Source organism: Bacillus cereus group sp. Bc010 (assembly GCF_027716745.1).
GTDB lineage: Bacteria > Bacillota > Bacilli > Bacillales > Bacillaceae_G > Bacillus_A > Bacillus_A pacificus.
Map to the genome: position 1 here is coordinate 1 of NZ_JAQFUY010000030.1, position 52674 is coordinate 52674.

Sequence of the window (52674 nt, forward strand, 5' to 3'; positions counted from 1 at the left end):
AGCGTACCTAAATCAAGGATTTGAATTCCAAAAAATGTCTTAACGTGGGTTTTATGTCATTTGGTTGGCGGGACCCCTCATAAAGCTTATTTTTAGTTTCATCCATTACGTCAAAAATAGTTAACTGTTCCATAATTAACAGCTCCTCATTGCGTAAATTTACTAAACTAACTTTAAGAACAAGGTTGTTTCATTATGTTTATTGGTATGCACATTAAACTGTTTTCCCGTAGCTTCTAATGCACTAAAAAGCATTCTTTTATATACTTGATCCATAAAATCTACACTGATTTGACCATGATTCATAATAAATTGAAGATCAGCCATCATCTTTTTAACTTTCCGTTCCATATAATAACCTCCTTAATGAAGTTATATAACTTATATAACTATTCTATTACTCATTTTCCTAGTTGTCAATATAAGTTATATAACTTATAATTATTTTTATAGAGGAGGTTGTAATATGGCTGTTAACAAAGACAAGTACACTCAAATTTTAGTTACTTTTACAAAAGAACAAGTAGAACAAATAGAAAATTATTGGCATGAAAATAAGCTTAAGAACCGAAACGAAGCAATTCGTGAGATCGTAGACAAAGGGTTAAGTCGTAAATAATGGCTTCCCTTTTTATTTTTCCTAAAAAACCTAAAAACGCATTTAAATTCCCTCTCTCCCTTTACATGCGCTTTTATAACGAATACGACTTATTATATTAACAACTCCTTCAAAGACCCATACAAGTAAATCTGAAGGTTCATTTTTTAGTTGAACTGATTTTTTTCATGCATTCTTTAAACAAATGAAAAAAGAGCCGGATTTTCATCACAGCTCATGTATTAATTGGTTCTGTATGTGTACATGTCGGATATTGTGAACAGCCAAAAAACTTATTTCCTGTTTTATTTGAATTACGAACGACTAAATCATGTTTACATGTTGGACATTTCCGTGCTGCAGGTGTTACCCCTTGATATACATCTTCAGCCGAATATTCGGGATTGATTTTATTAATCAATTTCTGAAGTTCTACACGATCTATTAGTTTTACATGACAAGCTTCCGCTAATTCTTTCGCTTGTCTTGTATATACACTGTTTGTTACAACCCAGCCCTCGTGTGCTTTGTAATAGGCTTGTGCTGCATATATCTCTTGTACGGCACTAATGCCGACTCTATTTTTCATCCCGTAGCGTTTTGCCTGGATTACAATACGATTTTTCCCCTTCAATACCAGATCCGCTCCGAAATCATTTGACTGCTTTGTGACTGTTGGAGAATAACCCAACTCTCGAAAGAGAGCTTTTAGGTATACTTCGAATTGATGTCCGTCCATTTTGTCTATATAACGAATACCAGACTTAGCCATTCGTTTTAATATTCTTCGCTCCTGGATCTTCCGGTACATGAATTTACAAATTCGAAAAAGAACATAAAGGATAAAACCATACATCAAAATTTGTAATATGTTTGGCATTTCTGGTAGATTAGACACTTCGCTCCACCTCTTTAATTGGTTTTATTTTCTTTGGTTGGGCTGTTTCTTTTGCCTGTTGCTCATTCACTTGTTTTTTCCGGACATCGTTCCAATCTTTTTCATTCGTTGGAATATCCTCTTTAAGATCGACAAAGCATTTCATTGTCTGAATGAAGTCTTTCCCAGCCTTATCATTATCAACTGCCATGATGACCTCTTTAATATCGTGCCCTTCTTTTTTCGCATCCATTAAAGATTGAATCACTGTTTTTGACTTCAATCCATGCATAGAAACCAGACGAGCGTTTTGGATATCATTTTGTTTAATGCTCCAATGAGATAACATGTCGATAGGATCTTCATAAAAATAAATCTTATCTGGTTTACCTACATCAACCGTAAAACCGGCATTGATTTTTTCATAATTCGGGACAATTTGCTTAAAGCTTCCTCTTTTATTCTCCATTTTGACCGTACCTTGACGGTTCATTCCAATGACTTGCCCTTTGCCTCCTTCTTCTCTCCATTTGAACACCACGTTATTTTTCTTATCCTGGGCGATGAGATCCTTTTTAATCAGCCAATTCACCAAGCGAGGATCTATTTTCCGTTCATGAATTAGATATTCTTTTATCTCTGTTTGCTTATTTACTTCCAAGTGTTTGGGATAACTAAATGGCTGCTGCTCTTTTTTACGTTCTTCTTCAGCTTTTGAACGATCAAACTCTTTGTAGTCCCCCTTCTGAATGTCCATCACAGCTTGTGGAAATGTCATGTCATAGTACATCATGGCAAAGCTAATCGCTCCATACCCTTTTTCTCCTCGACTATTCCAGGCGTATTGATTCCCTTTAATGATGAGACTATCATGTTCCGTATGACGATAATAATTTCCTTCTTTCTTAAACGTTTCTCCTTTTGCTTCCAGATATGAAATCAAGTCCACATTTCTTGCTTTCATCGCATCCTCCGCACTGACGTATGCCATTACGGAATCCCCCCTTTACTCTATAAAATGAAATAAAAAAGAGGACTATTCCGTTTCTTAGTCCTCTTTTGGTTTCTAATATAAAATTTAATAATCCTATTTTTTTTCGTTTAAATACTTTAAGTGGTCTATTTTATTAAATATTGTCCATGCATCATCACAATATTTTTTACCTGTATTATATGCCTCATCAACATTTGTAAAAACAGTTGCTTCCTCAATATTCCGAGTGAAATAAGGAATTCCTTCTGTATTTTCTTTAGCATCTTTATTAAAATAACCACAAAAATACATTCCAATTATGCATTGTTCTTTTACATTCTGTGCCATTGATACTACCTCCTAATTTATATTTTATTTACCGAATAAGAATTTAAGACGTTTTTCTTGTACACTGTATGATAAACGAGCATCAAATTTTTTCCCGTTTTTGTTCGAGATAAACCCTTTGATCTGATCCGTTACATTCTTTTCTAATAACTTTTTCACATGGTTACTACTTAAATTTTTACCAGAGAATGTACCAAAAATAATGAAGTCACAGCCTTTTTTGTATTTCTCACATAAGTAGTTACTTTTCCCTACAAGGACTCTACTCTTACACAGTGGACATTTACCAATGGTACGATCTTCAGTCGTTGGAAAACGGAATTTCAAACTTCCGTCCGCTTCCATATAGATAGCTGCTGTAAATTCTCCCTTTTCTCCTTGAAAGCCGTTGATAAAATCAGTTGTTTTATACTGAAGTAGCTTCTTCATTTGATTACCAGGGATTGCTTTCCCTTTCATTTTGGCTGGTAACATAAAATCACATCCGTTTTTATGCTCCGTGCATCCATAAAACGTTTTACGATGAAGCATATCCCCTTTTTTACATTTTGGACATTTACCAAATGACAGCTCCTCTTGTGTTGGGAACTGAAATTTAACTTTCCCTTCATGTAACACGAGATAAGCGGAAAACTCCTTCTCATTGGACTTAAATCCTTTTAAAAGATCTGTTTTCTTATCTTCAAACAGCTTTTTCGCTTGCGCTTCCGGAATCGCTTTTTCTTTAATTTTTTTCGGTAAGGAGATTTCACATTCCGGATAATTACTGCAACCATAGAAATTACCTTTATGAAGGATTTTTCCTTTTCTACAAGGGCATTTACACACCTCTATCTGCTGATTCCAGGTATTAATAATGCTATCCGACACCTTATCATCCATTGCGCCTAATTGTTCCACCGTATCTTTTACAAACGTATTTGTTTTTTTCACAAATTCTTCATAATTCATTTCGTTCTTTTCGATCATGTAAATCATCCCTTCCATTTCAGCCGTATAAGCTGGATTTTTAATTGTATCTACCGGAAAAGCATCTATAAACGCACGACCAATAGGTGTAGTTCGAATTTGATTATTGGTGACATCAATATAGCTACGATCTAACAGTTTCGGAATAAATGTTTCTTCCGTTGCGACTGTCCCAATCCGTTTTCCTTTCATGAGTTCCTTCAAATATTCATCATCTAATTTACGTCCTGCCGTTTCCATAAAGGTTAAAATGGAACTTTCCGTATGAAAGGCTGGTTTCTTTGTTCGAGACTCAATCAAGTCATACAGAACGATTCTGAAAGAATCTCCTTCTCGTAAAATAGGTATCTGAAATGCTTCAACTGATCCCTCTTCTATATCCTCTTGAAAAACACTTAGAAATCCTTTCTCTTGTAGGATCTTTTCTTTTGTACTGTATGTGTTGCCCTCTTGATCTATAAAATGTACTTCTCTTACCAGGTAGATTGCTGGTTTCATAAAATTCCCGATAAATCGTTTTACAATTAAGTCATATAACTGTTTTTCTAATGAATCTCGGTTGGTCCCGACATATAATTTTGTTGTTGGGATGATGGCAAAGTGACTACTGACTAATTCATCATTAAAAGTAGAATGTTTTTTCGTAATAGAAGATGGAGTTACTTGTTGTACAAGATTTGCATAGGTGCTTTTTTCTAATGCTGCCATTACTTCTTTCACTCGTTCCACTTGTTCTGTAGGTAAGTGCCTGGATGAAGAACGAGGATATGTGATAAAGCCTTCTTCATACAAACTCTGAATATGTTCTTTTGCTGTTTCCGCATTTATTTTCAATTTGGCGTGAGCATCTTTGTAGATGTCCGTTAAGTTATATAATAATTTTGGTTTCTTTTTTCTCGTACTTTCTTTAAATTCCGTTACGATTACATTCGTTTCTTTCAAGCTATCTCCAAGCTTTTGTAGTGGCGATGGATCTATCAGTTGATCTTCTGTTTTCATTACTGGTGATAAACCATTTTCGGTTAGTAGCTTCAAATTGTAATAGGTTTGTTCTTTATAATTTTGAATAGCGATTTCCCTCTGACGGATTTCATTCAAGATACACATTTGAACACGACCAGAAGCCAATAAGAATTGGTTTCTTGCTAGTTTGGATGTACAGCCCCTTGTAACATTAATTCCTAGAATGTAATCCAGGTATTGTCTTGCTTTAGCCGATTGTGCAAGTCCATCATAATCTGCTCTTGGTTCTAATCGGTTCAAGGCTCCCTCTAGTTCTGCGGATTCATAAGAAGAGATAAACAGACGTGATTCTCGCTTGTTCACACCTGCATATTCAACTATTTCACGATAGATAAGCTCACCTTCCTTATCCGCATCACAGGCGTTTGCCACATGATCTACATCGGGACGATTTAACAACTTAACCAATATTTCAATTTGTTCAAGACTATCCGATTTTTCTTTATATTCCGGCTCTAAAATAATTGGCAAGTGCTCAAATTTAAACTCTTTGTATCTCTCATCCATTTCCTCTGGATATTTTAGTTCTAATAAATGCCCTCGGCACCAACTAATAATGTAATTTTCATTTTCATAGTAGCCATAATATGGCTTACTCCCTGAATACCTTTGGGAGTTTCTAAATCTAGGTGATTTTAATAATTCAACAGCTACCTTCGACTTTTCAGCAATAAACAATGTTTTCCCCATACTTAATACCTCCTATTAATCTGCAATTTCAGTTTCACGCTTCCATTTCTTATTTCTCCGCTTTTTCATCATTCTGTGACCAAATAATAACAATGTGTTCAAAAAGACAGCTACAAGGAACATACAGCCCTCAAACAGCCATACATGCATGACATTCACTCCTTTCGTTCTAAAAACAAGAAAGAGGGATTTTTTTACCCTCTTTCATTTCTAGATATAAAAAAATCACTTCCTGTTTTCTCAATTGAGTAACAAAAAATGATTTAATCTGGTGTTCCTGTTATAAAATTTTTCATCGTTCCATTTCCATTGTTTCTTTTTTTCTACTCGATTTCTTTGTAGACTTCGACTGCTCTACATTACCAGGATCTATTTCCTTGTCTTTTTCTTTATCACTCGTTTTTTTTCCATTCAATGGCTGAAACTTTTTATCAAAATCCGTTTCTTTTGAAGTTGTAGACTGATTCACCGTTATTCCTTCTTTTCCAAGCTTCTCATCCACCTGATTTTCTAATTTTACTACGTGTTCCTGGCTTACCAGCTCATTATCAATCGAAACATATTTCGTTGTATAATACCGCTCTTCAGCTTTTACACGAGTGACAATACTATCAATATTATCTGGTGTTTCTTCATATTGTGAACGTCTGTATGCTTCAAATTTTCGGCTTAAGTCCTTATCTAATGTAGTTGATTCTTTTTCTTTTGAAGTTTGAATTTGTTGATCTAAAGAGACAATAGGTGCATATCCTTCTTTTTTCATTTCTTTATACAATTCCACTTCTTTTTCATTAAATGAGTAATCTTTTTGTGCTTCCGCTTTATCAACTAAGTGTCCATATCTTTCATCTTTTACGATTTCATCTAGACTCATATTTGCATCCTTTTCATAAAGCACAAATGACAAATTTCCTCTCCCGTCAAAGATAGAACTTTGAACCTTTTCATATAAATCTGGTTTCAAAATATTATCTAAGGGGTAATCTTCCCGTTTCCCATTCTTTCCCATGAGGAAAACAGATAAATCTTCCCGATTTGTTGAATCTTGATTCCATACAGACAAATAATCAATATCTTTTGTAACAGCATCCATCATGTGGATTCTTGCAACTTCTTCTTCATCGTGTATACCGTTTGCTAATACTTCAATTGTAACTAAGTGGTTAGGTGTCTCTTTTGATTTTTCTAATGGATTTTCTTGTACTTTTTCCATCGGTATTTCTTTGTTATTTCTATGATTCACTACCTCATCTCGTAACGCTTGTTTTACTTCATCTGATAAATGCCTTTTCTCGTTTAATACTTGTTCATACGGTGTCTTGTAGTCCCCATCCCCCATATTCATACGATCCATACTCACAAGCTCCATTCTCCCAAAATCCCTATCTACTTCTTTTGGAATGGCAATATGATAACGAGCTTGATCGTAAGGGATAGTTTGACCTCTTTCTTTAGCTTCTTCTCTTGCTTTTTCAATACTTGAAATGACTTCAGCCATTTTTTCATTAGCTTCTCCAAATGGGATTAGTTGATTACTCTTAAAATTTTCGTTGTCGCTCCATTGAACTAACATAGTAGGGCGATTAATTTCATCTTGATTTAGTGCTGCAAACTTTTCTTGATTCGCCTCGTTAAATGCTTCAATAAATTCTTTATCACTCAATTTTTCTGCACCTTCTACAGGCTCAAACGCTCGATTTTTATCTGCTTGTTCTCTTAAATGGTTAACAGAAACGAGTTCTTGTGTCGTGTTACTTAAACTCATGTATTCCACTAGTAAAATGTTTTTTTCACTTTCATTCTGTTCTCTATTTTCATTCTGCTTTTCATTTTCTTTTGTTTTAGCCGCTTCATATTTTTCTGTATGAAATAAAATAGCGTATCGATCATCTTGTTCTAACTCACTTAAAGGAATAAGCATATCTTCTTCACGTACAGTAAATGATTGACTTTCTTTTCCATCAAGAAGAGTATCTCTTACTTTTTCATAAACATCTCCTTTAAAAATATCTTCAATATTAGAGACGTCCCTTTCGCCATTATAAAATTCATCACGGTCTAATACGCCCGGATCATAAATTGCCATATGATATACTTCTTTGGTTTCTGCATCCACCATGTGTAATTTTGCAATCTCACCATCTTTTATATCCTTATCCAATATTTCAACTGTCACTACATGCTCTTTCCCGTTATCAGACACTTGTTTTGACATATTATCTACTCCCTTTTCATTCGTTTTTTCTTTTTCCTTTTCTAACGTATTTTCAATTGTTTCAATAAATTCAATCGAAGTTTCATGTACTTCTTTCAACAACTTGGTTTTATCTTTCATTTCTTTTCCTTGTGTCCAGCTCGCTAAATATCCTAACGAATATTCGCTTGTATCAATTCCAAAATAAGAAGAAACGGCATAAGCTGTCATTTCTGCTTGAAACTCTTTTTCTGGTGCTGTGTAGTTCATATGTGTCTCTGCTGTATGAAGTTTGGCATGCGCCAATTCGTGAAGAAGTGTTTTTACATTTTGTAATTCACTGTTCCGTGGATTCAAAGCAACCTCTTTTGTTAAGGTGTAACTAACCCCCTTTGCGACCCCAAGTTCTTGCTTCGGCTCAATAATTTTCACACCGTTTTTTTCCGCAATGGCTTCCATTCCCTTGTACAAACTTTTGTAATCTGTTACGCTCCCGTCTAGCCAACGATTCGGAAAAATACGAGGAAGATCTTCCGCTTTTGCGTTTGTTTGGGACACATCAAACACATGACCGACAGCAAAATATAAGCGACCAGGTTTCACTTCTACGCTTTTAGATTCAATTTGTTTTTTCTCTTGCTCACTCGCCTTTGTAACGGATTTCCATGTCCCATCTTTGTCTTTAAATTTTGCTACAGTTCGGTTTGGAACTAGAATTTTAATTCCTTTCTCACCCTTCTTAACCGGAAATCCTTTTTCTTTCCAAAAAGAAAAGGAACCAACTGCACTGGCTCCCTGGAATTGACTCTGTATTAATGAAATATTAGATGGTGAATAATGATAAAACTTTGCCATAAACGTTAAGTACTCTTTTAAATCTCCTGGTGTACGGAAATAGCCTTCAATGTTTTTTTCCATTCCTTTTGTTAGTGCTTGAACTTCTTCTTTTTTCTGTTCTACAGATTTTACTGGATATTTTCTTTTAAAAGCCATGATTCAAGAACTCCTTCATTACGTAATTAATGTTTTATTAGTTCATCAAAAGTTACATTCCAATTGTCAGTAAACCCTAAAAATATCTCGTAACCTATAGGTATGCCTTTTTCACTTACTTCTATATAAACTCCATCTTCATATTCGTCTTGAACATTAATTTCTTTTTTCAAAAGATCGATGCCCTTCCACCCATATATTTTTGCGAAAGTTAATGCCAATTGAATTATTTCTATTTCTTGCTCTGCCGGTGCTACCATTTCTAACTGAAAGGAAGAATGTGTCCATTTCTTTTCACCATCTTTATATGGGATTTCTTTGAAATGTGGGTACTTATTTTTGGTAAATAAATTTAGTTCATCATGTTCTTTTCCAGCCTCTGTTGATTCAGTATCCCTTGCGATTAAATATAAATTTTTCAATGCTAATCCCTCCTTTTTTAAATAAAAAAACTAGATAACTTTTTGCCATCTAGTTTCAATACAGTAACTTAATGTTTTACTTTCCTTTAGATGCTTCCAATAATTCTTCCATATCTTCTTCATTCCATCTCTCAGCTGTATCAAAGAAAAGCTCATGAGTTTTTACATTAACCGGAACTAACATATTCTCTTGATTCATAACATGAACTGCAAGTTCTTCCTCTTGTTCTCGTGTAATTTTGATTGTTAGTTCTTCCTCTTTTACAAGTAAAACAAGTTCACCTTCCCCAACCTCTTTAATGACTCCTAATGCAATATCCTCATGAAATAATAACATCCTAATAACCTCCTGTTTTTTGATAAAAAGAAACAATGTAGCTTACGTTACATTGTTCTTTGCTGCTTCATGATCTAAACGTTTTTGTCTTGCATTACTAATCCGTTCCGCAACGACTTCTTTTGCTATCTTCACACTTCCCATCTCTTGTTTATCAGTCGTAATAAGGCTATCTACGCCCTCTAAAAAGAAATAACCATTTAATAACTCAATTAAAATTTGCGTATTTCTATCCGCACTATTTGCGCCAAGACGGATTTTTGTAAGTTCACTTTTCAACACATCGTGTAAGTTTTTGGATACAATTTCAGAAATATAATTCAATGACCATTCTGAACTTTTTGATGCTTGATGCTCCATACAAATTTTCGATATGGCATCACCAGGATGAGTAATATTATTTTCATCCATGTAGTCTTGAATGTATTGATGAATATTTTCATTCAACGATAACTTCATTCGTATTTTTTTATTCTCCATGATCTAACCCCTCTCATTTTCATATGCATTTTCCCTTTGCATACGTTCATAGTACTTTTGGTTCTTCCAACTCTCATATTCACTTTTAAAAGCACCTTCCACTTTTCTCATAGAGTACTGAATAGATACATTCTGTTGAAATTTCCGAAACGTATTTGATTTTTTCATGTGATGGATTCTCTTTTGTTCTTTATCGTATGCCTTCATTTCTTGTAAAAAGGCGTTCCCCATTCTTTTATATAAGTCATTGATTTTATTCGTTTTATAATTTTCATATTGCTTCTTATCATATTTCCCTTCCCCATATGCTTCTTTAAAAACTTGCACTTCTTTATCTAATTTTTTGAGAAATTGTTCGTAATCTTTTTTATGATGATGTTGAATATAACGCCTGCTTAATTCATCAATTTCTGGTTTTAATGGTTGAATTGTATTGAAGCTATATTGCCACTGTCTTTTATCACTTGGTAACTGTTTATAGATTCGTAAAAACAATGGTTTCAAATGTTGATTACGCCAATTAAAAACAGAGTCTTCTTTCTTACTTCCTACCATATTATTTCGAATTAAATCATTAATTTTTTTTTGCTCCTGCTTACGATCTAATAAATTATTCACAACTTTTCCCTTCATCGCATCTAATGTTTTTGGTTTTCTTTTGCCACGTTCTCTCGTTGGAAATGGTTCAACAGTTGCGATATGGATATGAATATTATCCGTATTAAAATGAATAGCTGCTGACCAAATAGAGCTATTTTCCAACCCTTCTCTTTTTTGCATTTCCTTCATCATAAGCCTTGTTACATCCATTAACTTTTTCTCATCCAACGTTTTTGTTTTCTCATCGTAGATGCCTTGTTTCTCTAACCAGGGATTATGAAAAGAAATGACATCTTGCCACATGATACTTCCATTCTCATGAGCGGTTTTGAACATTTCCTTTAAGGACTTTTTTTCACTTTCTGTTAAACGATTTGCGTGTTCCGTAAATAGTGCCGATGTCTTTTCTGAATTCCCCATATAGTCTTGATATGTTTCGAACATTTTCGGATTCAACTTCACTTCACTTTTCGCTTCCTCCCGATCTACATAATCAACATAGTTCTGAAAGGCTTTCGAACTTGGTAAAACAAATTTCGTTTTTAAAACCACACCTGGTGTTACGGAAGACTGAACAGGAACGGAACTACTCATTTTCAACATCCTGCATCATCATTTGAATAAACTCATTCATTTTTTCCATTGCACTATAACAATCACTCATCATATGGATGTTCTTTTCAATGAGATTTTCTAATTCCATTTCCCTTTTATTTTGTTGCTGAAAGAATGCCAACATTTCAATTTGAGCTTTCAAAAACTTTTGCCTGGATAATCCTTTCTTTTTTGCAATTTCATCTATTTTCTTGATGGCAATTGGATCTACATCTCTTATTTTTAGATTCACAATTTCCGCTCCTTTCCGCAATTTTGGGTAGAGATCAAAAAATAGCGAGAAGAGCATAAGGGGTTTCTGCCCCCACCGAAGGTGTGGGGCTAGGCGGAGCCTAGCGAAACGGTGGGGGCAAGAAAAGAAGTTGAATGTCCCCATTACGTCCCTATTCTTATTATTAATGTCTCCACCACGTCCCGTTATTTTTTCTAAATGTCCCTCTCATGTCCCCTCTTTTTACCTCAATGTCTCCCTCGTGTCCCTATATCTTTTTTCACTTTTTATTAATTTCTTGTGCCTTTTGCTCTAATTTTTTGATCTTATCTCGTGCAATTTTTTGTTCTCCTTTAAACAATTCCACGTTCTTTTCTGATGATTTTATTTTAGATTCTAAGGATGCTATTTTTGATTGTGTTTCCGTTTTTTCTGCTTCAGTTTGGTATTTCATTTCATCCTTTAATTCTTTTACTTTTTCATAAACTGTCTTCGCATTTTCTTCTTCCAGTTTGATTGCTTTCCCATAATTTTCGATTTTTGTTTCGATATCTTTTTTGTCTCTTTCTATAAAATCCAACTCATATGTTTTTTTATCTTCAGCTAACAATTCATCATTTGCCTTTGTTTTTCTTTGATCGGTGAAAATCGTCTGAACTAATTTATTCGGACTTTTTGTTGATGCATTTTCTTCTTCATATTCGTTAACATCTTGTGTGAATTTTCGAATATCCATTTGTTCTTTTTCACCGTTTTTATTGTAAATATCGAAAGCTAACGCTCCCCAATTCGGAGATAAATCTTTTACTTCTACTACGTATTTCCCGTTCTCTTCATACAATACTTTGATAGGTAACTGAACACCTGGATTTGCTTTTTGCTGTGCCTTAAATGTATATCCTGTTTCCTCATATCCTTCTAATCGAAAGTGAATTTGTATAAAGTTTTTGTGTGGATTGTATTCCCTTTTTTCTACAATCAATTTCCCCATCCCCGACAACTTAATTACTTTATTTGTTTCTGTATGGAATAGTTTTTCATCGTTTGGCATGTAAATTTTAGATGTCAAGAAAGCGAAAAAACCCAAAAATAAAAAGCTGATAATTGTTAGGTAGATCCACGACTTATTTTTTCTTAGATTGATTCTTTCACTCTTCTTACCAATTGCACCTATCACACTCTCACCCCACCTTTTTCGTTATAAAACTTTCATATTTAACTCTTCCACACTTGTAACTCGCCATGTTTCTTTTTCTTTTTTCATGATGATTCGTAACACATTGTTCACTTTTTCTTCTCGGTTTTGCGTTGAATCTGTCGTGACATTTATAAATTCAGCTAACACATTTACCTCCTCTTTATCGGCTTCGTTTTCTTGTAAATAAAACTTCATTTCTATTGGTTTCGTTTTATACGTATCCCCTAATTCGTATTTATCAGTTGGATAGAATTGTTGTAATAGTTCTTCACTCATAATGGATTTTGCTTTTTCTTTTCGCTCACTATAGCCTTCTTTTTCTCGATGAAATGATAATTGGATAAATGTTTCGGCTGTCGATAAATACTCCCTTCTTTGTTGTTCTTGTGCGGAAGGAAGCACCTTATCCAGTCGTTTTTTTAAGTCTTCATTTTGTTTTGTTAGCAATTCATTTGAAAGTTTTAACTGTTTTTCTTTGCCATCACTCATTGTTTTTTTACTCAAATAGATATTAAAAGCTGTCACACCTACAACTAAAACGACAAACACAATAAACAAAAATTTTCGTTTATCTTTCATTCTTTTAGCCCCCTATTCCTTCGGTTTTTAGAACCTTCTTACATGACCAGAAAAGACCTTTTTCCAATATGGGTTATTTAAATCTTCTATTGAGACACCTTTATTTGTTTGACAACCAATAAAAGTATTTTTATCTATAACTAGACCAACATGTCCGTCACTTTTATAAGTATCAAAAAATATTACATCACCAGCTTTCATATCATTTGGCGATATCTTTTGACCGATTTTATTAAGTGATTCTGTATTAACATCTGTTACAGGCCCTAGATCTCTTCCTACTTGCTTAAATGCCCAATGTACAAAACTTGAGCAATCAAATATATTCCTATCAATCTCACTTTGCTTTCGTCCTCCACCGAAAACATAAGTACTTTTTCCTATCAATGGACGACCAACATCTACAACTTTTACACCGCTACTTCCTCCGCTTCCGGAGTTGCCTCCACCACCAGAAACAACAGAACCCGGCTGATAATATTTCAAAACCGCATCAACGTACAAGATATCCCCATAACACGCTTGAAACGGAACAGCTTCGGGTCTTAGGCAATGATACATTCCTGTGTGAGCTACTTTTTTGTATTGCTCCTGTGAGAATTTTATGGCTAATTCCTTTGTATATTTGCCCCCATTGGAGTTAATAAAATCAAAGAATCCAGTTCCAAAATTGTACGCCTGAAGGGCTGTTTTGATATGATCCATGTCACCAGGACTTGTTACACCAGCTCTTTCTATCGCATGTTTAAACTCCTGTACGCCAGCCCAGATACTGTAATCTGGATCTGTAATACAATTAGGTTTTTTACAATATTTCGTATTAAATGCACCCTCGGAACTCTGCATCGGATCGCTACCACGCCCTCCGCTTTCTTGCATCATTTGAGCAAGCATTAAAGCAACAAACGGTTCCACTCCAAACTCTTTCGCATATTTCCGAATAGTTGGTTCCCATTTCAAAACTTCGGGCGAAACATTCATGACTTGCCCTTCACCTGTATAGGTAATATCACCTGTGTTTGTTCCACTATCACTTCCCATTGCTGCAATAAAAATACTTACAACTCCAAGTAAAAGAAAAGAAAAAAGACCCATCACAATTAACGCTAAAGTGATGAGCCATTTCTTTGGTATGATTTTTAAAACTAGATGCATGGAATTAAGCACCTCCCCCAAATAACATCAATTCTTCGTCCGTTACTTCTACATGAAAATGAATGTTTTTTACAGCCCCAATACTTAAAATGACATCCCCTGTTGGCAAATGTGGAATCTCTGCAATTTCACTTTCACTTAACTGTCCTGCAAATACTTTTCGTAACATATCTAAACTGTTATTATCTTGTTGCATGATAAATTTGTATTGTGTAAGTTCAAATAGCTTTTTAATTTCATCAATCATTTCTTGTGAAGAACCTTCTGGTACAAAATCTCGAATTGTATGACTTGCATATAAAAGACCTGCAAAATATTTTCGATCTTCACGACTAAGTTTTGTTAAAAATTGTAGTGCATGGGCACTTTCTTTTTTCGTGTTAATGATATGGTGCGCCTCGTCAATAATAATGAAATAACGAATTACATCTTCAAAAGCAAGTTGCTTTTTGTTAAATGCTTTTAATTGAGGCGCACCATTTGAAATCATTTCATTCCAAAGGTGATTTAACACATTAAAGATTTGTGCCTGGAATACCTCTGGTTTAAAACTGGATATATTCCGTAAAGAAAAAGATACAACCTGTTCTTTCTTGAAATCTTCAATGGTAGTAATCCCATCAAATAATTCTGCATATGCTTCTACTAAATTTACAAGATTTAATTCAATCAACTCTAAACGATGTTTTCTACTTTCTCCTAAATTCTCATGGTGTTTTCTCTTTTCTACATCCTCATATAATTCATCACGAACAAAAGATAAAAAGTTTGAGAAAATGGGATACTCCTCCGGTGTTCTTGTTGTAATTTCATTTTTCGCTCCTTTTTCATCATTCCATAATCCCATACGAATATATAGTTTACGAAGTAAATTTTCATATTCTTTAATTTCATCATCTTTTGCTTCTGGTGCAATGAATCGATAAATAATTGTTAGTTTAGATAAATGCTGGGTAAAACTAACTTCCTCACTTTCTGCTGTCTTATATACTTGAAGTGGGTTAATCTGACCTTGTGATCCATCTAACGCAATTGTCTTCCCACCTAACTCTTCTACTGTATCTGTAAACTCTTCTACCACATCAAATATCCGAACAAAATGCCCCTTACTTGCATAATCCACACTTTTCTTTTTTAACAATGTTGATTTCCCCGCACCAGACTTTCCAATCATTACACCGTTATAACTCTTTCTTTGATTGTCTTTATGGAAGATATCAAAAATAACATTTCCTTTTGTTTTCGTTGTTCCATAATACGTGCCGTATGGATCGTGCAAATAGGAATAATGAAACGGACACCCACCAGCCAAACTGACTGCCGGAATTTCTTTCCCTTTTCTTCGGTTCACATAATTTTTTTGTGTATCAAAGCTCGTTACGAGTGCATCCCATTCATACTCTTGTTCATTTAAAAAGACAGCTCCTCGAAAGTTATAAGATTCTAATGTTTCCAGGATCTCTTTCACTTGTTTTTCTAGCTCATCTATTGTTCTAGCGGAAACATAAATACGAATATGAATACGTTTCATGACCTCACCCTGTTTCAAATCCGTATAAAGAGCTTCCAGTTCTAAAAATTCATTTTTCGCATCGATCCGATCTATATTATCCTTTGCTGTATCATGCCGAACACTTTGTTCACTCATGGATTTATTAATCGATTCAACAACTTCATTTCGATTATCACTCATGACATCTAATGTTGTGATCACATTTGGCATATTCATAATTTGCTCTAACCAAAAATCATTTACCTCTGTTGGATAATCATAGACATGAATGCAAGTACCTAATCCATCACCTGTTTGAAAATAACTTTCTTTAAAACTAATTCCCCCTTGTGGCTGAACTCTAGCCACTAAATAAGGGTTGTAACCTTTCTTCTTTTTTAGTTCTTCTTGTTTTTCTTTTTTAGATTTTTTACTCTTGAACGCAAACATATTGTTGCCCCCTTACTACCATATATTTTTCGTTCCTAATTTTGCATTTTGATTGAACAATTTAAACATAAGCTCTAACTTTTTCTCTTCATCCACCTCTAACAGCTCGGTAGAGCGCTTGATATATCGCTTTGCTGCATCTACACGTTCTTTTACGATCAATTCCGTTTCTCCGTAAATAAATAAGAAGGCTTCCCGATTTGTCCTGCCCCATTCTAAAAACTGTAATTCTTTTAACTTTTGATTTAAAATTCGTTCATACAAAGGACTGGTACATTCTTTAATTTTCTTCTCAATATATCGTTGTTGCTCGGTTGTTTGACATGGGAAGTTTAAAAAAACGAGTTTAATGGATTGTTTGTAGGCTTGATAAAAATACGCATGTGAGAAGATAACAAATGCTTGTTCATCACTATTCTTAGAGAACATATCATCACCTTCCACTTGAAGAATTTCTAAAAACTCCTCATTTTTCAGTTCAAATATGCCATCCTCCGTCATATCTACAATTTGCATAATTTCCGCAATACTTTTCTTTACCTTTGGTGGCGCTTCTTTCTTTTTTCTAGATAAAAAACCTAACAGTTTTGTATTTTTCTTTTTCGAAAGGTCTTTCTTTGGCTTTTCTTTCTTCTGTTTTTTTACTTTTGTTTCTACCTTTGGTTTTTCTTCTTTCTTTTTGTTGGGTACCACCTTCACAATTTCTTTTGGTTCAGAAAGTGATTCTTTTACATTTTTTTCGTTAAATCGAAATGCATTTTTCTTCGGTCTTTCTAGTTGTTTTGGCTCTTCTTTATCTACATCTTTTTCGCTGAATAACGCCATATGTGATCCCTCCCTTATTGATCGTTATCAATGGCGCAATATGCACCTTTCCTTCTTAGCAATGTAATAATCAATACTTGATACATTCGTTTTTGAGGATTCGTACTTGGTCGCCAAATCATGATAATTGCAATAGCTACCATGAAAAGAATAAATGGTAACTGAAAAGACTCATGTACAAAGTTCCTAAGAATCATCGTTACAACTAATAAACCAATTAATAAAAAGAAATCTATTAAATAAAGCACTTTATTAATCCGTAATTCTGTACTGATTTCCTTCGGAATCCGATAGCTTCTCATCGGGATTCCCTCCTTTTCGACAATAAAAAATAAGCGTACGATTACGCTTATTTTTTATCCGTATTCTTTTTATTTTTATTCACGATATCTCTCCAACTTTTCCCCGTGTTTTGCCCCATCTGATAAAAACGCTTTGTATTCTGTACCGTTTCAGAATTATGAATACGCTCTTGTACTCCTCTTACCTTTTGTTTCACGGATGATGTTGTATTTTTAACTTTATCGGTTGTATATTGTCCTAATGTCCGTGTTTCCCGGCTTCTACTTGCTGCTACTTCTTTATCACTTTCATAAGGAATAATTGGGCTACTATGTGTCACCGTTACGATGTCGGATGGTGCCGGGCTTCCTCCACTTGGCACTGATCTTGGTGTTTCCATTGGTGCCGGGCTACTTCCGCTTGGCACTGATCTTGGCGTTTCCATTGGTGCCGGGCTACTTCCGCTTGGCACTGATCTTGGCGTTTCCATTGGTGCCGGGCTTCCTCCACTTGACACTGATCTTGGCGTTTCTACTGGTGCCGGGCTTCCTCCACTTGACACTGATCTTGGCGTTTCTACTGGTGCCGGGCTTCCTCCACTTGGTAATGTTCCTGGTGTTCGACTTTCTTCACTTGTTCCTTGTCTTACTGTTCCTGGTGTTCGACTTCCTTCACTTGTTCCTTGTCTTACTGTTCCTAGTGTTTGATTTCCTTCACTCGCTCCTTGTCTTACTGTTCCTGGTGTTTGGCTTCCTTCACTCGCTCCTTGTCTTACTGTTCCTGGTGTTTGATTCCCTTCACTCGCTCCTTGTCTTACTGTTCCTGGTGTTTGATTCCCTTCACTTGTTCCTTGTCTTACTGTTCCTGGTGTTTGATTTCCTTCACTCGCTCCTTGTCTTACGCCTCCTGGTGTTTGACTTCCTGCGCTCGCTCCTTGTTTTACTGTTCCTGGTGTTTGATTTTCTTTACTTACTCCATGTACTTTTCCAGCTTCTTTCATTTCATCTTGAAGACTAGTTTTTCCTGATTCTTGACCATTTGCTACTCCTGGTTTTTCATTCCCTTCTTTTTTCATGTCCTCTTGAATAGATGGCGTACCACCATTCTTTTTACCTTCTTCCTTATTTAAGTTACCCTTTTCTTTTTCTTTTTTCGCTAAATCATTTCCATTCGCTTTCTTCTGATCCGCTTTTTTCATTTGATCTTGCAAGGACTCTTTATTATCAGACTCATTCCCTTTTTTCAAGCCACTTATAAGACCTGCCACACCACCTGTTGCCATCGCTGCCGCACTTGCTGTTTTAGCTGCTGCAACACCTGTTCCTTCTGCTACACCTTTCGCTCCCTTTCCAAGCATATTTCCTAGACCCTTCATTGGTTTTGAAGTTGCGAGACTGCCAATTCCCTTACCAAGTGCGTAACCACCTACTAACATGCCCCAACTGCTCTTTAATCCAATATCTATACCAAATAGCCTTTCTACGACTGCCGGTCCATCTAGTACTGCCATACTAAATGCCGCTAATGCAATCAGATACGGTACACCATTTAGTTTGTCATGGAGAAATGCCGTACCCATTATATATAGCTTCAAAGATAGGAATATCATAATCGTTGCTGCAAATATGTTGAGGATATTGGATAACACCGCTTTTAACTTTTGACCATTCGCAACATCGGCTGGTGCTAATATGTTCGCTAACAAGTAGTTAAATGCTAACTCATAAAATAATCTAGCTAACTTAATACTTACCAATAACAGCGTTAATCCAGTTATCAGTAAAGTGAAAAATATATTCCAAAAATTCCAATGCCAGCGATAATATTTTTCTGGAAAGAAATCAAACCATCCGTCCTTTAATTCAGCTAGAGATGCGATGCCCTGCCCATCCATTACCCTTTTATTCTGCAAGATTTTCTGACCATCATCCGATAAACTTTTATCCTTTGTGAACTCAAAATCTTTATCTATTTTTTCAGTAATATCTATCTGCCTAATGTTTTTTTCGGGAATATTATTTTTGGGATTCATATCCTCTTTCTTTTTCCATTTATTTTGATCTATTACCGCAATATCTGTTATGTTCTTCTTAATAATTTCATCACTTAAAGAACCTTTTTGCTCTGATTTTACAACTGCTATAGCATCATCAGTGAACTTATCGACCTTTGTCATACCTGTACCTAACAAGCAAAGTACACTTAGCGTAACGAAAATATTGATGATAATTTGAGAACGATTTATTTTCTTGTTCAGTATAAACATGTAGCCAATATATAAAAACGACATGGCTAAAAGAACAACGAACAATGGATATAACTTATCAACAAACTCTTGTACTTCAGTTGAATTAAAGAAGCCTTTAATTCCTAGTATCGCATCTGTCACACCTTCCAAGGCATCAACAACTAAAGATAAACCTTGAATTAAGAACCATCCTAGCCAACGCAATACATAATTAACGATGTCCCCTACTTGAAGATAATCCGAGAACTCTTCTAAAATCTTTAAAATCTCTTCATCTTTCACTGTTTATCCTCCTCTCATGCTTGCTATTGCCCTAATACTTCTTTTGCTGTCCAATTCACTCTCTCATTTAGTCTGTCGATACGAATAATCAATTTTCCTTTTTGTTCCTGATCTACTGAAAGGAAAAGAACCGCATCTTCTAGACCAAGAATGACCTCATTTTCTTCTGTTACAAATGGCGAGTAACTATCTAAAATCAATTGCATTTTATCCGTGATTGTCGGTACACCCATTACCTCTTCCCCCTTTAAATTTGGATTCAAAAAAGCACTCAATTATTTGAGTGCTTTTCTAACTTGTTACTTGTTTTTTTTCTTCTAAATCACGCAAGATTCGATTAATCTTGTTTTCGACTGCTTGATAGACACTTTTGTCGATGTGGTCATTGTGAGCTAACATTTGAAATTCACTGTAAAACTCGCCCATTTCTTGATTTTCAACTTCATCTATTGATTTACCTAATTGCGCTAAAAAGAACTTATCAACCAGTTTCAAAACTGCTAAATCAGATTCGAAAAATTCATTAACCGTTTTTTCTTTCCAATTTTCAATGGAAAGGGAATCAAACGGGCTGTCTTCCTGCTGAAATGCCTCTTCCGGAATCTCTTCATCAATACCCATCATTGTTGGCTCTTCTACCGGCTGCGATGTCTCTACTGGTGGCAAATCTTCCTGTTCTGGTTCTGATGTTTTTTTCTCAATTTGTTCTGATTTTCTTTCTCCTAGAAAATCTACAATAAGTGATTTTGGATTTACATCATCATGTAGAGAATCAATATCTATATCTAAAATAGATTTATCTGTATCGAACTCTACTCCTAAGTACTCCCATCTGTATTTTAAGGCTGTTTCTCCCGTATTATAAATCGGGCGAGGTCTGATCCGTTTTCTGTTATTATCCTGACGTTTTATGACACGAATAACGGCACTTTCTCCTTCTTTAAAATTCATAAGTTCATTTGCTGTTAACAGTGGTCGTTGATCTAGACTTTCCGTTTTATTTTTATCAGTAGAAAGACCTTTTCCGCTTCGGGAAGATAGATTAATCGTCTGATTCCCTAGTTTTTTAGAAACTTTTTCGGCGGTTTCTTGATCGTTAGTTAGAATGTAAATTGTATTCCCACAGTTTCCATCAATCGTATCTGCATCCTCACCATACTTATTTTTCAATTGTGCATATGCCTGGATTACAAGGTTAAAACGAACATTTCTACCAAGACAAACCGTGATAATATTTGCCATTCCTTCAATACTCGGCATATTTCCAAACTCATCTAAACAAAAAACCACTTCACGGTGACATTTCCCTCCACGAGCGAGGGATGCACCCTTTGCCAATATAAAATAAAGCTGCCTTACAAAAATAGAAGCAATCACATGATTTGAAGAATCAAAGTCTGGTGTAATCATAAAAATAGCGACTGGTTTATCGAAATAGTCCACTGTTATTACTTGTATATCTTCATTTTCTTCTACTACTTTAAATTCTGTATCACCTGTCTTTTCATCTATTTTCATAATAGAAATAGATGTTTTCTTTTTCTTATTTCCTTTTTCATTAAATTGAATGGTATCCCCAACTTTTATTACTTGCTTAAAATCTAATGCAAAACGTCCCGTAATATCTGATTTGATAGACTCCTTTGAGCCATCCGGAAATACAATTTCTATTCGTTTTCTAGGTGTCACTTTCCCTTTTATTGTTTTTCCAAAACCTACACGTTTTAAATCCACACTATTTTTTGCTGTCATTTTAGCGATTTCATCAAATGTAAAAATAGATAAACCGTTCATTGTTTGTGTAAAAATACCACCTCTCGCTTGCCCTTTTGAGAAATTAGAAGTTGCATATTGCATTTTCGCAACACTGTCTGATGGTAAATTCTCAAAATATAAATCTAAAGCATTTTTCGGCGGTTCCTCTGGATCTACAATTATTTCTTTCGAACCAAGCTCCGATAGCATGTTAGCTACCGCATACATCGTTATTTTTTCTTCTGTTCCTTCTGCAATACATTTATCTGTTATGGCTAAAATCATGGCGTTACATAAGCTCATAGCGCAATCTTGCCAAAAAGGATCTTTAACACCTGGTTTATAATACAAAGTGTGAGAGAGTGTTTTACATAGTGCTTGCGCTGTTGAATAATCTCCATCTTTATAAGCATCTTTGACAAGCTGCAATAAGTTATAACTCATAGAATCAAGTGGAGTTAATAAATTCAAAACTTCAATGTGATATCCTCGTTCTTCCAGCGTTTCTTTTGATGCGCTGAACAATTCCCCCTTTGGATCGTTAAAAATTAAAGATGGCTTATGTTCCGCTCTAGAATAGACATCAATTGTAGGAAATACAAAGGTTTCTCCTTTACCAGAGCGTGTTGTACCAATGATTAAATTGTTTACCGGGCTATCATCAATAAATACCTTGTCACCTAATCGGGAGATAACAACACCACCGCCACCTTTAAATGTTTCCTCTCGATCTGGTACAGCTCGGTACTGCTTTTTCAGCTCTTCAACTGTTGTAAAACGACTAGATCCTTTCTCATGATTATTTAAGTTTTTAAAGGAAGATTTCAATTTGTACACTGTTCTTGCAATGGTTCCAATCACTACAAGGAAAACAAGCATGTAGTAAATCGGATGTTCTGCAATTGGCATCTGAAAAAGAAATCCTACCTCCATATGAAATGGTTTGGGATGTAATAAATCACTAAATGTTGTTTCTATCAGCTCTAAAGTTAAGTTTAATAAAAAATTAGCGATTAAAAACATTCCAACAAACAAAAAAGCACTCAATGGAATGAGTACTTCTTTTTCAGCTAATTTATATTTGATTGATATCTTTTCACTATACATATCAAAGCATCACCTCTGTTCAATCTAGCCATACGTATTACTTCTTTAAGCCAAACCCCGAATCATAATTATATTTTTCATACTCTGTTATCTTATCGAAATCATTCGATACATCTAAAGATATGATATACCCAAATTTCTTAGTAATTTGGGCATCTGATGGCATTTGCTGAAAACTTGCTACTACTTTTATATCGGAATCCTTCATTTGTTGGAGAAAGTATATAAAATCTTCCTGACATAAATAATTGGTTTCATCTACAATTACGTATTCATATTGTTTAGCTATATTTATCACATCTTCTGTAATTTTAAAATTCCCATACCCCTCATTCGATTCACAATCCAAGTGTTGTAAAGTCACATTACCCTCTGTTTGCTTCCCGAATGCTTCGTCTTCGTATTCCCTCAGTGGATCTAACACTAAAACTTTTGATAAACTTAAAGCCATTTTCTTCAATTCCCTCGTTTTCCCTGTTCCCACTCGACCTACCACCATTAAACTTTTATCTAGACTTGAAATTTGCACTAAATTTGTACTATTAACAAACATCTATATGCCCCCTTTCAAATTAAAAAGGTACTCTTTTTATGAGTACCTTTTTGGCAATATCAGTTAGTTTTTTCTTTATTTACTCGCTACCATCTTTTCATTTTGTTTCAGAACTGGATTTCCTTGATTCGTTGGTTTCTCTGGTTCTGTTGGCTTTTCTGAATTTGTAGGTTTTTCCGGTTCTGTTGGTTTCTCTGGTTCTGTTGGTTTTTCCGGTTCTGTTGGTTTCTCTGGTTCTGTTGGTTTCTCCGGTTCTGTTGGTTTCTCTGGTTCTGTTGGTTTCTCCGGTTCTGTTGGTTTCTCTGGTTCTGTTGGCTTCTCTGGCTCTGTCGGCTTCTCTGGTTCTGTTGGCTTTTCTGGATCTGTTGGCTTCTCTGGATCTGTTGGCTTCTCTGGTTCTGTTGGCTTCTCTGGCTCTGTCGGCTTCTCTGGCTCTGTTGGCTTCTCTGGCTCTGTCGGCTTCTCTGGCTCTGTTGGCTTTTCTGGATCTGTTGGTTTCTCTGGATCTGTTGGTTTCTCTGGTTCTGTTGGTTTCTCTGGTTCTGTCGGTTTCTCTGGATTTGTTGGTTTTTCTGGCTCTGTCGGTTTCTCTGGATTTGTTGGTTTTTCTGGATTTGTTGGTTTTTCTGGCTCTGTCGGTTTCTCTGGATTTGTTGGTTTTTCTGGCTCTGTCGGTTTCTCTGGATTTGTTGGTTTTTCCAGCTCTATTGGTGGCTTTGGTTTTTCTGTCCCTGTATTTTCCGTATTACCATTCTCACCCTCCGTTATAATTGGTGAGTTCACAATTATATCTGGTTTCTTCTCTGGTGGAAGAATATCACCTATACTCGCTACTGAAGAATCAATCTTTTGATCACCGAATGCAAAATGATCTCCATTCACGGTGGCTTGTGGTTTGTTATCTGTAATAGCTGCAATCACATTGTCTTTTGCTGTATCTTGAATTGATTTATCTACCGTTTCTTTATCAAAGAGTGCTAGAACACGAGAAGTAGTGTCATCCCCATTTTGAAGATTACTTACAATAGATTTTTCTTTAAAGTTAATTTTTGATTTATCCAGCTCTTCGAGTACATAAGCAACTTCATTATCCTTACTTTGAATTGCATTCTCTGTAATTGCTTCAAAATCTTGTTTGTTCAGATCTTCTTTCTTTTCATCCGGTTTATTCTTATCTACCTTTTTTGTAATAGCTGTTTTACTTTTTGATGATTCCTTACTCCCAAACCAACTGCAACCTGTCGTACTTAATATCAATGAACCACCAAGAAAAACAATTCCCATTTTTTTGTACAGATTCTCATAATTTAAAGGCATGTTATTCTTTCCCCCTTAGATCTTCTGTATATCTTTATCAATTTTTTCGATCTTAGCTTTCTTTTCTTCTTCACTTATCGTAGATTGTTGAATATCTCGTTTCTCTAATTCTTTGACCTCTTTCATTACATTTTTATTTCCTTGCGTTTTAGCAAAGGAATAACAATCTTCATATTTTTTTAGATTTACAAAAGCTTCAACAATGAGTTTTTCACGTCTACCGTCCATATTGACTTTACCCTTAAGCTTAATTACCTCCTCATATTTCTTATTAAGTGCTGCCTTTTCAAAGTCGATTACATCATTTTTGACATCAATTTCATTGATTTTATTCATGTTGTCTATCCCAATAAAATAAGCAACCACACTTTCTGCAAATTTCGGCTCATATTGTAATGCTTTATTTGCCTTTCCGTTTAATAAATAAGTAAATAAAACTGCCTTCTGACTATCTTTATCTAATTCTGTGTAATTGACCTTATCGAAGTATTTAACGGCTTCTCCATACTGCTGAATGGCTGCCTGTTGTAATCCTTTTACTACATATTGTTCCGAGCCAGCATTTGCACTCGAAACTGGATCGGAAGAGAATAACTTAAAGGCAAATATGGCACCAGCTCCAATTAACACCACGCTTCCTATGACACTCGCAATAATCTTAAATCCTTTTCTATTTTCCTTTCCAGGCCTTACTTGTGGCTCTATTTCATTCGATGGACTATAAGAGGGTTCTTCCTTTCTTATTGGTAATTCTTCTTGATATTCATATTCTTCATGAAAGGGAGAATCATTGATTTCCCTTTCTAACGTTTCTAACAGCTCCTTTTTTTGTTCCTCTTGTTCTGGATCTAATTGCATCACATTCATTTTTTTAGAAATGTGATCAAAAATGTGATCTGCATATCTCGAACCAAGCGATAACGTACCGTTATAAATTTCATTAGAATGACCATCTAACAAATCAAAATCAATATGTTCTTGCCGCCCTGCCTCTCTATAAACTCGTTCTAATCGCTTCGTTAAGATATAAGCTTCATGAAACGAATATTGCTTACCCGACTCAATTTCAGTTCCATTGCTACTCTTAAAAATGACAAACATGGCTTCTCCTTTCTTCCGTTTGATTTAAATTTACTTCGATTAATCTTTTGAACTATTATTTTCAGCTTTATTGGTTGCGTACTTATGATAGATACAAAAAACAGAAATCAATACCCAAATAACGATGAAGAATATCAAAGCTCTTAACAGCCCTTCTGTTGTTGGTACTGTCATAATCGGTTGTATATTGCCAATAACCGAAACGCTCTCCAATACACTTGGTAATCTCATAATTAACACCCCGATTGCTTAATAAAACTAAAATTCCATGAAAAAAAGGCAACAAAAAAAGCCATACCCTTTGCATAGCCTCCTCATTGCCTTAATTATATTTTTTCACTATTTCATCCAAAGAAACGGGAATAAGATTTGACCAAATTTTACATTGCTATTTACGCTCTCTGCTAAGTATTGGCATCCCATTACAATAACGAGTCCGGCTGCTCCACCAAGAAACCACCAAATACATTTATGTCTGCCTCGTTCACCGCCCCAAATTAATAGATAAGCGCCCCAGCAAAATACAATTGCTGTACTAACCATTGCCCCTCTTTGCATCCATGCAATAAATGAATTACCTGTATTAATTAGACCGTCCATCGCATCACCTAACACTAACATTTGAGATAATGTTTCCAACATTGACATATACATTCACTCCCTTTTCATTTTTAAATGCTTATACGTTACTAAGCTGACTTGATTCATTCGCCTTGCTTTCTTCTTTCACTTCTGTTGGTGTTGCCTTATAAGCTTGTAAAGCTTTCATTACTAAATCTTGATTTTCTTCAATGTATTTCTGATGATGTAAATGAAGCCAATGGTTATAATCCTGACCATTGGCTCTTAATAGGTTTGCTACCATATCTTTTTCTTTTTTCAATTCCCTCTGTGTAATCGCCACTATATCACCACCTTTCAATGATTATGTGATTACTTCTGATATTGCTCTTTGCAAATTTGAACAAAATGGGTAACTGCTTTTTCAAGTTCGGACTCTTTAAACTTAGAAAAATCTATATCTTTTTTCAGTTTTCCTTTTTCATAATAAGCAAGAGAATCTCTTCGTTGTGACAAGCCCCAATCATGGGGATTACTTGAACCTGGAATATCTTCACGATTTTCATTCAATCCTCTTACTTGAATTTTTTCCTTTTCAGCTATTTTCTTCACAAGAAAAATCCAATCATCACTATGTCTCATATTTGAGTTCAACATAACAAAACCTGTGCCATCCTCACTCATAAACTTCTTCATTTCTAACGGACTAAGATCCATTACTTCCCCTTTTCCCGAACTAAAGACAAACGTTGAACCAATACCAATTGCAATTAACAGTCCAACAATAGCGGAAATGATCCACCCTTTACGACTCATGCATGTTCCTCCCTATGTCATATTTTTATAAGCGATTTTGAAGTGTGATGAGACACTTTTAAACTCCAACATCTGTCTTTATTTTATAACATTTAAAGGAAAGTGGGATAGATAATGGAAATATCATTTATGGCTGGAATGACGAACCCCGTATTGGCATGCGTATAGAGACTAATCCCGACCTAGCTTCTATATGCCCAATACCGCACTACGTATTTTGGCGTGAACGTAGAACCTTATGTATCTACTGTTGTGATGTTCCTCGCTTCTTCAGAATGTCAAAATGGGATATTCCTCACGAGTACTGACACAAACAGGTCTTTGATACAATGCATTTCCCAGTGGTCACAGATGAGTTTTACGATCTTACTCATCCAACGATAACCGTATACCTAACCCTTCTAGTGACCTTTCGAAGGGAGGCACGCATATATATTGAAAGTCGTATACTATCCTTCAAAATCAATAATGAAAGGAAAAGATACGCAATATATATCTAAATTGTCAAAGAGCAACTTACTTTGTGCTATGTTCTCAGCACACTTCAAAATCGCTTTTTTTATTTACATTTTTGTTTGACAGCTACTAATTCCGCATGTTTATTTTTTCGTTTAGCAATTAAGTTTTGATGTTCATCTCTAACCGAGCGCACTTGATAATAAATTTGAGCCACCTTTTCAATGCTTCCTGTGCTATTTTCAATTGCGATGGTGCCTTTCAGTTCGTATGTTTTTCCATCAAAAGTTTTAACACTATGAGCTTGTGATGCCGCAATATCATAAAATGTGAGTCTTTTTTCTTTTCCCATATGAACGCCTCCTATTTTTGATAAAGAAGGGAGAAAAACGCTTCTCCCTTGTCTAGTTTTCTAGCCATCTAGATAGGATGAAATAGTGAACGAGTGCTTTAGATCATGCTAGGATTGTTGTGTTGTACGAAGTGATAATGCGTTGTGCTGCCTCTTTTCCGTATATGTGCTGTAATGCGGATTGAGATTCAACTACGATTGAATGCTGAATGTGGTATGTTGCGCTTTCTTTTAAAAACTGCTCCATATGAGGGATTGGGTACAAATCATATTGATGAAATACCAGGTGAATCGGTCTTATATTCTTGCATTCTGTTAGATATTGAAGAAAATTTGATAATGCTTCTCCTCTCTCTTGATACGTACTCGTTTCCGTTTCTACACTGATGTACACAACGGATTTTTGTTTTAGATCCATTTGTAGTGTTCCATAACCAGTTAGTAAATCATGTTTGATGATTTGATATCCTTGTTTTCGTTTTTCTTGATGGGTATCTTCATAAAAGATGCCTTTCGGATCAAAAATGAAAATAAAATCATCTGTTGTTTTCTTCACGCCTTCTATGACCGTTTTATAAGCTCCAAAACGAGCTTTTATGACACCTGCAACCTTTTCCCCTTCATTCAGTTCTTTCAACGCTCTAATCACCTTTGTATACTTCTTAGCTACGCCTAACATGCGTTGCACTCCTTCCTATTTCATTTTCCTCTTATGATTACTACTGAAACCAAAAATACTCTCTCTCTGGATTTAATTTTTCACGCTGATATTTTTCTAGATTGTATAGCAATGTAACAATTATCGTATCCCTTGTTTCTTCTGAATGATAACCTAGCTCTTGAAATATATGGTGCGCTGGATGCTCCTTTTTAAGCGAATCCACTACTTCTACCAAGTTTGCCCCACTTTCGTATAATTTTTCTGTGAACTCAATAGCTTTTTTCACATCTAGGTAATACAAATCTTTATGTCGATGATTCAGATACAAAATACTTCCTGCCAATAATTTTGTAGCGTATTCTATACAATAATCATGCTGTTTTATTGGTTTAATTACAGTTTGTGCGATTGAAATAGCTTGCATAAGTTCTTTAGAAATCAAATCACCTATACGATAACCCGTTCCTTTTCCGGCTTTCCCTAGAAACACATGATTTTTTTTCGTTTCACATATATTTTTTATATCCAACGTTTTCGCTTCATGTATATTCTTTAGATCTAACTTTTCTATTTTATATTTATCCTTTATATCAAATGGATTAATAGGGCTTTGTTTAACATTACCAAGGTTGATTCCTAACATTTCATTTCATCTCCCTTTCGCTTTTTATATTTTGCTCCCTATCCAAAAAACAACGATCCAAATGGGAATAACGAGTATACATGCATTCCGACATCCAATAGCAAATCCTAACGGATTTTCATCAATTTCGCTAAAATGAGCTTCATATTCTTTCATATTAAGATTGAGCTTTCTTACGGTTTCTTACTGCAAATACAGCTCCAATTAAGCCGAGTACGACACATGCAAGACCAACCCATTTTATGTATGGATTTTCGGCTTTACCGCCTGTTGTCGGAAGATACGTTTCAATTTTCTTTGGCGTTTGTTCTAGTTGTGGTTTCATAACAATCTGTTGTGGTTTCTCTAGTTGTGGAATGACAGGTTTTTCGGTTACTTTTGGTTGTTCCGGTACCTGCGGTTGTGGTGCTTCTGGTTGCTCTGGCTTTTGTGGTATTTCTGGTTTTTGTGGTTGTTCTGGCTGTTCTGGTTTTGGTGTCTCTGGTGTAGGTGGTGTCGGTTTCTTCTGATCCTTCACCGTATGCTTAATAATTTGACCGTCCTCTTTAATTTCAAAAGGGAATATCTCTTCATTCAGTAAATAGCCGTCTGGTGCGAATGTTTCTTTATACGTGTACTTTCCATATGGAAGCTTGAATTTTGCAATGCCGTTTTCATCCGTTTTTCCTTTTGCAACTTCTTTTCCTTGCTCGTTAAAAATAGTAAATTCAGCGTTCGGAAGCTTATTGTTGCCATCTGCAATATCTACCTTGCTAATCTCTAATTCTCCTGTGATGTGCTTATTTTTCGCTGTTAGCATGATTGTCTTTCCTTGTTCCGAAATACTAAAAGGAATAGATTCTTTCGTTAAAACATAGCCAGTTGGTGCTTGCTTCTCAACAAATGAGTATGCTCCAAATGGTAAGTCTTTCACTTCAATCAAACCGTTTTTATCACTTTTGTGTTCGCTTATGTTCTTCCCTTTACTATCTTGAAGAACGAACACTGCACCTTCTAATTTTTTATCTGGATTCTCTCCATCTACTTTTAGAAGTTGCACGTTTCCTTTTACTTCTTTATTTTCGACTGTGAATGTTAGCGTTTTTCCTTGCTCTTTAATCTCGAATGAATATTTTGTTTGATTAAGAAGGTATCCTTCTACCCCTTTTGTCTCAACAAAATAATACTTTCCATACGGAAGATTCTTCACTTGTGCAATCCCTTGCTCGTTTGTAGTTGTTTTTGTGATTTCTTTTCCCTCTGCTGTATACACTGTGAACTCTACTTTTGGAAGTGTTTTTCCACTGTCACTTAATTTTTTAATCTCAATGTTTCCTTTTACCTTCGTATTTTGCACTGTAATTGTTGCAACCTCACCTGTTTTAACTTCAATCTGTTGCGGCTGCTCATTCAGTATATAACCAGTAGGTGATTTTACCTCTTTAAGAGTATAAGTTCCGATTTCTAAACCAGAAAGGCTTGCTGAACCTTGCTCATTTGTAGTCAAAGTGCCTACTTTTTGATTTGCACTGTTCATGACTTCAAATACTGCACCTTGTAGCAATTCTTTTTGTTCTCCCACTTTTACAACTTTCAATCCACCAAGAGATTTCCAGTTTACTTGTAGATCGGCACTCACTTTTTCCTCATTTTTTTCTAAAAGGACTGTTGCATCTTGGACTTTATCAGTTCCTTGATAAGCAACTGCCTGCAAATTAGAAAGATTAGATGTTACTTTTAAGGAAAAGTTACCTGTTTGAGAGGATTTCGGTATTAGAATACGGAATTGTTCTCCTAAATTGAATTGTTGTTTCGCTTCACCTTTTGTAGAAACAATTTTCGTTCCATTCGGTGCATTAGCTAGTTGAACTGTAAATACACCGTTCTTAGCGTTACTTTGAATTTGATACACTGTCGTTTCAAAGTACTCACCATTAAGTTTTGCTTCTTGATTGTCTGTTGGCGTTACATTCATGTACAGGTCTTGTGTTTCCTGGCTTGCATTTGCACCACCAATAATGGCTTTTACAGCTTTCGCAACATTTTCATTACGATGCTGAACTTCATTGATGTCAATTTGACCCAACGCTGCCCAAACACTAAGCTGTGTCGCATAATGCGCTTCTTTCCAGTTAGAAACACCTAATTCTTCTGGACTCTTTTGCGGATATCCATTTAGAAGAACCCGATACACAATATCATCTGTACGCCCCATTTCCGGAAGATCATTACCGTTTGGACTTAATTTTCCATACGTTAAGCAATACCCAATTTGCCCATTCGTATTCTTCAACAATTCTGTCCGTAGGTTTTTCCCATACATGGGACTAAAACTCCAATCCATTTCGTACTTCTCACGATTGATAACTTCAGCACTTGCCTTAGTAAGTGGAAATACAAAACTTAAGACAATTAGAAGCATACTCATAGCAATGAGTAACGTTTGATACGATCGTTTCAACATACTAACAGCTCCCTCAAATGATATGCAGTTTTCAAAGATCAGTTTTTGAATCATTAATTCTATTTGAATTACTAGTTTTTTTTACTATAATTAAACTTATATGGTTACTTTGGAACTTTATTTAGTAACTTTAACTTTTTTTATTTATTCTCGAACTCGGTAATAAGTTGGTATAAAAAAGTATTCGACCGGTTTATTAAAAAACTTAGCAATTTTTTCTGCTCTTTCGGAATTAACACTTGTTTTTCCTTTCTCGATCGCATGAAGAACTTGAGGTTTAATATTAACTTTTTGACCGAGTTGTGTTAAAGAGTAATCTTTTGATTGCCGTTCACTTAATAACATAAGTATTAAATACCTCCTCTCGATTAGTATAAATTAAGTATACATCACTTTTAAAGTGAAAAACAAGTAAAATTTACTAAAAAACAAAATATTTTAGTTTTATTTACTTAAATATATACAAAATAATATGTATTTTATACTTATTTCGGTATTTATAACATATTCAGAATATGAATTTATATGAAAGGACTAAAAATATGAATATTTTTAGCGAGCGTTTACGAAAATTACGCCAAGAACGTAGTTGGTCAATGAAGGAGTTAGGGGAAAAATTAAGTGAAGTTGTAGGATCTTCATTTAGTTCTGCATCTGTATCGAATTGGGAAAAGAAAGGATCAGAGCCACCGTACAACATTTTGGCTGCAATAGCACAAATTTTTGATGTTAGCGCTGACTATTTAATAGGAATAAGTGACACACCTACTCTAAATAATGAAATAGCTACAGAAAAAATTGAGCATAAACAAGACATAATTAATAATGTAGAATTATATTTGACAATAAGTGAACATGAAAAGAAACAAGACATATATACAAAAGTAAAAGAGCTACATCAAGAAATTCTTTTGTTACCTGATAAAAAACAAGAACAGTTAGAAAAAGAACTGACTGAATACCTTAAGTTTTTTGGATATAAGTACGATCAGTTACATGTAGATTTCGTTAATTTCACAAATTATCTTCAACATGAACTACAAAAAAAGGTCTCTAAACATTAGAGACCTTTTTTGAAAATTACACGCATAATTTAATTCAATTAATCTATAAACAAACTGTTTAAGTAAAAAATACTAATTATTAGATTGATATTCTATCTTAATAGTTATAAAATTAATGCATAAATAAATTTATCGTTTAAATTATTACAAATAAAAAAACCCTACCACAAGCCATTTTTAATTGATCTTTCAGTTTGGCGGCTGAATCAATTAAAAATCCTAAAGAAGTAGGGGTTTTATCCATATTAAAATATATATTATCTACAACTATTATAGCACCTAATATATATAATGTGAATAAAAACCTCTACTTTTCCAGCATTTTTCTGTTTCTTTGTGGTGGAAAAAATAGGAGGTTTTTTCCGTGTTATTAAACAACTTTTTGCTTAGTCGAGCAAAAGCTGAATTAAGCCCTCGAATTAAACATTTACCCAAAACACCAGGAACTATTAATCAATCAATCAAGAAAGTTACTACTTATATTGATAATATTGTCCATGATGAATATGAAGGTGTTACCACAAAAGATTACCTTACCAAAAGACAATTTGAAGCCTTTGAGACTATCTTATCTTATTTGGTACAAGAAGGTTATGCCCAAGTAAGGCAAGAGCACATTTGTAAAAAATCGGGTATTTCTAAACCCATTATTAATTACGTGTTGAATTGGCTGCAAGATTTAGGAGTATGTCAACAAATAAAGGTAAGACGGCACGGAAAGATTGCTCCTTCCGTTTACATCTTGACTATACATAACAATTATTTAAAAATCATTGAATACTTCAAGGTAAAATGGGCTTTAGCTATTGATATATGCGCTACTTTTACAGAGTTTTTAAAGAAAAAAACTTTTAAAGAAAAAAGTAAATCTGAAGAGGAAAGTCAAATACCTGTTTCCTCTGGATTAGATATTTTGGATATTAAAACAGAGCGAGAAGAAGACTTAGAAACTTACTTAAGTGAAGATCAAAAAAAAGCTTACCACTATATGATGAGTCAACGTGTAACAAATTTAACTGAAAAAGATGCTTATGTAATTGCTTTAAGATTGCCACCAGATTTAAATAATTTAGAAACGTCTGGTGAGTGGGCTTTTGAAGAATCTGTTAAATGGTTCAGAGATAACAAAGCTGATTATAGCGCTCCTGCTCATTTTATGAAAATGTTTAGTGACAAATTGAAGTTTTATCAAAAACAAAGAGCAATTGAATCTCAAAAACGTCTTGCAAAAATGGGGATAGAAAAAAAGAATAATAGTAAAATCCCATTTGATTTATTCAAAAAAATGCTTATTCCAAACCTGTAAACCTCATTTTTTAAAAAATAATTATCATTTAGCCTTGCTTGAAAAAATCACACATAGCAAGGCTATTTGTCATGTCATTATTTATCCTCCACTCTCTTCAAGCTCCTTCAGATACTTAAAGAAAAAAATATCCAGATTTTTCATCGGAAACTTTCATTTTCTGTTTTAAATTCTAGTAAAGAAATCTTCCCTTTTAAAAATGAACATCCCAAAATTTACCCACATTTTAACTTAGAAATTTACTAAGATAGAATTCTATATCGCTTGTAAGAGTAAGAGTCAAAGGCTTTATTTTATTTCTAATGTTTTTATTGGTTTTATTTTTTAAAAACAAGATTTAATAAATAAGATATTCTAATGAAAATTTGTAATTATTTAGCGAGGCTTATCAAACTTATAAAATACAAAGGGAAGATTGTAATTAGCTTACAATCTTCCCTAAATTTCTATACCACACTTTGAATCACAATTACTTTTTAAATAGTTTAGTAAACCAGGATTTTTCCTGTTGACTAGATGCTATTAATTTTTTGGTTTCTTGCACCTCTTGAATTAGTTCTAATAATTGTTGATCTTTACTACTTATTGTAGAATCAAAAATCTTTTGTTGTTCCTCAATTTTGGAGAGAAGTACTTTATTAGTTGCCTCAACTTCTTTCATATGTTGAATGAGCTGTAGATTTAGCGCTTCTTGATTTTGAAGATGTACAGCAACTTCTTTCATATTCTCGTACATCATTTGAAGAATGGGCTTATCCATAAGTTCATCCTGTGTAGCTTCTTCATCAACCACAATATAGTTTACAGTTCCCTTTAACACGTTCTCAATTACATCAGGAGGTTCTTGGGCATCCTTCATATTGGCTATTAGCTTAAAAAGCTCTAGGGATTCCCTTTGGTATCTTAGGGTTCTTCCCTTTGTTCCTGGTACTGTTGCTAAGTATGGTTTGAATTGGTCTCTCCAAGCTTGAATGGTTGTACGGGGTTTTTGGAGTATCCTTGCAATATCAGCAAGAGAATAAGTTTTTTTATACGTACTGTCCTGGCTGCCGTGCCACGATTCCTCTGTGTAATCTTCCCTAGTCGTCATTCGTCGTCACCACCTCGTTTTATGTCTTTAATACGTTATTTCAAGTTGGCATTTAGTCGTTAATGGTTAAAATCAATGTTCGTCATGTTGTTGAATGTTCGTTATTCGTCTAATTCGATTACTAATAAGTGTTTTCCTTTCAATAAAAGTTTCTAAAAATAAGTACGACTTAAGTCGTACTTATTTTTAGAAAACAGTTGTTTTTTTTTGGTTAAATGTGCTAAAATAAGATTATAAGTCACACTTAAGTCGTACTTAGATACGAAAGGGAGGAATTTTTAATGAAAATTGGAAGAAAAGTAGCTGATTTCGGAAACAGTTTTAATAATTTCACGGTGGATGGCTATTACTTTGAATTAGCAACGAATGTAGTAAAAGTTTCTAAGAAAAAAGCGGAAGATTTACTTGTTGAACGTATTTCAAATCCAGAGGATTTGTTAAATAGTTTATTAATTTCAACTGAAATCGACGGAGAAGAATCTTATTATGTATTGGGACGCTTAGCTGAAGATAATCAGTTAGCAAATTCTCACGTAAATAAAATGCACGATAAAATTAAAAGCCCGATCCCTTATATAAGCTTTTTAGGAGCAATGGCATATTATCATGCACTTAACGCTGATAAAGACGATAATGAAGTTGAAATCGAATATATGAGCATGATGTTACCAATATGGTTGTTAAAACGTGAAGAGAAATTTAGCATTGCTCACAAGATGATGGAGCAAAGATTTATAGGTGAACATAAGGTTAAAGTTTTAACACCGGGTATGGAAAGAGAGTTAACTATTACTGTTAACACAGCAAAATGCCGAAATGAATCAGAAATTGCTAGACATTCATTGAAATACAAAATGGTAGCAAAAGATAAAAATTCAGATGTAATCAGTATTGAGAAACGTTTGGAAGCTGAAAAGTTTGATGATTTTGAAGTTGTACTTACTGATATTGGTGGAGGTTCAACGGATGCTGTACGTTTAGGAAAAGGGCTTACTACGCCTAAACACAGAGACTCATTCCAGGTAATCGATATTGAACCATTTTTAGGGTATATTGACCGATTTAGAAAAGAAAAAGTACTTCAATATTTTAAAGATTTAAGAACATTAGAAGCATTTATTGTTAAGAACTATAAGGATCAAGAGTATGTATTAACAGATGAAAATACAGGTCTAGAACATGATTTCACCTCTGAAATTGTAGAAGCACTACAAGAATATGCAAAAATTTTAGTTGCTAAAGTACTAGATGTGTTTATTCCTTCAAGTACAAATACAGTTTTAAAATTCATCTATATTGGTGGGGAAGCTCCAGTTTTAGAACCATATATTAGATTGGCGTTATTAGATCATATGAACGAAACGGCTGCAAAGAATAATCATTTCTTCTTAAGTGATATCATCAAACGTGATGAAAAAGAAATATTCGCTCCAACATCCAGAACAATTAACCTAGCTGCTTTAGAGTTAAAAGCAATTGATGAAACGAAAGAACAGTTAGCTTAGAATAAAAGGACGTGCTAATATATGGCTAAAAGGAGAAAAATGGCATTAGGTGCTGAAAACATGCCCGATGACGTATATGAAATCCTTAATGAAAAGTCTAATAGTAGGCAATTAACAAGCTATGTTGTCGATTTAGTACAAAATGAACTACGATATGAACAACTAATGCAAAAATTAGAAAGTGTAGAAAAGAGATTGAATCTTTTAGACACAGTTGAAAATAAATTAGATCAGTTACTTTCTAATGGATTTGTTACTACACCAAAACAACCAGATCTTAAAGGTGAAGAACCAGATCTTAAAGAAGGTAAAATTATCAATGCTAAAGAGGTAATTGGTGGAATTGCTAAAGAAGATAATGAAGAAGCGGATTTTTAAAATTTGAAAAGCAAAAGACAACAATGCATATTAACATGGTGGAGTGCTTACTTTTTATAAAGGCACTCCATTTCTTTATATTTTAAGGAAATGAGCTACTACAACAATAAAAGAGGTGAGCAAATGGAAACTCAAGTGAATAAATCAAAAAAAAGAGCTGGATTTTTAAAGTCCGTTTGGTTTTGGATGGTACTTATCAGTATATTATATTTATGCAAAGCATTTATTTTACAAATTCTCGGTATTTTATTAATTATTGCTTTTACCTGTTTGGGATTTTATTATCTTGGTTATTTGTTATTTGGCATAATATCTTTAATTATAGTTGTAGGTAGTGTTATATTTGCCATATGTATTTTAGGATATTTTTTATAATATTGAAGCGTAAGAAGGAATGAGGATTATGGAAAAGTACCCAGTGGAATTTACAATTATATCTCCAAATTGTGAAGTGTATGAACCGGATATTGTATACATTACAGCAAATACCCCTGATGCTGCTATCAAACAAGTGGAAAAAGAAATCGAGTCCAGAATGGGAAAGTATTATACATATAAAGTTAAAATTAGTATTCAGAATGAGGAAGAGCAACTTTCCTTATTTTAAAAGATTTTAACAAGGTAAATTAAATCTAAAATTTATTTTGTGTGTAAATAAAAATAGAGGGGATTATCCCCCTCCGTTTCCATGTGCATATTGAACAATCAGGTCTTGGGCAACTTTGCTTACCGGAGTTTGTACACTAAATATTAAAGCCACAGCTATTAACAGTCCAATAGATTTATGATGTAGTTTCTTCATTTAAATCACCCTTTTTAAATATATTCTTCGTTTTCCTGGACAACTCGTAATATTCGCACGATTTAAGGTAGTTCTTTTGCTCATAATACTTATGCGCTAAATGCTCTTGATATTCCTTAGTATACTCTGATATTTTTTGTTTTTCAAAATATTCAATACCTTCTAAAATAATATTTTCTAATTGTGAAGCATCTACATTATCATTTAATGCTTGTAAGATGCGAAAATGATGTAAATACTCTTCAATACCAAGATTTTTACAGATGTTTATGCCTCGCTCGATACGCTCACAAGCTTCTTCTTTTTCGAGTAATTTAACGTATTCTCTTGCTTCTACGAATAAAGCTTTATAGTTGTTTAGCATTTTTTTATTAACTTCTGAAAGATATTGAATTGCTAAATCAGGACGTTCCTGTTTGGCATGCATTAAAGCTATGTTTTGTTTTACCATTAGTATGAAGGTCTCTTCTTTTATTGTTTCAAAGGTGTTTAATGCTAATGTATAATGCTTATTCGCAAGTTCAAATTCATCTAACTCTGCATAAGTTAATCCCAAAAGATTATCACAAAAAGCAAGGTTAGTTTCACATTCAGCGTATTTAGAAAATATTTCTTTAGCCTTTGATAATTCTTGTAAGGCTAAAAAGCCATTGTATGAATCATACAATGTATATCCTAACATATAGTGAAATTCAGCAACCTCTAATTCGTTATTAATATATTTTAATAAGGGTTTCGCTCTATCATAGAAGTTCCTTGAAGATGGATAATTTCCGATTGCATTATAGTAAATCGCTTTAAAAAAATGGTAATAATATGTTAAAAAATTATCCTGTGGTATAGAAAATGTATTAATAATGTCAAAACTATCCGTAGAAATGCCTAGGTTGTTAAGTAAATAATTATGACGAAAATCTATGAGGTAGTAATGTAACATCAAATTTTGGTCTTCTTTAAATTCATTTATAACTAAGTCGATCTCATCTTTTAAAGAAATTGCTTCATCAAGATCTCTTGCTCGAATTTTAAAGTACCATTCATTTAAAGTCTGAATCAATTTTTCATTCCCTTTCACATGAACGATCATATCTTTCTCCCCCATCATCCCATATCCCGTAAAATAATGGGAATATTCTCATAATAAAATGATAACAGAAAAGCAATTATGTATTTTATTAAAGTCTATGTTTCAATATTATTCTGAATATTCTGAGTTTGGGTTTAAGACTGTAGTGTTGTGAAATTTTGGTTTATTTGACCATAATAATATAAATTTATCCAATTATAGTATAACATTTACAAAGTTTTTACAAAATGCATTTTTACATTTCGTTAATATTGAATAAAGTGAAATATTAATAATATATTTTTGTACTTTTTTTAGGTACAAATTCAAAAAGTGGAGCTTTTATCATATTTATTAATGTGCCTAGAATTTTATATGGATGGTGAGGAAATATGAATCATTATCAAATGTTATATAGTACTCCGTATCTTTACCCTTCACGAATGCTTAAACAAATGTATAACGAAACGAAGAAGGAAGAAAATGTTTGTGCTATACGAGATCATATGTTGCGCTATGAGGTTTATTTGGATCGGCAATACAAATTTTATTATTACTTAAGTCAAAAAATTGAAGAAGATTTATATGGTGATGAACAGGCTGTCTCCTGGAATGAGCTATTAGATGAATATCAACTTTTTAAGGATTGTAAAGGGAATTTGTCCATTAAACCAAAAGGATGGGATTAATATGACAATCATTGGAGAATTGGGTATTGTATATGGCGTGACAGGAGCTTCAGTTTTAGGGATTAAATTTTTGAAAAAGAAAGGTTTTCACCTTCCAGGTTGGTTGCTACGTGCGGGTCTAAAATGTCTGCTAATTGGAACTGTTTGGTACGTTCTAATGGATATACTAGATGTGTTTCTACGTTAGAATTACATCTGGTAGTTGAAAATGATTATACTAACGCATCTTGAACGTTTTTTCTAAGCATCCATACAAGCTCAACTACCTTAAGGAGGTATGGAGGAAATGTTATCACTTTTATTAATTCCAGCAACCTTTATAACTGTAGCTTATTTTTACCAAAGTAATGGACCGAGTGACAAGAAAAAAATTGCAACGTTTTTTGAAATTACAAAGGTATGCGTACAGCACAAAGGTGAATTACAATACCCCATTTTTATAAAAGAAATCGAAGATGACATAAGTATGAATTATGTTTACAAGTTACCACTTGGTGTACCTAGCCAACTTATTAAAAAGTTAGCTGAAGTATTAGAAGAAGGATTATATAAACCTGTTAAAATATCGTTTTATCAAAGAGAACTTCATATTCGTGTATTTAAGCAACAAATACCCGAATTGTGGAATTGGTCTAAGGATCTATTAAAAGAGCATACATGGAGAGTCATGATGGGCAAAGCGTTAGATAAACATGTGTATCATGATTTTGAGAGAACACCGCATATGTGCGTATCGGGTATGACACGGTTTGGTAAAACAGTATTTTTAAAAAACGTGATGACTAGTTTGATTTTGCAACAATCTCAACACGTAAAATTTTATATTATCGATCTAAAAGAAGGGCTGGAATTTAGTCCCTACAAAGAGCTATCCCAAGTAATAGAAGTAGCTGAAAATCCAGAACAGGCGTTAGAAATGTTGATAAGGGTACGTGAAAAGATGGTAAAACAGATCGAAATGATGAAAAAGTCCTATTTTACCAATATCATAGATACATCAATTAAAGAACGCTGCTTTATCATAGTAGATGAAGGTGCAAACCTATGTCCTACACAGGGATTACCTAAAAAACAACGTGATGTATTATTTTTGTGCCAGGAGATGTTGTCCGAAGTCGCAAGAATCGGAGGTGGTTTAGGGTTTCGACTCATATTTTGCACCCAATATCCGACTGCTGATACATTACCAAGACAAATTAAGCAAAACTCTGATGCAAAAATAGGTTTTCGTTTACCAACAACGGTAGCTTCACAAGTTGCATTGGATGAACCGGGACTGGAGAATCTACCGTCCCTGCCAGGAAGAGCATTATTCAAGACTGATCGTACAGAAGAAATCCAGGTACCTTTTTTAAAGGATAATGATATGTGGGAGTTACTAAAGCAATACAAGGTGGTGAAACAGCATGAGGCATCAAACACTCAAACAGAAAGCGAGACAAATCGAGATTTTATCCACTTTGAGTAAGTTAGATTTTGCAACCAGGAGGCAATTACAAGCAATTCACTGTCTAGGGAGCATTCGAAACGCCAATCGTGTATTAAAGGATCTACATTCATATTGCCACATTACAAAAATTGCTCGTGAACACGTATATTATTTAAACAAAAAGGGACGGGATTTATTAGGATTTACAAAAGAAGTAAAGAAGAATAGTCAATTACAGCACATATTAATGCGAAATGAAAGCTGGATGTGGCTTGGATTTCCAGAATGGAAAACAGAAAGACCAATAGAGTTTTCAATTAATGGTCAACGGTATCAGATTATTCCTGACGCAACGTATTTTGAAGATAATGTCCCCTATTTCGTTGAAATAGATCGTATGCAACATATGAAGGCAAACGAACATAAAATACAGTTATATGGTCATATAACAGATATCTATAAAAGACAGAATGCTATTGTTCCAGTCATTATCTTTTTCACATTATCAGACTATCGGCAATCTAAATTAGAACAATACGCTATAAAGCAAAATGTATTTATGAGAACATTTGTGATGGAAGATGTTTTTAGTTAATTCATGTCCAAAAATCAGTAGAATCTACACTTTTTCCGGTTAAGTTCCTTAAAGCTTTTATAATGCGATTTGAATTCTTAGTTGTTGGTGATACGCTGTCCAAACTACACAATCGACTAACAGTAGAACGAGTTACACCACTTTTTGAAGAAAGTTCTTCTTGTGTAATTTTGTGTCTATCTAAAAAACGCCCTAAAGCTGATCTAGGTTTAGAATACCAATTCATCAAATTCACTTCCTTATTTGTTTTACTTACAGTTTGTCCAATAATCCCATTTTTTAAAAGTCACTGAAAATAGGAATTTTATTAATAGTTGAGCATAATATTGAATAAGAAATAAAAATAAAAAATACATGTAATAATTTTGTGGAATCTAGCATTCATATAAGTAGCTACAAGTTGCTGATACACTATTCTAATGGCAACTTGTTGCAAAGGGTATTCCTATAAAATTAAAAGCTTGAACCTATTGATACACAAGGGTTTAGGCTTTTTTAAATTTATGAAGCAATGAAAACAAGTTTAATAAATTAAGAGATTTCATATTGTTGAGTCGTCGAATATTGAAGAATTTAATTAATAATTTCACGTACCATAATGTTAATAAAAAAATATATTCTAAATGGTTGTATAACAAGAAACAAAAGGTTTATAATAAGAACGAATGTTCTGTTTTTGGAGGCTAAAACGATGTTTGATTATTCAAAGTGCATGAATCGAATGATACTCTGCATAGATCTTTGTTCTTTTTTTGCCAGTTGTGCGTGTGTCATGAGGGGATTAGATCCTTTAAAAGTAAAATTGGCTGTTGTCGGTGACGTAAATAGAAAAGGATCTATCGTGCTTGCTGCCACTCCCGAACTTAAAAAAATGGGCATTTCTACAGCAACAAGATTATATGAAATCCCAAAAGATCCGAACATTATTATTGTGAATGCAACAATGAAAAGATTTGTTGAAATTTCAAATCAAATTACTGAAATCTATACAAAGTATGTGGCGCTTGAAGATCTACACGTTTACTCAATAGATGAGTGCTTTCTAGACATGCAACAAACAGCGCATCTTTTCGGACGTGATCCAATTGTAATTGCTAAAAGAATTCAAAAAGAGATATATGATACAACGGGTATAACTGCATCTATTGGAATTGCACCTAACTTATTTCTTTCAAAGGTAGCTCTAGATGTAGAAAGTAAATATTCAAATTCTAGAATTGCAATGTGGTCATACGAAGATGTTTCAAAAAAGTTATGGGAAGTTAAACCTCTTCGCAAAGTATGGGGAATTGGAAAGGCTACGGAAGAGGCGTTGCACAGCATGGGGCTATTTTCCTTAAAGGAAGTTGCAAAAACGCCTAAAGAAAATCTGATTAAGAGGTTTGGCAAAGTAAAGGGTGAAGAGTTACATCGCTTCTCATATGGTATAGATGAGAGTCGGATTGCAAATAAATACATTCCAAAAAGTACCTCTATTACAAAAGGACAAATCTTGTTAGAGGACTGTTTCAGCCCAAATAAATTAAAATTACTTCTTTTAGAACAAATTGAAGAAACTTGTTTTCGTTTACGATCTATGGATAAATGCTGTCGTACGGTTGAGCTTTCTATAGGCTATAGCAAATACATCGGTGGAGGATTTAAACGAGCGATTACCTTAGATCAACCGACATGTTTAACGGAAGATGTCTATGCTGCTTGTTTAAGCTTATTAAAAAAGTTTCACTCTGGTCATCCGGTGCGCCAAATACACATCACTCTAAAGAATTTGACCAGGGACGATGCAATTCAAATGTCACTGTTCGAAGATACGTCCCAAAAAGATACTAAAAGGAAATTAGCAAAGACAATGGACGGAATCCGGCATAGATATGGTAAAAATTCAATTATGCGTGGAATTAGCTATATTAAAGGGGCTACACAAAGAGAAAGAAACGGAAAAATAGGTGGACATAAAGCATAAGGAGGAATACAGATTATGATTGATAGAGGTATGATGCGATGGGTTCCATTCTCAGCCATAAAAGAACAATTTGAAGGATTAAATGAAATGTATGAAAAACAAAACGAAGTACCGATGCCTATTTTAGATGAACAAAAACTAGATCTTATAAATGATATTGTATGTTGTGCAATGGCTGAAAATAAGCAAGTAAGTATTTCATACCAAAAAGAGAACAAGGTATATTCCGAAGTGGGTTATATTCATTATTACGATATGGTCTGTAATGAGTTAAGATTTAGGAACCAACATGATAATGTACAATATATAAAAATCAATCATGTCACAGATATAAAATATACATAATACTTTAAAAAATATTGGGTGGAGGAGTTATAATGAAAAGTCAAAAAGAGCTTATCTATCATTTTAGAAAGTTTTGGGACTTTGAGTATATTGCTTTAGAGAAAAAGGGTTTGGGCTTTCCAGAACTAGAAGAAGCAATTTTCCATTATAACATGCATAAATCTGATGAGAATTTAAAATTTTAAGAATGTTGGATACATCGTGAATTTGTGGATGGAGAGGAATTAAGAACAGTTCAAATCACATATGAAGATAGTAATATCAATAGAGTTGTTCGTTTATGGGGATCTAAGAGAGAGAAAGATGGAAAAGTTCTTGCAATGACAATGGATTTTTTAAATATGGAAACTAAAGAACTGGAATGTGAGATAGATATATTAAATAAAGGTGGAGATAATTAAATATTCATACGCATAATTAGAATTGTGTCTTTACTAAAATTGACTCTGTTTCATAAAGAGCAATTTATAAAATAAACAGAACATAAAAGTAAATTTAATAAAGATATACATAAGAAAAAGAGTCCGTTATTATTAGGACTCTTTTTCTTATGACCACTCATGTATTCCTTCATGAGATCCAGACTTCCATTAGCAATTTTTTAAGAGTTTAGGAAGCCTGTTTTTTACGAGAACGAATTTTTCTATACCGACCGTGTTTTACAACATGCCGAACGTCTAATTCTTTATAACCTTTATTTTGGATAGTTTCTGAAACATCTACGATAATTGTGTTAGTTAAAATATTTACTACATAACCATTTAATTTTAAAGAAGGATTCTTGCGATCTGAAAATTGTACATAGTCACCAATTTTAATTGTTGGAACTGAAATAGTCTTTTCCATAAAAATACCTCCAAAATTTGTAATGTTATAAACTAACCTTCAAATTATTAAGTATGTTTTTCGTTTTTAAGAATTTATTTGCTTTTATATAAAGCTCGAATAGATCGGCGCTTAAAGTAACTGTCATATTATCCCTCATACATTTAAGGATTATGATATCTTGTTCTTCATGTTCAAACATTTTTGCATATCCTAATACTTGATATACCCAACCATTCTTTTTATGAACATAAAATTCTCCACGTTTTGCTTTAGCTGCTTTCATATTTGCTCCTCCTCTGATTTTGAAATTTAAAACCCATAGAGAAACCCAGCAATCAAATATGTAGTAAAAAGCATCGCTATAGCAATACCAAACGTTCCAAAGAACCAAATTTGAGAATTAATACAGTCCTCAATTCCAAACCATTCACATAAGGATCTATAACTCTTTAAAGCATCTTGTTTGAAACTTATATGCTCTAATTCTTTTGATTGATTCTGTGCTATAATAGAATTACAATTGTTAACTTTAGATAAGGTATTTGCCATTCGAATCACCTTCCTAGTTAATGATGTAGGAGAAAAAGTCCTGACTATCTGGCGGTGGTAAGGGCTTTTTCTTGTTTACTATTTACGAGTTAGCCTGTTCATACCATTACGTGTGACTAACCAGACTTTCCCGCTTTTTCTTGCTTCATTTTCATAGAACTTTCCACGGTTGCACCACTTATTAACAGTGTTTTCCGCTAGTCCCCATATTTGTTCAGCTTCTCTTGTTGTATAAACGAAAAATAGAGCTTCCTCTAATTTTTCATTTTTAATTTCATCCATTAGTTGTTGTAGATCCCTCCTTTGTTTTCTTATACTTATTATAAAATCATTTTGTCTTGTTTGCAAGACAAAATAAGAAAAATTATCCATATTTTTTTCGACAAAATAAAAACCTAATTAAATTAGGTTTTAAAGTGTAGTATGACCTCGATTAGAATGTTCTTTTAGGTTTTGATCTTTTACAATATTTTTTATATTTTTCTCCATTCTTTCACAAACTCTAGATCTGCATTACTTTGAATAATCAACATTTTTTCTGTATTTTCTATAATTTTTTTGTTAATTCTGTTAACATCATCATCTGACAAATATGTAATTTGGCTGTATATAAAAACCTTACCTTTTTTTCTTTGTAAGGGGTATGCACCTATACAGATTTTAGGTGAAATAGGAAGTACATAATCAGCTTCTTCAAATTTGTTGACTAGAATAGGTTTATCAGAAAGAAATAAATTTTTTTCTCCTCGAGTTTTGTAAATTCGTAATTGAAATTTACTCATCAGATGTTCGAATAATTTATGAAATGCACTTTCCGAGTTTGTTTTTAAATAATTCAAAGCATCCTCTAATTTATCTCCGAAATAAAGTTCTTTAGCAAATTTTACAGCCGTATTTTGACCACTGGTCATCAGGAGATAATGTATTGGTTTCATAAAATCAGGAATATCCTTATTGTCATCAATCAAATTCTTTAAATGTGGACTGCGAATTAATGTCAAAATCAAATGTAAAAGTAAATTAGCCTCGTCTTTTGACCATTCTACTGTTGCAACTTTAACCATCTTGTTGAATTCGATGTCTGCTTTATCTGATTCTAGTACATCAACAAGTTTACGAAATCTACGTGCTATTGAGTCTTCAAATTTACCATAAATGTCCTCCATTTCATTTCTATTTACATAATTTCCTTCATTATCCTTTACTTCATATAAATCGTATTCTTGCATAATATTTTCGGTTTTCTTTTCCGAAATTTCAAAGGGATTTGTTTCTAAATTCACTGTGAGACAATAACCCTTAGTAATTTCAAATGGTCTTATAGAAAATTGAGGAATATAATGTTGTTTTTTCGTAAATGCCTTTTTTTTTACCATGTTAAAGTAACAAATCCTTCCCTTTTATTTTTGTCGAAATAATTTTATCATAATAATGTTATGTTACTTTTGATTTGGCTTTATTTCTATCATTTGTATTTGAAAAATGTCACTATCCGTTATGCCTAATACTTGCATTTCTTCCTTTAATGAACGCCAAGATTCAATTTTTATTGATTTTGTAGACTTGTCTAGCAAAGTATATTGGTGTATAAAATATGACTCCTCATTTTTCTTCATCTTAAATCCTCCATTTCACCTGAAAATCTGTAGATATATAAATTCGATGCATTAAGTGTATTTTTTTAACCCGTGTTCTCGTTAGGGTATGCGTAGTATGTATGGTATCTTTTTAAGAATATGATACATTCCGAACCTAACTTAAATTCGGAATGTATCAAGTACATTATCCTTTTCTTCTTTATTAATTCCAATGTATCTTAGTGTAATTTGTGGTGTACTATGATTCAATATTTCTTGTAACATAGCAATATCTTTTGTTTGCTTGTAAAACCAATATCCAAATGTTTTACGCATAGTATGAGTACCTAAAGATTCTACTCCGGCAAAATCTCCGGCTTTTTGTAATTGTCGATAAGCTTGAATTTTACTAATGGGTTTATCCCCTTTTCTAGAAGGAAATAGCCAGGTACTTTTTAGATCTTCAGCATATGGAAGTACTTCCTCAAAAATGGATGTAATATTTATGATACGTTCCTTTTTTGTCTTTCCTTCTTTCACTTTAAATTCTTTTCGTTTTTTTCGCTTCAGTTTTAAAATTTCACTCGTTTCCATTTTAAGTAAGTCACTTACACGTAAACCCGTATTAATACCAATTAGAAATAAAATGTAATCACGATCTGAACAATGACGTTTAAGAGACCATTTCATGTCTTCGAGCTGTTCTTTGCTCCGAATTGGTTGTACATCGATTAAATGTTGCTTTTTATCCATCTGTTTTTCAATCCCTTTATTTTCAACGATTTGAATGTATACTTTTTTGTCTGTTTTTATAATATCAATGAAATCAGATGTAAGTCAATGTTTAAACGGAAATGAAAGTAAACTTTTGGGTAAAAGTTTACATTGGAGTTTTGAATCATTTATAACTAATTTTGTAATAAATTTCTCAATATAGATATAGATGTTATTTATGGTTTTATATAGAAAAATAACGAAAAATATAATATTATAAAAATTAAGCTGGTTTCTGTCATTTGTTTTTCCCTTACGTTAAAGATAAGGTCATACTCTCCGATCTTATCTTTTTCATTTGTAGTTTGGTAATATAAAAAGAGAATCCTTATAACAAGACAAGGATTCTGCAACAGGAAAGAACAAACATATAACAATAAAAAGAATTACTTATATTATAATTTAAAAATAAGATAAATTTATTGAGAAAATTCAGAATGAATTGAACATTTATGCGCATTAATTTATAATTGCTTAAGAGTTGGAGTAATAATCCGTCATCTGTTCCTTTTTCTAAAGAAGATTGATTTCAATCTTCTTTTTTTTATTCATCTTCCTTAGAAAAAAGGGACACTATATAGAATGAAAACTTTTTAAACATTCAAAGTCACAATTAGTTTCTCTACAATAACTTTTATAAGACTCTTCATACACGTCCCATAATGGCAGATAACAGTTAGCGGTTAATTCCCTCTCTATAATTTTCATATCTATTAAATATTCGTGAAATGTGTAAATTGAATAAGAATCAATGTAATTGTAATACTCATCTTCCATCTATACCGCTCCTTTCAATTTGTAAGATACTTACAGTTTGTTCTATTCAGCTAAGTGGTATACGTAGTTTTCAAGAAATCTCTCCGGAATAAAAATAAAATCTACGTAAAATATATTTTGAATTTTCTTTTGATTTGAGTTATACTAAAAAAAAGAGTCAAGTCTCCTTTAGGCTATGTATTTTACAAAACCCCAATTCTAACATACGAGAATTGGGGTTTTGTAGTATGTTTCTCTTCCTTCCTACATCCTTTTGATTAATGCAAAGATGACTTTTCCCTCTTTTCTCGCATATACACTGCAAATTGCATCATTTCTTTTTGGGTAAATTGCTTTCCTTCAGTTGCCCCTTGTTTAGCCGTCCCAATATATACTAAATCATCCCATTTAGAAAACGGTTCTTCTCCTTTAAAGACCATTTCACTATATCTTTTCCATTCCCCGTCAATGTTTACTACATTATATCTTCCCTCATTAGCTAAGAAACTCATTGCAAACATTTTATCAGAGTAATAGAAATCACATTCTCTATTCGGATCGAGTAATTCTTCCCAACTAATATTAGCCTTTAAATCTTCTTCTGGAATTTCACGTTTCTCTGTTTCAATAAGTTCATAAGATGAAATAGGTAAATCGTCTAACTCATCATCATATACTTCTTTCATGATCCAACAGTCTTTACTTGCGCCTTCTGCATAATATTGATACCAACTATTGTCATGCGTTTTAAATACATAAATAAATCCATCTGTAACTGTCTTACGATAAGTTTCAACGATATAACTGCGATCAAAATACCCCGTTTGGTCATATAGTGTATCATCATCATGATAAGTTTCAGTTTCAATAATGAGTTTCTTTTTCTCGCCCTCAATTACATATTCATAGCCGTCGACTACTGGAAAGTCTTCTGGATAATCATTCATACACCTTTTTTCCATTAAGCAATCCTTTACTTTGCTTATGGCTGCTTCAGGAATTTCCTCTAACTCTACGAACTTTTCAAATTCATTATTAATATCTATTCCATAAGGTTCTAATATTTGATGCAATTGTCTAGCAACCCTTGTTTCTTCATAAATCATATATTCATACTCTTTAGGATTGAATTCTGTTACTAAAACATACGTATCCAAAGGGTTTATCGTATATGTATTTACCCATTTATTAGGCTGATTGAAAACTCCGTGTGGGATTAAATATGGTTCTGGTGCAAATACTGAAGAAAGATGTAAAGAGGTGAAAAGCTCCCTAGTAGAATCTAGTCTTAAGTAGCAATTTCAAATAGTTCATGGATGAACTCCACTTGATTTTGGGGTACAGCCGAGATACGTGTAAAAATAGGTCATAGGCTTACTTTTATTTCCAATGTGATTTCGTCTAAGCTTTCATTTTCACTTTTCATGTAAACTGTGGATTTGAAATATATATGCTATAATTCAGTTAATATTAATTATATTCTGGAAATTGAGAGGTAACTATATGCCAAATTCACAAAAACTTTTAATGCTTGATATTTCATACTATGAAACTTTTTCTAAACGAATTGATACCTCGTGGGGATCATTATTTTGTAATGAAAACCAACCCAATTATTATGACTCAAATCATGCACATATTATTGATGAGTGTTTACATCCGCAGTCAGTTATAGACGAGGTTATTAGCTATTATCAGTCTAAAAAAATTATACCAAGGTTTTACATCTATAATTTAGAGAGCCAACAAAATCTAATTACTGAATTAAAAGCAAGGAATTTTAGATATGAAGAACTCGTTAGTCCTGTTCAATTATGGAATAATAGAGTGATTGACATTCAGAATAATAAAAGAGTTACTATTGAAAAAGTAACAAAAGAAAATTATCAAGAAGCTTTAGATATAGAGAGTAGTATTAAAGAGTTTGGAGGTAAGGAATCGATTGAGAAAGTTTATAAAGAACAATTTAATCATTCTTCCTTCACACATTATCTTCTTCGGTTTGACGGGATAGCTTGTTCAACTGCTTGTATTTTTGAAGATGGGGAACAAGCTCGAATGGAAAGTGTAGCTACAATTAAAGAATTCAGAGGTAAAGGCTTGATAGGTGAAATTATTCAATTTATACAAAAAGAAGTAATAAATAGAGGAATTAAAAAACTTTGGGTTTTTCCAATAAATGAATCAATAGAAAAAGTATATCAGAAGTATGGATTTCAAACCGTAAAAAAGTTAACAAACGGACATGCGTTTTTAAGTGGGAAAAGTATTAGAGAAGTTCAAGAATAATTCTTATTGAACTAACGGGTGCATTTGTGGAATCAGCTTCAATAAAATGATCAAATTTTTTATAAAGAAGTGAATCGATTATATTAAATAAGAACATGTTTTGATTAACATGTTCTTTATATTTGCTTCTATATCATGGTTGTTGATAGTAATTTAATCAAACTTTATTTTAAAGCTACATAAACAAACGTTTATTTGAAAAATGAGAACTAGAATAAAATAGTCATATAACTATTTTAATTAGACATAGCATTCTTTATTCTGTAGACGGTTTGCCGAGTTATACCGTTTTCCTTTGCAATATGAGAAATGGCTTCGCCATCATTTAACATTTCAAACACTTGATTGTACACTAGCCTTTTTTGAGGGTCTTTTGCTGTTGGAGAATAGATGGTTGGTCTTCCTTTATAGACACCTTTCTGTTTGGCTATTGAAATTCCTTGTGCTTGTCTCCTTTTCGTTTCTGTTCGTTCCTGTTCCGCAATCATAGCCAAAATTTGAATGATTAAATCTTTGATGAATTTATCCAATAAAGAGTTTCCAATTGCTCCTGCCATAATAGGTAGGCTAGTAATAATTAACTTTACTTCCTTTCTCTTTAGATAATTAACAGTCTCAATAATTTCATCATAATTACGCCCAAGTCTGTCGATAGCTTCTACCATAAATGTATCTCCACTTCGAACAAATTGTAACGCCTCCTGAAATGCTTCTCTATTATGAACAGATGCACCAGATTTTTGTTCCGTGAATATTTTTTCTGCTCCAAATTCCTTTAATTTTTGTATCTGTCTATTTAAATTTTGATCTAAAGTTGAAACTCTAGCATAAGCAATTTTCATTTTTCGAAATTCACCTCATTTTTCAATCTATTATCATACACCCTAATCATACAATTCGAACCGAGCATTTTCAATAAGGGTTTCTTTGCCCATCCCCCGAAAAAGGGGAATAAGACAAAATATACCAATTTCGTATTAACCGGTGTATTGTATAAGTTAATTTAGTTATGTACTATTAAAAAATGAATCCAAACATGTTTGGGATTCATTTTTATTTTTTTATAGCAAATATTTAAAATTCCACTTGTCACAAAAATGGACGTTTTTGTGACAAGTAAAGGTATCAAAGATTTAAGTCGCGTAAACTAGTAATCTCAATGTAACAAAAATACGTAACAAAATAATTTTGTAACAATATCTATTTTATATCGTTTTTGATACAATAAAACGGAAAAGGAGGAATTCTATGAAGTTTGGATATATGCGGGTATCTACCATTGATCAAAATTTAGATCGCCAGGAACAGCAACTAAGAGATGCTGGGTGTGAGCGTATGTTTTTTGAAAAAGTAACAGGAACCACACGAAATCGTCCTGAGTTAAATCGTATGTTAGAGTTTCTACGTAACGGAGATATAGTAGTAGTAACAGACTTGACTCGACTTTCAAGATCTACAAAAGACTTAATTGAAATTACCGAACTTATTTCTCAAAAAGGAGCGAATTTGAAAAGTTTAAAAGAGTCCTGGATTGATACAACAACTGCACATGGAAAAATGCTTTTTACTGTTTTTGCAGGAATTGCTCAATTTGAAAGAGATTTAACTTCAGAACGAACAAAAGAAGGAATTTTGGCAGCAAAAAAACGAGGGAAATTTCCTGGTAGACCCTCTATAGATAAAGAAAAATTAAATTATGCATTTTATTTAATGGAACAAGGGGCAAGTATCACAGAAGCCGCTGAAAAATCTGGGATATCTAGAATGACTATTTATCGCAATAAAAATAGGAACTAATACAAAATGACGTGTACTTGATAACACAGATATATTTTAACTAAAAGGATGGATTTTCAAATAGATATGGACACTAAGAACAGACTGAAAATTTTATCAGACGATGAAATACATCGTCTTTATAGTAGGCCTATATTTACACTTCAAGAACGTGCGCAATATTTTACACTTTCACATGTAGGGGTACCGCCACATGCCCATCAACTTAAGAACGAAAACAAAATGAACTTTCGTTCAAACAAACTAAAAAACACGTAATGTACTTT

General features: G+C 33.5%; 60 protein-coding genes and 1 pseudogene. 16 read left to right on the forward strand and 45 right to left on the reverse strand.

Going from position 1 to position 52674, the window contains the following annotated elements; genetic code table 11:
* Positions 1-162 precede the first annotated feature (162 nt).
* Positions 163-351, reverse strand: a complete 189-nt coding sequence (locus tag PDQ68_RS23010; RefSeq protein WP_270694733.1) for a hypothetical protein — start codon at positions 349-351, stop codon at positions 163-165.
* A gap of 115 nt (positions 352-466) precedes the next feature.
* Between PDQ68_RS23010 and PDQ68_RS23015 the strand changes: the two genes are divergently transcribed.
* Positions 467-619 (forward strand): ribbon-helix-helix domain-containing protein, encoded by a 153-nt coding sequence (locus tag PDQ68_RS23015; protein WP_176281442.1) that lies wholly within the window; start codon positions 467-469, stop codon positions 617-619.
* A gap of 214 nt (positions 620-833) precedes the next feature.
* On the opposite strand, the gene PDQ68_RS23020 is transcribed toward PDQ68_RS23015, so the two are convergent.
* The 32 genes from PDQ68_RS23020 to PDQ68_RS23175 all read right to left on the reverse strand — a co-directional run bounded on the left by PDQ68_RS23020 (position 834) and on the right by PDQ68_RS23175 (position 31951).
* Positions 834-1496: a restriction endonuclease gene (locus tag PDQ68_RS23020; RefSeq protein WP_270694734.1), complete on the reverse strand. Its 663-nt coding sequence runs from the start codon at positions 1494-1496 to the stop codon at positions 834-836.
* On the reverse strand, positions 1489-2466 hold the full coding sequence (locus PDQ68_RS23025; protein WP_270694735.1) for a DUF3991 and TOPRIM domain-containing protein: 978 nt from the start codon (positions 2464-2466) through the stop codon (positions 1489-1491). The genes PDQ68_RS23020 and PDQ68_RS23025 overlap by 8 nt, the downstream gene beginning before the upstream one ends.
* A gap of 96 nt (positions 2467-2562) precedes the next feature.
* Positions 2563-2796: a hypothetical protein gene (locus PDQ68_RS23030; protein ID WP_270694736.1), complete on the reverse strand. Its 234-nt coding sequence runs from the start codon at positions 2794-2796 to the stop codon at positions 2563-2565.
* A gap of 24 nt (positions 2797-2820) precedes the next feature.
* Positions 2821-5478 (reverse strand): type IA DNA topoisomerase, encoded by a 2658-nt coding sequence (locus tag PDQ68_RS23035; RefSeq protein ID WP_270694737.1) that lies wholly within the window; start codon positions 5476-5478, stop codon positions 2821-2823.
* A gap of 15 nt (positions 5479-5493) precedes the next feature.
* Positions 5494-5628 carry a hypothetical protein gene (locus tag PDQ68_RS23040; RefSeq protein ID WP_270694738.1) on the reverse strand — a complete coding sequence of 45 codons (135 nt, stop codon included), beginning with the start codon at positions 5626-5628 and terminating at the stop codon, positions 5494-5496.
* 142 nt (positions 5629-5770) lie between these two features.
* On the reverse strand, positions 5771-8665 hold the full coding sequence (locus PDQ68_RS23045) for an LPD25 domain-containing protein (RefSeq protein WP_270786971.1): 2895 nt from the start codon (positions 8663-8665) through the stop codon (positions 5771-5773).
* Between the two features lie 26 nt (positions 8666-8691).
* Positions 8692-9087 carry a hypothetical protein gene (locus PDQ68_RS23050; protein ID WP_270786972.1) on the reverse strand — a complete coding sequence of 132 codons (396 nt, stop codon included), beginning with the start codon at positions 9085-9087 and terminating at the stop codon, positions 8692-8694.
* Positions 9088-9163: 76 nt separating this feature from the next.
* Positions 9164-9424, reverse strand: a complete 261-nt coding sequence (locus tag PDQ68_RS23055) for a hypothetical protein (protein ID WP_095691640.1) — start codon at positions 9422-9424, stop codon at positions 9164-9166.
* 42 nt (positions 9425-9466) lie between these two features.
* Positions 9467-9904: a hypothetical protein gene (locus PDQ68_RS23060; protein WP_057526745.1), complete on the reverse strand. Its 438-nt coding sequence runs from the start codon at positions 9902-9904 to the stop codon at positions 9467-9469.
* Positions 9905-9907: 3 nt separating this feature from the next.
* A complete protein-coding gene (mobP2, locus tag PDQ68_RS23065) occupies positions 9908-11098 on the reverse strand; it encodes a MobP2 family relaxase (protein ID WP_057526748.1) in 1191 nt (396 codons plus the stop codon).
* Complete coding sequence (locus PDQ68_RS23070) at positions 11091-11351, reverse strand: hypothetical protein (protein ID WP_057525854.1); 261 nt, start codon at positions 11349-11351, stop codon at positions 11091-11093. Before PDQ68_RS23070 ends, mobP2 begins: the two co-directional genes overlap by 8 nt.
* 259 nt (positions 11352-11610) lie before the next feature.
* Positions 11611-12507: a hypothetical protein gene (locus tag PDQ68_RS23075; RefSeq protein WP_057525852.1), complete on the reverse strand. Its 897-nt coding sequence runs from the start codon at positions 12505-12507 to the stop codon at positions 11611-11613.
* Between the two features lie 21 nt (positions 12508-12528).
* Positions 12529-13107, reverse strand: a complete 579-nt coding sequence (locus PDQ68_RS23080) for a hypothetical protein (protein ID WP_057526746.1) — start codon at positions 13105-13107, stop codon at positions 12529-12531.
* 27 nt (positions 13108-13134) lie between these two features.
* The gene (locus PDQ68_RS23085) at positions 13135-14262 is read right to left on the reverse strand and encodes a bifunctional lytic transglycosylase/C40 family peptidase (protein ID WP_057526747.1); all 1128 of its coding nucleotides are present in this window, start codon (positions 14260-14262) and stop codon (positions 13135-13137) included.
* A gap of 4 nt (positions 14263-14266) precedes the next feature.
* On the reverse strand, positions 14267-16204 hold the full coding sequence (locus tag PDQ68_RS23090) for a VirB4 family type IV secretion system protein (protein WP_270786973.1): 1938 nt from the start codon (positions 16202-16204) through the stop codon (positions 14267-14269).
* Positions 16205-16219: 15 nt separating this feature from the next.
* Positions 16220-17029: a hypothetical protein gene (locus PDQ68_RS23095; RefSeq protein ID WP_057526735.1), complete on the reverse strand. Its 810-nt coding sequence runs from the start codon at positions 17027-17029 to the stop codon at positions 16220-16222.
* A 14-nt stretch (positions 17030-17043) separates the two neighbouring features.
* Positions 17044-17331: a DUF5592 family protein gene (locus PDQ68_RS23100; protein ID WP_057525858.1), complete on the reverse strand. Its 288-nt coding sequence runs from the start codon at positions 17329-17331 to the stop codon at positions 17044-17046.
* A gap of 47 nt (positions 17332-17378) precedes the next feature.
* Entirely contained in the window at positions 17379-19841 is a 2463-nt protein-coding gene (locus PDQ68_RS23105) for a pLS20_p028 family conjugation system transmembrane protein (RefSeq protein WP_270786975.1), read from the reverse strand.
* Positions 19842-19864: 23 nt separating this feature from the next.
* Complete coding sequence (locus PDQ68_RS23110; protein WP_057526733.1) at positions 19865-20074, reverse strand: hypothetical protein; 210 nt, start codon at positions 20072-20074, stop codon at positions 19865-19867.
* A 58-nt stretch (positions 20075-20132) separates the two neighbouring features.
* Positions 20133-22703, reverse strand: coding sequence for a VirD4-like conjugal transfer protein, CD1115 family (locus PDQ68_RS23115; protein ID WP_270786977.1), 2571 nt, complete (start codon positions 22701-22703; stop codon positions 20133-20135).
* A gap of 37 nt (positions 22704-22740) precedes the next feature.
* A complete protein-coding gene (locus PDQ68_RS23120; RefSeq protein WP_195756500.1) occupies positions 22741-23256 on the reverse strand; it encodes a hypothetical protein in 516 nt (171 codons plus the stop codon).
* Between the two features lie 75 nt (positions 23257-23331).
* Complete coding sequence (locus tag PDQ68_RS23125; RefSeq protein ID WP_270786979.1) at positions 23332-24573, reverse strand: hypothetical protein; 1242 nt, start codon at positions 24571-24573, stop codon at positions 23332-23334.
* 15 nt (positions 24574-24588) lie between these two features.
* On the reverse strand, positions 24589-25674 hold the full coding sequence (locus tag PDQ68_RS23130) for a hypothetical protein (protein ID WP_270786980.1): 1086 nt from the start codon (positions 25672-25674) through the stop codon (positions 24589-24591).
* Between the two features lie 39 nt (positions 25675-25713).
* Positions 25714-25905 carry a hypothetical protein gene (locus PDQ68_RS23135; protein WP_086401612.1) on the reverse strand — a complete coding sequence of 64 codons (192 nt, stop codon included), beginning with the start codon at positions 25903-25905 and terminating at the stop codon, positions 25714-25716.
* Positions 25906-26013: 108 nt separating this feature from the next.
* Entirely contained in the window at positions 26014-26322 is a 309-nt protein-coding gene (locus tag PDQ68_RS23140; RefSeq protein WP_000062188.1) for a hypothetical protein, read from the reverse strand.
* Between the two features lie 31 nt (positions 26323-26353).
* The gene (locus PDQ68_RS23145; protein ID WP_086396672.1) at positions 26354-26578 is read right to left on the reverse strand and encodes a hypothetical protein; all 225 of its coding nucleotides are present in this window, start codon (positions 26576-26578) and stop codon (positions 26354-26356) included.
* A 29-nt stretch (positions 26579-26607) separates the two neighbouring features.
* A complete protein-coding gene (locus PDQ68_RS23150; RefSeq protein ID WP_270786981.1) occupies positions 26608-27051 on the reverse strand; it encodes a hypothetical protein in 444 nt (147 codons plus the stop codon).
* Between the two features lie 559 nt (positions 27052-27610).
* Positions 27611-27859, reverse strand: a complete 249-nt coding sequence (locus PDQ68_RS23155) for a hypothetical protein (RefSeq protein WP_000514061.1) — start codon at positions 27857-27859, stop codon at positions 27611-27613.
* A gap of 103 nt (positions 27860-27962) precedes the next feature.
* Positions 27963-28538, reverse strand: a complete 576-nt coding sequence (locus PDQ68_RS23160) for a type IV secretory system conjugative DNA transfer family protein (RefSeq protein WP_254490082.1) — start codon at positions 28536-28538, stop codon at positions 27963-27965.
* Between the two features lie 40 nt (positions 28539-28578).
* A complete protein-coding gene (locus PDQ68_RS23165) occupies positions 28579-29010 on the reverse strand; it encodes a TRAG family protein (protein WP_472926914.1) in 432 nt (143 codons plus the stop codon).
* A 310-nt stretch (positions 29011-29320) separates the two neighbouring features.
* On the reverse strand, positions 29321-31606 hold the full coding sequence (locus PDQ68_RS23170) for a SpaA isopeptide-forming pilin-related protein (RefSeq protein ID WP_270786985.1): 2286 nt from the start codon (positions 31604-31606) through the stop codon (positions 29321-29323).
* Between the two features lie 144 nt (positions 31607-31750).
* Positions 31751-31951 (reverse strand): helix-turn-helix transcriptional regulator, encoded by a 201-nt coding sequence (locus PDQ68_RS23175; protein WP_048536239.1) that lies wholly within the window; start codon positions 31949-31951, stop codon positions 31751-31753.
* Between the two features lie 197 nt (positions 31952-32148).
* On the opposite strand from PDQ68_RS23175, the gene PDQ68_RS23180 reads away from it, so the two are divergent.
* Together PDQ68_RS23180 and PDQ68_RS23185 are read left to right on the forward strand one after the other, a co-directional pair.
* Complete coding sequence (locus PDQ68_RS23180) at positions 32149-32670, forward strand: helix-turn-helix domain-containing protein (RefSeq protein WP_065486242.1); 522 nt, start codon at positions 32149-32151, stop codon at positions 32668-32670.
* A 364-nt stretch (positions 32671-33034) separates the two neighbouring features.
* Positions 33035-33976, forward strand: a complete 942-nt coding sequence (locus tag PDQ68_RS23185) for a Replicase RepFR55 (protein ID WP_270786986.1) — start codon at positions 33035-33037, stop codon at positions 33974-33976.
* Between the two features lie 469 nt (positions 33977-34445).
* On the opposite strand, the gene PDQ68_RS23190 is transcribed toward PDQ68_RS23185, so the two are convergent.
* Positions 34446-35066, reverse strand: a complete 621-nt coding sequence (locus PDQ68_RS23190; RefSeq protein WP_270786987.1) for a DUF3967 domain-containing protein — start codon at positions 35064-35066, stop codon at positions 34446-34448.
* Between the two features lie 281 nt (positions 35067-35347).
* Here PDQ68_RS23190 and PDQ68_RS23195 point away from each other — a divergent pair, with 281 nt between their 5' ends.
* From PDQ68_RS23195 to PDQ68_RS23210, 4 genes are all read left to right on the forward strand, one after another.
* Positions 35348-36571 carry a ParM/StbA family protein gene (locus PDQ68_RS23195; protein ID WP_270786988.1) on the forward strand — a complete coding sequence of 408 codons (1224 nt, stop codon included), beginning with the start codon at positions 35348-35350 and terminating at the stop codon, positions 36569-36571.
* A 21-nt stretch (positions 36572-36592) separates the two neighbouring features.
* Positions 36593-36949 (forward strand): hypothetical protein, encoded by a 357-nt coding sequence (locus PDQ68_RS23200; protein WP_270786989.1) that lies wholly within the window; start codon positions 36593-36595, stop codon positions 36947-36949.
* Between the two features lie 123 nt (positions 36950-37072).
* On the forward strand, positions 37073-37324 hold the full coding sequence (locus tag PDQ68_RS23205) for a hypothetical protein (protein ID WP_270786991.1): 252 nt from the start codon (positions 37073-37075) through the stop codon (positions 37322-37324).
* Between the two features lie 28 nt (positions 37325-37352).
* Complete coding sequence (locus tag PDQ68_RS23210) at positions 37353-37556, forward strand: hypothetical protein (RefSeq protein ID WP_074596362.1); 204 nt, start codon at positions 37353-37355, stop codon at positions 37554-37556.
* Positions 37557-37731: 175 nt separating this feature from the next.
* On the opposite strand, the gene PDQ68_RS23215 is transcribed toward PDQ68_RS23210, so the two are convergent.
* Positions 37732-38838: a response regulator aspartate phosphatase gene (locus PDQ68_RS23215; RefSeq protein ID WP_270786992.1), complete on the reverse strand. Its 1107-nt coding sequence runs from the start codon at positions 38836-38838 to the stop codon at positions 37732-37734.
* 371 nt (positions 38839-39209) lie between these two features.
* Between PDQ68_RS23215 and PDQ68_RS23220 the strand changes: the two genes are divergently transcribed.
* The 4 genes from PDQ68_RS23220 (at position 39210) to PDQ68_RS23235 (ending at position 41530) form a co-directional block, all read left to right on the forward strand.
* The gene (locus tag PDQ68_RS23220; protein WP_098289620.1) at positions 39210-39506 is read left to right on the forward strand and encodes a hypothetical protein; all 297 of its coding nucleotides are present in this window, start codon (positions 39210-39212) and stop codon (positions 39504-39506) included.
* Between the two features lies 1 nt (position 39507).
* Complete coding sequence (locus tag PDQ68_RS23225; RefSeq protein ID WP_215585262.1) at positions 39508-39693, forward strand: hypothetical protein; 186 nt, start codon at positions 39508-39510, stop codon at positions 39691-39693.
* Between the two features lie 99 nt (positions 39694-39792).
* Entirely contained in the window at positions 39793-40974 is a 1182-nt protein-coding gene (locus tag PDQ68_RS23230) for an FtsK/SpoIIIE domain-containing protein (protein WP_270787002.1), read from the forward strand.
* Complete coding sequence (locus tag PDQ68_RS23235; RefSeq protein ID WP_270786993.1) at positions 40913-41530, forward strand: replication-relaxation family protein; 618 nt, start codon at positions 40913-40915, stop codon at positions 41528-41530. The genes PDQ68_RS23230 and PDQ68_RS23235 overlap by 62 nt, the downstream gene beginning before the upstream one ends.
* Before the next feature lies 1 nt (position 41531).
* Here PDQ68_RS23235 and PDQ68_RS23240 read toward each other — a convergent pair whose 3' ends face one another.
* Entirely contained in the window at positions 41532-41756 is a 225-nt protein-coding gene (locus PDQ68_RS23240) for a helix-turn-helix domain-containing protein (protein ID WP_270786994.1), read from the reverse strand.
* Positions 41757-42221: 465 nt separating this feature from the next.
* Here PDQ68_RS23240 and PDQ68_RS23245 point away from each other — a divergent pair, with 465 nt between their 5' ends.
* The 3 genes and pseudogenes from PDQ68_RS23245 (at position 42222) to PDQ68_RS28915 (ending at position 44239) form a co-directional block, all read left to right on the forward strand.
* The gene (locus PDQ68_RS23245) at positions 42222-43493 is read left to right on the forward strand and encodes a Y-family DNA polymerase (protein ID WP_270786995.1); all 1272 of its coding nucleotides are present in this window, start codon (positions 42222-42224) and stop codon (positions 43491-43493) included.
* A 15-nt stretch (positions 43494-43508) separates the two neighbouring features.
* Positions 43509-43838, forward strand: a complete 330-nt coding sequence (locus PDQ68_RS23250) for a YolD-like family protein (protein ID WP_023524113.1) — start codon at positions 43509-43511, stop codon at positions 43836-43838.
* A gap of 32 nt (positions 43839-43870) precedes the next feature.
* Positions 43871-44239 (forward strand): annotated as a pseudogene (locus PDQ68_RS28915) (hypothetical protein).
* Positions 44240-44447: 208 nt separating this feature from the next.
* Here the strand turns inward: PDQ68_RS28915 and PDQ68_RS23265 are convergent.
* The 8 genes from PDQ68_RS23265 to PDQ68_RS23300 all read right to left on the reverse strand — a co-directional run bounded on the left by PDQ68_RS23265 (position 44448) and on the right by PDQ68_RS23300 (position 49539).
* Positions 44448-44684 carry a DUF2187 family protein gene (locus tag PDQ68_RS23265; RefSeq protein ID WP_048536220.1) on the reverse strand — a complete coding sequence of 79 codons (237 nt, stop codon included), beginning with the start codon at positions 44682-44684 and terminating at the stop codon, positions 44448-44450.
* A gap of 25 nt (positions 44685-44709) precedes the next feature.
* Positions 44710-44949, reverse strand: a complete 240-nt coding sequence (locus PDQ68_RS23270) for a hypothetical protein (protein WP_270786998.1) — start codon at positions 44947-44949, stop codon at positions 44710-44712.
* Between the two features lie 26 nt (positions 44950-44975).
* A complete protein-coding gene (locus PDQ68_RS23275; RefSeq protein WP_270787000.1) occupies positions 44976-45215 on the reverse strand; it encodes a hypothetical protein in 240 nt (79 codons plus the stop codon).
* A gap of 78 nt (positions 45216-45293) precedes the next feature.
* Positions 45294-45497 carry a helix-turn-helix domain-containing protein gene (locus PDQ68_RS23280; RefSeq protein ID WP_098605209.1) on the reverse strand — a complete coding sequence of 68 codons (204 nt, stop codon included), beginning with the start codon at positions 45495-45497 and terminating at the stop codon, positions 45294-45296.
* A 191-nt stretch (positions 45498-45688) separates the two neighbouring features.
* Complete coding sequence (locus tag PDQ68_RS23285) at positions 45689-46591, reverse strand: DUF4238 domain-containing protein (RefSeq protein ID WP_270787001.1); 903 nt, start codon at positions 46589-46591, stop codon at positions 45689-45691.
* Positions 46592-46654: 63 nt separating this feature from the next.
* Positions 46655-46831: a hypothetical protein gene (locus tag PDQ68_RS23290; protein ID WP_000739172.1), complete on the reverse strand. Its 177-nt coding sequence runs from the start codon at positions 46829-46831 to the stop codon at positions 46655-46657.
* Between the two features lie 141 nt (positions 46832-46972).
* Positions 46973-47545, reverse strand: a complete 573-nt coding sequence (locus PDQ68_RS23295) for a tyrosine-type recombinase/integrase (protein WP_000358766.1) — start codon at positions 47543-47545, stop codon at positions 46973-46975.
* Positions 47546-48600: 1055 nt separating this feature from the next.
* On the reverse strand, positions 48601-49539 hold the full coding sequence (locus PDQ68_RS23300; protein ID WP_270787003.1) for a hypothetical protein: 939 nt from the start codon (positions 49537-49539) through the stop codon (positions 48601-48603).
* 286 nt (positions 49540-49825) lie between these two features.
* Here PDQ68_RS23300 and PDQ68_RS23305 point away from each other — a divergent pair, with 286 nt between their 5' ends.
* Positions 49826-50611, forward strand: a complete 786-nt coding sequence (locus PDQ68_RS23305; protein WP_001133935.1) for a GNAT family N-acetyltransferase — start codon at positions 49826-49828, stop codon at positions 50609-50611.
* A gap of 236 nt (positions 50612-50847) precedes the next feature.
* On the opposite strand, the gene PDQ68_RS23310 is transcribed toward PDQ68_RS23305, so the two are convergent.
* The gene (locus tag PDQ68_RS23310) at positions 50848-51453 is read right to left on the reverse strand and encodes a recombinase family protein (protein ID WP_000686376.1); all 606 of its coding nucleotides are present in this window, start codon (positions 51451-51453) and stop codon (positions 50848-50850) included.
* Positions 51454-51859: 406 nt separating this feature from the next.
* Between PDQ68_RS23310 and PDQ68_RS23315 the strand changes: the two genes are divergently transcribed.
* Positions 51860-52408, forward strand: coding sequence for a recombinase family protein (locus PDQ68_RS23315; RefSeq protein ID WP_270694730.1), 549 nt, complete (start codon positions 51860-51862; stop codon positions 52406-52408).
* Positions 52409-52674: the final 266 nt, after the last annotated feature.

Coding starts and splice junctions, on each gene's coding strand:
- PDQ68_RS23195 (WP_270786988.1), top strand. CDS start 35,348: ATGAAAATTGGAAGAAAAGTAGCTGATTTCGGAAACAGTTTTAATAAT.
- PDQ68_RS23100 (WP_057525858.1), bottom strand. CDS start 17,331: ATGAGAAGCTATCGGATTCCGAAGGAAATCAGTACAGAATTACGGATT.
- PDQ68_RS23110 (WP_057526733.1), bottom strand. CDS start 20,074: ATGGGTGTACCGACAATCACGGATAAAATGCAATTGATTTTAGATAGT.
- PDQ68_RS23215 (WP_270786992.1), bottom strand. CDS start 38,838: ATGATCGTTCATGTGAAAGGGAATGAAAAATTGATTCAGACTTTAAAT.
- PDQ68_RS23090 (WP_270786973.1), bottom strand. CDS start 16,204: ATGTTTGCGTTCAAGAGTAAAAAATCTAAAAAAGAAAAACAAGAAGAA.
- PDQ68_RS23085 (WP_057526747.1), bottom strand. CDS start 14,262: ATGCATCTAGTTTTAAAAATCATACCAAAGAAATGGCTCATCACTTTA.
- PDQ68_RS23245 (WP_270786995.1), top strand. CDS start 42,222: ATGTTTGATTATTCAAAGTGCATGAATCGAATGATACTCTGCATAGAT.
- PDQ68_RS23120 (WP_195756500.1), bottom strand. CDS start 23,256: ATGTTTGTTAATAGTACAAATTTAGTGCAAATTTCAAGTCTAGATAAA.
- PDQ68_RS23150 (WP_270786981.1), bottom strand. CDS start 27,051: ATGAGTCGTAAAGGGTGGATCATTTCCGCTATTGTTGGACTGTTAATT.
- PDQ68_RS23190 (WP_270786987.1), bottom strand. CDS start 35,066: ATGACGACTAGGGAAGATTACACAGAGGAATCGTGGCACGGCAGCCAG.
- PDQ68_RS23030 (WP_270694736.1), bottom strand. CDS start 2,796: ATGGCACAGAATGTAAAAGAACAATGCATAATTGGAATGTATTTTTGT.
- PDQ68_RS23240 (WP_270786994.1), bottom strand. CDS start 41,756: ATGAATTGGTATTCTAAACCTAGATCAGCTTTAGGGCGTTTTTTAGAT.
- PDQ68_RS23205 (WP_270786991.1), top strand. CDS start 37,073: ATGGAAACTCAAGTGAATAAATCAAAAAAAAGAGCTGGATTTTTAAAG.
- PDQ68_RS23155 (WP_000514061.1), bottom strand. CDS start 27,859: ATGGGAAAAGAAAAAAGACTCACATTTTATGATATTGCGGCATCACAA.
- PDQ68_RS23220 (WP_098289620.1), top strand. CDS start 39,210: ATGAATCATTATCAAATGTTATATAGTACTCCGTATCTTTACCCTTCA.
- mobP2 (WP_057526748.1), bottom strand. CDS start 11,098: ATGAGTAGTTCCGTTCCTGTTCAGTCTTCCGTAACACCAGGTGTGGTT.
- PDQ68_RS23225 (WP_215585262.1), top strand. CDS start 39,508: ATGACAATCATTGGAGAATTGGGTATTGTATATGGCGTGACAGGAGCT.
- PDQ68_RS23140 (WP_000062188.1), bottom strand. CDS start 26,322: ATGTCAATGTTGGAAACATTATCTCAAATGTTAGTGTTAGGTGATGCG.
- PDQ68_RS23285 (WP_270787001.1), bottom strand. CDS start 46,591: ATGGTAAAAAAAAAGGCATTTACGAAAAAACAACATTATATTCCTCAA.
- PDQ68_RS23060 (WP_057526745.1), bottom strand. CDS start 9,904: ATGGAGAATAAAAAAATACGAATGAAGTTATCGTTGAATGAAAATATT.
- PDQ68_RS23275 (WP_270787000.1), bottom strand. CDS start 45,215: ATGGCAAATACCTTATCTAAAGTTAACAATTGTAATTCTATTATAGCA.
- PDQ68_RS23305 (WP_001133935.1), top strand. CDS start 49,826: ATGCCAAATTCACAAAAACTTTTAATGCTTGATATTTCATACTATGAA.
- PDQ68_RS23175 (WP_048536239.1), bottom strand. CDS start 31,951: ATGTTATTAAGTGAACGGCAATCAAAAGATTACTCTTTAACACAACTC.
- PDQ68_RS23265 (WP_048536220.1), bottom strand. CDS start 44,684: ATGGAAAAGACTATTTCAGTTCCAACAATTAAAATTGGTGACTATGTA.
- PDQ68_RS23210 (WP_074596362.1), top strand. CDS start 37,353: ATGGAAAAGTACCCAGTGGAATTTACAATTATATCTCCAAATTGTGAA.
- PDQ68_RS23290 (WP_000739172.1), bottom strand. CDS start 46,831: ATGAAGAAAAATGAGGAGTCATATTTTATACACCAATATACTTTGCTA.
- PDQ68_RS23280 (WP_098605209.1), bottom strand. CDS start 45,497: ATGGATGAAATTAAAAATGAAAAATTAGAGGAAGCTCTATTTTTCGTT.
- PDQ68_RS23160 (WP_254490082.1), bottom strand. CDS start 28,538: ATGTTAGGCGTAGCTAAGAAGTATACAAAGGTGATTAGAGCGTTGAAA.
- PDQ68_RS23125 (WP_270786979.1), bottom strand. CDS start 24,573: ATGCCTTTAAATTATGAGAATCTGTACAAAAAAATGGGAATTGTTTTT.
- PDQ68_RS23180 (WP_065486242.1), top strand. CDS start 32,149: ATGAATATTTTTAGCGAGCGTTTACGAAAATTACGCCAAGAACGTAGT.
- PDQ68_RS23095 (WP_057526735.1), bottom strand. CDS start 17,029: ATGGCGTTATTCAGCGAAAAAGATGTAGATAAAGAAGAGCCAAAACAA.
- PDQ68_RS23115 (WP_270786977.1), bottom strand. CDS start 22,703: ATGTATAGTGAAAAGATATCAATCAAATATAAATTAGCTGAAAAAGAA.
- PDQ68_RS23055 (WP_095691640.1), bottom strand. CDS start 9,424: ATGTTATTATTTCATGAGGATATTGCATTAGGAGTCATTAAAGAGGTT.
- PDQ68_RS23310 (WP_000686376.1), bottom strand. CDS start 51,453: ATGAAAATTGCTTATGCTAGAGTTTCAACTTTAGATCAAAATTTAAAT.
- PDQ68_RS23170 (WP_270786985.1), bottom strand. CDS start 31,606: ATGTTGAAACGATCGTATCAAACGTTACTCATTGCTATGAGTATGCTT.
- PDQ68_RS23025 (WP_270694735.1), bottom strand. CDS start 2,466: ATGGCATACGTCAGTGCGGAGGATGCGATGAAAGCAAGAAATGTGGAC.
- PDQ68_RS23295 (WP_000358766.1), bottom strand. CDS start 47,545: ATGGATAAAAAGCAACATTTAATCGATGTACAACCAATTCGGAGCAAA.
- PDQ68_RS23200 (WP_270786989.1), top strand. CDS start 36,593: ATGGCTAAAAGGAGAAAAATGGCATTAGGTGCTGAAAACATGCCCGAT.
- PDQ68_RS23080 (WP_057526746.1), bottom strand. CDS start 13,107: ATGAAAGATAAACGAAAATTTTTGTTTATTGTGTTTGTCGTTTTAGTT.
- PDQ68_RS23045 (WP_270786971.1), bottom strand. CDS start 8,665: ATGGCTTTTAAAAGAAAATATCCAGTAAAATCTGTAGAACAGAAAAAA.
- PDQ68_RS23040 (WP_270694738.1), bottom strand. CDS start 5,628: ATGCATGTATGGCTGTTTGAGGGCTGTATGTTCCTTGTAGCTGTCTTT.
- PDQ68_RS23230 (WP_270787002.1), top strand. CDS start 39,793: ATGTTATCACTTTTATTAATTCCAGCAACCTTTATAACTGTAGCTTAT.
- PDQ68_RS23235 (WP_270786993.1), top strand. CDS start 40,913: ATGAGGCATCAAACACTCAAACAGAAAGCGAGACAAATCGAGATTTTA.
- PDQ68_RS23270 (WP_270786998.1), bottom strand. CDS start 44,949: ATGAAAGCAGCTAAAGCAAAACGTGGAGAATTTTATGTTCATAAAAAG.
- PDQ68_RS23250 (WP_023524113.1), top strand. CDS start 43,509: ATGATTGATAGAGGTATGATGCGATGGGTTCCATTCTCAGCCATAAAA.
- PDQ68_RS23135 (WP_086401612.1), bottom strand. CDS start 25,905: ATGAGATTACCAAGTGTATTGGAGAGCGTTTCGGTTATTGGCAATATA.
- PDQ68_RS23130 (WP_270786980.1), bottom strand. CDS start 25,674: ATGTTTGTCATTTTTAAGAGTAGCAATGGAACTGAAATTGAGTCGGGT.
- PDQ68_RS23015 (WP_176281442.1), top strand. CDS start 467: ATGGCTGTTAACAAAGACAAGTACACTCAAATTTTAGTTACTTTTACA.
- PDQ68_RS23315 (WP_270694730.1), top strand. CDS start 51,860: ATGAAGTTTGGATATATGCGGGTATCTACCATTGATCAAAATTTAGAT.
- PDQ68_RS23010 (WP_270694733.1), bottom strand. CDS start 351: ATGGAACGGAAAGTTAAAAAGATGATGGCTGATCTTCAATTTATTATG.
- PDQ68_RS23035 (WP_270694737.1), bottom strand. CDS start 5,478: ATGGGGAAAACATTGTTTATTGCTGAAAAGTCGAAGGTAGCTGTTGAA.